The 50,969-nt window shown below is 68.7% G+C and carries 45 protein-coding genes and 3 tRNA genes (1 of these 48 running past the window's edge); 14 read left to right on the top strand and 34 right to left on the bottom strand.

Translation table 11 applies throughout. The annotated features are described in order from the left end of the window. The coding region (locus PK606_RS01775; RefSeq protein ID WP_324559935.1) for an IS3 family transposase at positions 1-464 on the top strand (464 nt) is incomplete at its 5' end. Positions 465-1,212: 748 nt separating this feature from the next. On the opposite strand, the gene PK606_RS01770 is transcribed toward PK606_RS01775, so the two are convergent. Next, positions 1,213-1,299 (bottom strand) — tRNA-Leu (locus PK606_RS01770). 43 nt (positions 1,300-1,342) lie between these two features. Here PK606_RS01770 and cysM point away from each other — a divergent pair. The 3 genes from cysM to PK606_RS01755 all read left to right on the top strand — a co-directional run bounded on the left by cysM (position 1,343) and on the right by PK606_RS01755 (position 3,182). After that, the gene (gene cysM / locus PK606_RS01765) at positions 1,343-2,245 is read left to right on the top strand and encodes a cysteine synthase CysM (RefSeq protein ID WP_324559933.1); all 903 of its coding nucleotides are present in this window, start codon (positions 1,343-1,345) and stop codon (positions 2,243-2,245) included. Positions 2,246-2,391: 146 nt separating this feature from the next. After that, complete coding sequence (locus PK606_RS01760) at positions 2,392-2,940, top strand: NUDIX domain-containing protein (RefSeq protein ID WP_324559931.1); 549 nt, start codon at positions 2,392-2,394, stop codon at positions 2,938-2,940. A 14-nt stretch (positions 2,941-2,954) separates the two neighbouring features. Further along, positions 2,955-3,182, top strand: a complete 228-nt coding sequence (locus PK606_RS01755) for a sulfurtransferase TusA family protein (RefSeq protein ID WP_324559929.1) — start codon at positions 2,955-2,957, stop codon at positions 3,180-3,182. A gap of 21 nt (positions 3,183-3,203) precedes the next feature. Here PK606_RS01755 and galU read toward each other — a convergent pair whose 3' ends face one another. Then, complete coding sequence (gene galU, locus PK606_RS01750) at positions 3,204-4,091, bottom strand: UTP--glucose-1-phosphate uridylyltransferase GalU (protein ID WP_324559927.1); 888 nt, start codon at positions 4,089-4,091, stop codon at positions 3,204-3,206. A 35-nt stretch (positions 4,092-4,126) separates the two neighbouring features. Then, positions 4,127-7,060 (bottom strand): valine--tRNA ligase, encoded by a 2,934-nt coding sequence (locus PK606_RS01745; protein WP_324559925.1) that lies wholly within the window; start codon positions 7,058-7,060, stop codon positions 4,127-4,129. A 256-nt stretch (positions 7,061-7,316) separates the two neighbouring features. Between PK606_RS01745 and PK606_RS01740 the strand changes: the two genes are divergently transcribed. The 3 genes from PK606_RS01740 to PK606_RS01730 all read left to right on the top strand — a co-directional run bounded on the left by PK606_RS01740 (position 7,317) and on the right by PK606_RS01730 (position 9,333). Further along, on the top strand, positions 7,317-8,435 hold the full coding sequence (locus tag PK606_RS01740) for a YeeE/YedE family protein (protein ID WP_324559923.1): 1,119 nt from the start codon (positions 7,317-7,319) through the stop codon (positions 8,433-8,435). Next, the gene (locus PK606_RS01735; RefSeq protein ID WP_324559921.1) at positions 8,432-9,217 is read left to right on the top strand and encodes a tRNA threonylcarbamoyladenosine dehydratase; all 786 of its coding nucleotides are present in this window, start codon (positions 8,432-8,434) and stop codon (positions 9,215-9,217) included. Before PK606_RS01740 ends, PK606_RS01735 begins: the two co-directional genes overlap by 4 nt. 40 nt (positions 9,218-9,257) lie before the next feature. Continuing rightward, positions 9,258-9,333: transfer RNA gene (locus PK606_RS01730), tRNA-Lys, on the top strand. Positions 9,334-9,455: 122 nt separating this feature from the next. On the opposite strand, the gene fahA is transcribed toward PK606_RS01730, so the two are convergent. Both fahA and PK606_RS01720 read right to left on the bottom strand, forming a co-directional pair. Then, positions 9,456-10,772, bottom strand: coding sequence for a fumarylacetoacetase (fahA, locus tag PK606_RS01725; protein WP_324559919.1), 1,317 nt, complete (start codon positions 10,770-10,772; stop codon positions 9,456-9,458). Between the two features lie 376 nt (positions 10,773-11,148). Next, positions 11,149-13,542 (bottom strand): DUF6351 family protein, encoded by a 2,394-nt coding sequence (locus tag PK606_RS01720; RefSeq protein ID WP_324559917.1) that lies wholly within the window; start codon positions 13,540-13,542, stop codon positions 11,149-11,151. A gap of 683 nt (positions 13,543-14,225) precedes the next feature. Here PK606_RS01720 and PK606_RS01715 point away from each other — a divergent pair. After that, a complete protein-coding gene (locus PK606_RS01715) occupies positions 14,226-15,842 on the top strand; it encodes a DEAD/DEAH box helicase (protein WP_324559915.1) in 1,617 nt (538 codons plus the stop codon). 26 nt (positions 15,843-15,868) lie between these two features. Here PK606_RS01715 and PK606_RS01710 read toward each other — a convergent pair whose 3' ends face one another. From PK606_RS01710 to PK606_RS01680, 7 genes are all read right to left on the bottom strand, one after another. After that, positions 15,869-16,540, bottom strand: coding sequence for a hypothetical protein (locus PK606_RS01710; protein WP_324559913.1), 672 nt, complete (start codon positions 16,538-16,540; stop codon positions 15,869-15,871). Continuing rightward, complete coding sequence (locus PK606_RS01705; protein ID WP_324559911.1) at positions 16,537-17,220, bottom strand: SCO family protein; 684 nt, start codon at positions 17,218-17,220, stop codon at positions 16,537-16,539. The genes PK606_RS01710 and PK606_RS01705 overlap by 4 nt, the downstream gene beginning before the upstream one ends. Beyond that, entirely contained in the window at positions 17,217-17,825 is a 609-nt protein-coding gene (locus PK606_RS01700; RefSeq protein ID WP_324559909.1) for a c-type cytochrome, read from the bottom strand. Before PK606_RS01700 ends, PK606_RS01705 begins: the two co-directional genes overlap by 4 nt. Further along, positions 17,822-18,427 carry a cbb3-type cytochrome c oxidase subunit II gene (locus tag PK606_RS01695; RefSeq protein ID WP_324559907.1) on the bottom strand — a complete coding sequence of 202 codons (606 nt, stop codon included), beginning with the start codon at positions 18,425-18,427 and terminating at the stop codon, positions 17,822-17,824. The genes PK606_RS01700 and PK606_RS01695 overlap by 4 nt, the downstream gene beginning before the upstream one ends. After that, a complete protein-coding gene (locus tag PK606_RS01690; RefSeq protein ID WP_324559905.1) occupies positions 18,427-20,097 on the bottom strand; it encodes a cbb3-type cytochrome c oxidase subunit I in 1,671 nt (556 codons plus the stop codon). Before PK606_RS01690 ends, PK606_RS01695 begins: the two co-directional genes overlap by 1 nt. A gap of 128 nt (positions 20,098-20,225) precedes the next feature. Further along, the gene (locus PK606_RS01685) at positions 20,226-20,525 is read right to left on the bottom strand and encodes a DUF2249 domain-containing protein (RefSeq protein ID WP_324559903.1); all 300 of its coding nucleotides are present in this window, start codon (positions 20,523-20,525) and stop codon (positions 20,226-20,228) included. 84 nt (positions 20,526-20,609) lie between these two features. Beyond that, on the bottom strand, positions 20,610-21,833 hold the full coding sequence (locus tag PK606_RS01680; RefSeq protein WP_324559901.1) for an NnrS family protein: 1,224 nt from the start codon (positions 21,831-21,833) through the stop codon (positions 20,610-20,612). 92 nt (positions 21,834-21,925) lie between these two features. Between PK606_RS01680 and PK606_RS01675 the strand changes: the two genes are divergently transcribed. Next, positions 21,926-22,444, top strand: a complete 519-nt coding sequence (locus PK606_RS01675) for an RrF2 family transcriptional regulator (protein ID WP_324559899.1) — start codon at positions 21,926-21,928, stop codon at positions 22,442-22,444. Here the strand turns inward: PK606_RS01675 and PK606_RS01670 are convergent. Both PK606_RS01670 and PK606_RS01665 read right to left on the bottom strand, forming a co-directional pair. After that, the gene (locus PK606_RS01670) at positions 22,441-23,883 is read right to left on the bottom strand and encodes an FAD-binding oxidoreductase (protein WP_324559897.1); all 1,443 of its coding nucleotides are present in this window, start codon (positions 23,881-23,883) and stop codon (positions 22,441-22,443) included. The genes PK606_RS01675 and PK606_RS01670 overlap by 4 nt on opposite strands. Before the next feature lie 15 nt (positions 23,884-23,898). Further along, on the bottom strand, positions 23,899-24,297 hold the full coding sequence (locus PK606_RS01665) for a DUF2069 domain-containing protein (RefSeq protein ID WP_324559894.1): 399 nt from the start codon (positions 24,295-24,297) through the stop codon (positions 23,899-23,901). Between the two features lie 22 nt (positions 24,298-24,319). Here PK606_RS01665 and PK606_RS01660 point away from each other — a divergent pair, with 22 nt between their 5' ends. Beyond that, on the top strand, positions 24,320-25,591 hold the full coding sequence (locus tag PK606_RS01660) for a YihY family inner membrane protein (RefSeq protein WP_324559891.1): 1,272 nt from the start codon (positions 24,320-24,322) through the stop codon (positions 25,589-25,591). A 107-nt stretch (positions 25,592-25,698) separates the two neighbouring features. Here PK606_RS01660 and PK606_RS01655 read toward each other — a convergent pair whose 3' ends face one another. The 3 genes from PK606_RS01655 to PK606_RS01645 are packed head-to-tail and all read right to left on the bottom strand — an operon-like array spanning position 25,699 to position 28,252. Then, positions 25,699-26,505 (bottom strand): alpha/beta fold hydrolase, encoded by an 807-nt coding sequence (locus PK606_RS01655; protein WP_324559888.1) that lies wholly within the window; start codon positions 26,503-26,505, stop codon positions 25,699-25,701. 23 nt (positions 26,506-26,528) lie between these two features. Then, a complete protein-coding gene (locus PK606_RS01650; RefSeq protein ID WP_324559887.1) occupies positions 26,529-26,948 on the bottom strand; it encodes a GNAT family acetyltransferase in 420 nt (139 codons plus the stop codon). Next, positions 26,945-28,252, bottom strand: coding sequence for an O-acetylhomoserine aminocarboxypropyltransferase (locus tag PK606_RS01645; protein ID WP_324559885.1), 1,308 nt, complete (start codon positions 28,250-28,252; stop codon positions 26,945-26,947). Before PK606_RS01645 ends, PK606_RS01650 begins: the two co-directional genes overlap by 4 nt. A 105-nt stretch (positions 28,253-28,357) precedes the next feature. Between PK606_RS01645 and PK606_RS01640 the strand changes: the two genes are divergently transcribed. Continuing rightward, entirely contained in the window at positions 28,358-28,825 is a 468-nt protein-coding gene (locus PK606_RS01640; RefSeq protein ID WP_324559883.1) for a CBS domain-containing protein, read from the top strand. Between the two features lie 49 nt (positions 28,826-28,874). Further along, complete coding sequence (gene aroC, locus PK606_RS01635) at positions 28,875-29,960, top strand: chorismate synthase (RefSeq protein WP_324559881.1); 1,086 nt, start codon at positions 28,875-28,877, stop codon at positions 29,958-29,960. Between the two features lie 75 nt (positions 29,961-30,035). Here aroC and PK606_RS01630 read toward each other — a convergent pair whose 3' ends face one another. From PK606_RS01630 to dnaG, 7 genes are all read right to left on the bottom strand, one after another. Beyond that, on the bottom strand, positions 30,036-31,358 hold the full coding sequence (locus PK606_RS01630; RefSeq protein WP_324559879.1) for a tryptophan--tRNA ligase: 1,323 nt from the start codon (positions 31,356-31,358) through the stop codon (positions 30,036-30,038). A gap of 4 nt (positions 31,359-31,362) precedes the next feature. Then, the gene (locus PK606_RS01625; protein WP_324559877.1) at positions 31,363-32,031 is read right to left on the bottom strand and encodes a site-2 protease family protein; all 669 of its coding nucleotides are present in this window, start codon (positions 32,029-32,031) and stop codon (positions 31,363-31,365) included. A gap of 45 nt (positions 32,032-32,076) precedes the next feature. Then, positions 32,077-32,703: an L-threonylcarbamoyladenylate synthase gene (locus PK606_RS01620; RefSeq protein WP_324559875.1), complete on the bottom strand. Its 627-nt coding sequence runs from the start codon at positions 32,701-32,703 to the stop codon at positions 32,077-32,079. A 37-nt stretch (positions 32,704-32,740) separates the two neighbouring features. Continuing rightward, complete coding sequence (sugE, locus tag PK606_RS01615; protein ID WP_324559873.1) at positions 32,741-33,061, bottom strand: quaternary ammonium compound efflux SMR transporter SugE; 321 nt, start codon at positions 33,059-33,061, stop codon at positions 32,741-32,743. Between the two features lie 200 nt (positions 33,062-33,261). Then, positions 33,262-34,476 (bottom strand): multidrug effflux MFS transporter, encoded by a 1,215-nt coding sequence (locus PK606_RS01610; protein ID WP_324559871.1) that lies wholly within the window; start codon positions 34,474-34,476, stop codon positions 33,262-33,264. 134 nt (positions 34,477-34,610) lie between these two features. Then, complete coding sequence (gene rpoD / locus PK606_RS01605) at positions 34,611-36,905, bottom strand: RNA polymerase sigma factor RpoD (protein WP_324559869.1); 2,295 nt, start codon at positions 36,903-36,905, stop codon at positions 34,611-34,613. 335 nt (positions 36,906-37,240) lie between these two features. Next, positions 37,241-39,091: a DNA primase gene (gene dnaG / locus PK606_RS01600; protein WP_324559867.1), complete on the bottom strand. Its 1,851-nt coding sequence runs from the start codon at positions 39,089-39,091 to the stop codon at positions 37,241-37,243. Positions 39,092-39,181: 90 nt separating this feature from the next. Between dnaG and PK606_RS01595 the strand changes: the two genes are divergently transcribed. Together PK606_RS01595 and PK606_RS01590 are read left to right on the top strand one after the other, a co-directional pair. Then, a complete protein-coding gene (locus PK606_RS01595) occupies positions 39,182-40,825 on the top strand; it encodes an acyl-CoA synthetase (protein WP_324559865.1) in 1,644 nt (547 codons plus the stop codon). Positions 40,826-41,085: 260 nt separating this feature from the next. Continuing rightward, positions 41,086-42,447, top strand: coding sequence for a mechanosensitive ion channel family protein (locus PK606_RS01590; protein WP_324559863.1), 1,362 nt, complete (start codon positions 41,086-41,088; stop codon positions 42,445-42,447). Between the two features lie 186 nt (positions 42,448-42,633). Here the strand turns inward: PK606_RS01590 and PK606_RS01585 are convergent, their stop codons facing one another. From PK606_RS01585 to fdxH, 10 genes are all read right to left on the bottom strand, one after another. Next, complete coding sequence (locus tag PK606_RS01585; RefSeq protein ID WP_324559861.1) at positions 42,634-43,029, bottom strand: DsrE family protein; 396 nt, start codon at positions 43,027-43,029, stop codon at positions 42,634-42,636. Next, complete coding sequence (locus PK606_RS01580; protein WP_324559859.1) at positions 43,026-43,484, bottom strand: glycine cleavage system protein H; 459 nt, start codon at positions 43,482-43,484, stop codon at positions 43,026-43,028. The genes PK606_RS01585 and PK606_RS01580 overlap by 4 nt, the downstream gene beginning before the upstream one ends. Positions 43,485-43,544: 60 nt before the next feature. Then, a tRNA-Sec gene (locus tag PK606_RS01575) sits at positions 43,545-43,637 on the bottom strand. Positions 43,638-43,788: 151 nt separating this feature from the next. Beyond that, positions 43,789-45,690, bottom strand: coding sequence for a selenocysteine-specific translation elongation factor (gene selB / locus PK606_RS01570; RefSeq protein WP_324559857.1), 1,902 nt, complete (start codon positions 45,688-45,690; stop codon positions 43,789-43,791). A gap of 7 nt (positions 45,691-45,697) precedes the next feature. Further along, positions 45,698-46,807: a transglutaminase-like domain-containing protein gene (locus PK606_RS01565; RefSeq protein ID WP_324559855.1), complete on the bottom strand. Its 1,110-nt coding sequence runs from the start codon at positions 46,805-46,807 to the stop codon at positions 45,698-45,700. Positions 46,808-46,822: 15 nt separating this feature from the next. Continuing rightward, a complete protein-coding gene (locus PK606_RS01560; protein WP_324559854.1) occupies positions 46,823-47,374 on the bottom strand; it encodes a TlpA family protein disulfide reductase in 552 nt (183 codons plus the stop codon). 10 nt (positions 47,375-47,384) lie between these two features. Then, the gene (gene selA, locus PK606_RS01555) at positions 47,385-48,860 is read right to left on the bottom strand and encodes an L-seryl-tRNA(Sec) selenium transferase (RefSeq protein ID WP_324559852.1); all 1,476 of its coding nucleotides are present in this window, start codon (positions 48,858-48,860) and stop codon (positions 47,385-47,387) included. Then, a complete protein-coding gene (fdhE, locus tag PK606_RS01550) occupies positions 48,860-49,852 on the bottom strand; it encodes a formate dehydrogenase accessory protein FdhE (protein ID WP_324559850.1) in 993 nt (330 codons plus the stop codon). The genes selA and fdhE overlap by 1 nt, the downstream gene beginning before the upstream one ends. Positions 49,853-49,917: 65 nt before the next feature. Then, entirely contained in the window at positions 49,918-50,574 is a 657-nt protein-coding gene (locus PK606_RS01545; RefSeq protein WP_324559847.1) for a formate dehydrogenase subunit gamma, read from the bottom strand. Further along, positions 50,571-50,969: the 3' portion of a formate dehydrogenase subunit beta gene (gene fdxH / locus PK606_RS01540; protein ID WP_324559845.1), read on the bottom strand. Its footprint extends 540 nt past the window's final position; only the last 399 of its 939 coding nucleotides appear in the window; the start codon falls outside the window, past its right edge — the gene reads right to left on this strand; it ends in the stop codon at positions 50,571-50,573. The genes PK606_RS01545 and fdxH overlap by 4 nt, the downstream gene beginning before the upstream one ends.

Genomic DNA, 50,969 nt, shown 5'->3' with positions numbered 1-50,969 from the left:
GAACCCACGAAGGCTGGTTGTGCCTGGCGGTTGTGGTCGATCTGTTCTCGCGTCAAGTAGTGGGCTGGTCCATGGGCAGCCGCATTGACACGAGCCTGGCCCTCGATGCATTGCTGATGGCACTATGGCGCCGCCAGCCGCAGGCGCCTGTCCTGGTTCACTCCGATCAAGGCTGCCAGTTCACTGGCCACGAGTGGCAGGCCTTCCTGCGCGACCACAACCTGGTCAGCAGCATGAGCCGGCGTGGTAACTGCCACGACAACGCTGTGGCCGAGAGCTTCTTCCAGTTGCTCAAGCGCGAGCGCATCCGCCGCCGCATCTATACGACCCGCAGCGATGCGCGAGCGGACGTCTTCAACTACATCGAAATGTTCTACAACTCACAGCGCCGTCACTCGTCGGCGGCAGGACTATCACCGGTAGAGTTCGAGCAGCAACATTCCCAACGGCTCAAAAGTGTCTAGGGAATCCGGGGCGATTCATCGCGCTGGGGCGGCATGGCCGGGCCGGGAACACCTGGCGAGAGGGTTCACCGCGTCGATATGAGCACGACGCTGCACACCCTCACCTATTCCAAAGACCGGACGAGTCCGGGCTTTTTTTGTTGCGTCTGCGCGCGCGTGAGGCGCGGGGCCGGAACATCTTCCGCGCCGCGTCTCGCCCTGGTAGTTCCAAGAAAACAAGGGTAAACCCTTAGAATTTGTCCGCAGTTTGGAGAAAAATGTGGACACGCTGCGGACACCTAAGCCGTTGATTTATAAGGTTGTCTTCAGTGTCCACAGTGTCTGCAGTCAAAAAAGCATGAGCCGAGGTCAAGCGCTTTTTGGTTTTGGTTTTTGGTCTCAGCCGGGCATGGCTTGAGGCCGGCGAGTCACCGGCTTGTCGTGTCCGGAAGTGGTATAGCCTGGCGCTATCCAGTGGGCGGGGGGCGGTCAAAAGTCGAGGCGGCCGTGCCGGGAAACCGACCGGTCCCCCCTTTTTTTACGTGCGCAGGCTTCGGGGGAGGGGGTACCGACCGCTGCATCTACAAAGATGGTCCGGCGGGCGCTGAGAAAATGTGCCCCCACTTTCGAAAAATGTGCCCCCAAATGTGCCCCCAGGTTGCTCCGGATGGATGCATACTCATGCGGACTCACATGCACCAATAAGCACAGGGCTACAGAGGGAAAAACAGAAAAGCCGCACGCTTGTGGAAGCATGCGGCCTTACACTTGGTGCCCGGAGCCGGAATCGAACCGGCATGGTGTTGCCACCGGCAGATTTTGAGTCTGCTGCGTCTACCGATTTCGCCATCCGGGCGGCACGCGATAGTCGAACAAGAAATTATGGCACAGTGAAATCCATGAACTACCCCACCATCGAAGACGCCATCGGGCGTACGCCGCTGGCGCGGCTGCAGCGCATCGGTGCGCAATCCAACGCGGAGCGTGGCACCGTGGTGCTGGCCAAGCTGGAGGGCAACAACCCGGCCGGGTCGGTGAAGGACCGGCCGGCCCTGGCGATGATTCGCTACGCCGAGGAGCGCGGCGAGATCAAGCACGGCGACACGCTGATCGAAGCAACCTCCGGCAACACCGGCATCGCGCTGGCGATGGCGGCCGCGGTGCGGGGCTACCGGATGGTGCTGATCATGCCGGAGGATCTGTCGGTCGAGCGCGCGCAGACGATGAAGGCCTTCGGCGCCGAACTGATCCTGACGCCGCGCTCCGGCGGCATGGAGTACGCACGCGACCTGGCCGCCAAGATGGTGACGCAGGGCAAGGGCTTCGTGCTGGATCAGTTCGCCAACCAGGACAACTCGCGCAGTCACTACGAAGCCACCGGGCCCGAGCTGTGGGAGCAGACCGGCGGCCGCATCACGCACTTCGTCAGCGCCATGGGCACCACCGGCACCATCACCGGCGTGTCGCGCTACCTGAAGGAGAAGAATCCGCAGATCCGCGTCATCGGCGCGCAGCCCTCGGAAGGCTCGCGGATTCCAGGCATCCGCAAATGGCCGCAGGAGTACCTGCCCAAGATCTTCGACCCGAAGGCGGTGGACGAGGAGATCCTGGTCGATCAGCTTGAGGCCGAGGACATGGCGCGACGGCTGGCGAGCGAGGAGGGCATCTTCGGCGGCATCTCGTCCGGCGGCGCCGCATGGGTGGCGCAGCAGGTGGCGGCGCGCGAGCAGAACGCCACCATCGTGTTCGTGGTGTGCGACCGGGGCGATCGCTATCTTTCCACCGGGGTGTTTCCGGCCTGAGGGGCCATAACGAAATGACCGCGGCCTGCGGTTCGCGATGACGAAATGACTGCGACAGGTGTTCCGGTCATCTGGTCATGGAGGCCGCCTCGGCGGCGAAATCATTCCGTCATGATTCATACGAACAGCAACAAGAAGAGCAAGCCGTGACGAACTTCAACTACTGCCCGAATTGCGCCACGCCGCTGATGATGCTGGTCGCCGACGAAGACACCGGCCCGGTCGAGCGCCTGCGCTGCCCGGCCTGCGGCTTCACGCACTGGAACAACCCAGTGCCGGTGCTGGCCGCCATCGTCGAGTACCGGGGCCAGGTGCTGCTGGCGCGCAACGCGGCCTGGCCGGGCAAGATGTTCGCCCTCATCACTGGCTTCATGGAGGCCGACGAGACGCCGCAAGAGGGCATCGCGCGCGAGCTGAAGGAGGAGACCAACCTCGATGCCTGCTCGGTGGATCTGGTCGGCGTGTACGACTTCCAGCGCATGAACCAGGTCATCATCGCCTACCACGTGGTGGCCGAGGGCGAGGTGCGGCTGTCGCCCGAACTGGTCGACTGGCGGCTGTACGATCTGCCGGATCTCAAGTGCTGGCCGGCCGGCACCGGCTACGCGCTGGCCGACTGGCTGCGCACGCGCGGGCACGAGCCGGTGTTCTTCACGCCGCAAGAGAACGCCGAGCGGCGGCGCGGTCTCGATTGACCGACAATCACCTGATGGACATTGCCAAGGAAGTCGACGCGCGCGGGCTGAATTGCCCGCTACCCATCCTCAAGGCCAAGAAGGGCCTGGCCGAGTTGCAAAGCGGCGAGTTGCTGCGCGTGCTGTCGACCGACCCTGGTTCGGTACGCGACTTCCAGGCCTTCGCCAAGCAGACCGGCAACGAACTGGTCGAGCAGCAGACCGCCGGCGACGAGTTCATCCACGTGCTGCGCCGGCGCTGAGCGCCGCCCCGCACGTGCGGCTCAGAGCGCCAGCGACTTCAGGTAGTCACGGAACGGCGCGCCCATCTGGGGGTGCTGCAGCGCCAGTTCCACGGTGGCCTGCAGGAAGCCTTCCTTGCTACCACAATCGTAGCGCTTACCTTCGTACTGGTAGGCGTAGACGCGCTCGGTCTGCATCAGCCGGGCGATGGCGTCGGTGAGCTGGATCTCGCCGCCGGCGCCTGGTGGCTGATTGCGGATCTCGTGGAAGATGCGCGGCGTCAGGATGTAGCGGCCGGCCACGCCCATGCGCGAGGGCGCGTTCTCGGGCGCCGGTTTCTCGACGATCTGCTCGATGCTGATCAGGCGCTCGCCCGCCGCCGAGCCGGCCACGATGCCGTAGCGGCGCACCTGGTCGGGCGGCACCTGCTGCACCGCCAGCACCGAACGGCCGAGCGCCTCGAAGGCCCGCACCATCTGCGCCAGCACCGGCTGGCCGCCGGCCGGGCCGACCATCAGGTCGTCGGCCAGCAGCACCGCGAACGGCTGCTCGCCGACGATGTGCGCCGCGCACAGCACCGCGTGGCCGAGGCCGAGCGAGCGGTGCTGGCGCACGTAGGTGCAGTCCATGTCCTCGGGCGCGACGGCGCGCACCACCTCGAGCAGCTCGGACTTGCCGGCCGCTTCCAGCTCGTTCTCGAGCTCGTAGGCGGTGTCGAAGTGGTCCTCGATGGCGCGCTTGCTGCGGCCGGTGACGAACACCATGTGACGCACGCCGGCCGCATAGGCTTCTTCCACCGCGTACTGGATCAGCGGCTTGTCGACGATCGGCAGCATCTCCTTCGGGCTGGCCTTGGTGGCCGGCAGGAAGCGCGTGCCGAGGCCGGCGACGGGGAAGACGGCGGTGTTGACCTGGCGCGGAGCGGACATGGGGTGGTGCCTTTCTCTTGGGATAACGCCGGCCTTCAGCCCAGGCGCGCCAGTTGCTCGCGGATCTTGGCCAGCGTGCCACTGAAGTCTGCCAAGCGTTGCTGTTCCTGCTCGATCACTGCCGGCGGCGCCTTGGCGATGAAGGCCTGGTTACCCAGCTTGCCCTGGGCCTTGGCGATCTCGCCTTCCAGCCGCTTGACTTCCTTGCCCAGGCGCGCCTTTTCGGCGGCGACGTCGATCTCCATGAACAGCGCCAGGCGCGCATCGCCCACCACGGCCACCGGCGTGGCGCCGGCCGCCTCGGCCCACTGGCTTTCGGTCTCGAACAACCTGACTTCACTCAGCTTGGCCAGCGCCTGCAGGGCGGGCGCCATGGTGCGCACGAACTGGGCGTCGCCGGTGACGTACAGCGGCAGGCGCTGTGCCGGCGAGACGTTCATCTCGCCACGCAGCGTGCGGCAGGCGTCGACCAGCGCCTTGAGGTGAGCCATCTCGGCTTCGGCGGCCTCGTCGATGTTGGCTTGCTCAGCCTGCGGGTAGGGCGCGACGGCGATCGAAGCACCGGTCTTGCCTGCTACGGGTGCCACGGCTTGCCACAGCGCCTCGGTGACAAAGGGGATGATCGGGTGCGCCAGGCGCAGGATGGCCTCCAGCACGCGCACCAGCGTGCGCCGCGTGGCGCGCTGCTGCGCCGGCGTGCCGGCCTGGATCTGCACCTTGGCGATCTCCAGGTACCAGTCGCAGAACTCGTTCCAGACGAAATCGTAGAGCGTGTTGGCAACCACGTCGAGGCGGTAGTCGGCAAAGCCTTTCTCCACCTGGCTTTCGGTCTTCTGCAGCAGGCTGACGATCCAGCGGTCGGCGGCGCTGCGCTCGGGGGCCGTGTCGGCTTCGACCCCGCCGCCGGGCCGTCCCAAGGCGGGGTCAGCCCCCTCGAGGGGCAGCGAACCATGCGCAGCAGGGAGCGTGGGGGCAGGTTGACCGCAATCGTGCCCCTCGCAGTTCATCAACACGAAGCGGCTGGCGTTCCACAGCTTGTTGCAGAAATTGCGGTAGCCCTCGCAGCGTTTGGAGTCGAAGTTGATGGTGCGCCCCAGCGTCGCCATCGCGGCGAAGGTGAAGCGCAGCGCGTCGGCGCCGTAGCCCGGGATGCCGTCGGGGAATTCCTTGCGCGTGTTCTCGCGCACCTTCGGTGCCGTCTCGGGCTTGCGCAGGCCGGTGGTGCGCTTGTCGAGCAACGGCTCCAGCGCGATGCCGTCGATCAGGTCGACCGGGTCGAGCACGTTGCCTTCCGACTTGCTCATCTTCTTGCCGTGCGCGTCGAGCACCAGGCCGTGGATGTACACGTCCCTGAACGGCACCTGGTCGGTGAAGTGCGTGGTCATCATGATCATTCGGGCGACCCAGAAGAAGATGATGTCGTGGCCGGTCACCAGCACGGAGGAGGGCAGGTAGAGCGACAGGTCTTGCGTCTGCCCGGGCCAGCCCAGGGTCGAGAACGGCACCAGCGCCGACGAGTACCAGGTGTCGAGCACGTCCTCGTCGCGCGTCAGCGTGCCGCGGTAGCCCGCCTGCTGTGCCTTGGCATGCGCCTCGTCCTCGCTGCGCGCGACGAACACGGTGCCGTCTTCGCCGTACCAGGCCGGAATCTGGTGCCCCCACCACAGCTGGCGGCTGATGCACCAGTCCTGGATGTTGTTCATCCACTGGTTGTAGGTGTTGACCCAGTTCTCGGGCACGAAGCGCACCTGGCCGCTGGCCACGGCGTCGATGGCCTTCTGCGCAATCGACTTGCCGGTGTCATCAGGCTTGCTCATCGCCACGAACCACTGGTCGGTCAGCATCGGCTCGATGACCTGCCCGGTGCGGGCGCAGCGCGGCACCATCAGCTTGTGCTTCTTGGTCTCGACCAGCAGGCCCTGCGCTTCCAGATCGGCCACGATGGCCTTGCGGGCGGCGAAGCGGTTCAGGCCGCGGAAGATCTCGGGTGCGTTCTCGTTGATCGTCGCATCGAGATGAAGTACGCCGATCATCGGCAGGCCGTGGCGCTGGCCCACGGCGTAGTCATTGGCGTCGTGCGCGGGTGTCACTTTCACCACGCCGGTGCCGAAATCCTTGTCCACGTAGTCGTCGGCGATGACCGGGATCTCGCGTCCCACCAGTGGCAGCGTGACCGACTTGCCGACCAGGTGCTGGTAGCGCTCGTCCTCCGGGTGCACCATCACGGCGACGTCGCCCAGCATGGTCTCGGGGCGGGTGGTGGCGACGACCAGCTTCTCGCCGCTGCCATCGGTCAGCGGATAGGCGATGTGCCAGAGGAAGCCGTCTTCCTCCTCGCTTTCCACCTCGAGGTCGGACACCGCGGTCTTCAGCTCGGGGTCCCAGTTCACCAGCCGCTTGCCGCGGTAGATCAGACCCTGCTCGTACAGGCGCACGAAGGTTTCGGTGACCACCTTGGACAGCTTGTCGTCCATGGTGAAGTACTCGCGGCTCCAGTCCACGCTGGCGCCCATGCGGCGCATCTGCTGCGTGATGGTGGCGCCCGACGTGGCCTTCCAATCCCACACGCGGGCGACGAAGTTCTTGCGACCCAGGTCGTGGCGGCTCTGGCCCTGCTCCTGCAGCTGCCGCTCGACTACGATCTGGGTGGCGATGCCGGCGTGGTCGGTACCCGGCACCCACAGCGTGTTGAAGCCGCGCATCCGGTGGTAGCGCGTCAGGCTGTCCATGATGGTCTGGTTGAACGCGTGCCCCATGTGCAGCGTGCCGGTGACGTTGGGTGGCGGCAGCTGGATCGCGAAGTTCTCGTCCTGCGCGGCAGCCTCGAGCTTCGGCTGACCGGTGCCGCGCCAGCCGGCGCGGCCCAGGCCGGCGCGCTCCCAGGCCGGGCCCCATTCGGCCTCGATGGCGGCGGGTTCGAAGGACTTGGACAGGGACTGCAGGCCCGGTTGCGAGAGCTGGTCAGACATGGTGGATGATCGCGGTGCCTGCAAAGGCGGCGCGCAGCGCATCGGGCGATGCGGCGCTCGGGTGACGAAACAATCGATTCTAGCGGCCGGTCACACGGGCAGGAACGTGCCGCAACCGGCGCGCGCCAGCGGCGGTGTGAGCGGCCCTGACGGCGCCCGCTGGTCTGCGCTGCTACAAGATCAATAGTGATTCCGGGCTGGCGGCGGTGTCGGCGCCGCGCACGCGAATGCCCGCGCTTCAATAGAATCCAGCGCCATGCCCGATCTCGCCGACATCCAGCAACTCACGCGCAACGTGCTGCTGATGACCTTTCTGCTGTCGGTGGTGTTCGGCGCCATCGTCCAGCGCACTGGGTTCTGCACCATGGGCGCGATCGCCGACGTGGTGACCATGGGCGACACCGCGCGCCTGCGTCAATGGGTGCTGGCAGCCGGCGTTGCCATCGTCGGCTTCGGCCTGCTGGCGGCCGGCGGCTGGATCGAGGCCGCCGATTCGGTCTACGCCGGACCGCGCTGGATGTGGCTGTCGTCCGTGGTCGGCGGCCTCATGTTCGGTATCGGGATGGTGCTGGCCTCGGGTTGCGGCAGCAAGAACCTGGTGCGCATGGGCGCCGGCAACCTGAAGGCCCTGGTGGTGTTCCTGGCCATGGCGCTGGCTTCCTACGTCACGCTGCGTGGCGTCACGGCGGTGCTGCGCGATCGGACCGTGGACCGGGTCTTCGTGGAATTCGATCAGCCCGCGATCGTCGGCGCACTGGTGGCCGCCGCGGGCGATTGGCCGGCGCCCATGGTGCTGGGCGTGGCGGCGCTCGTGGTCGGCCTGCCGGTGATGGCCTGGGCCCTGGCTGGCCCGGGTTTTCGCACGGTGCGCAACTTGCTGGCGGGGCTCGGCATCGGCGCCGTGATCGTCGGCATGTGGTGGGTCAGCGGCTCGCTCGGCCATGTTGCCGAGCACCCGGAAACGCTGGAATCGACCTACCTGGCCACCCGCACCGGCCGCATGGAGGCGCTGACCTTCACCGCACCCCTGGCCTACGCGATCGACTGGCTAATGTTCTTCAGCGACCGCAACCAGCGCCTGAGCATCGCCGTGGTGTCGGTCGGCGGCGTGATCCTCGGCGCTGCCCTGATGGCGCTGGCGACGCGCCAGTTCCGCTGGGAAGGCTTCCGGACCACCGAGGATCTGGCCAACCACCTGATCGGTGGCACCCTGATGGGCGTCGGCGGCGTGACTGCGCTGGGCTGCACCATCGGCCAGGGGCTGAGTGGTCTGTCGAACCTGAGCCTGACCAGCTTCACCGCGGTGGGCGGCATCGTGGCTGGTGCGGTGCTGGCCATCAAGTACCAGTACTGGCGCCTGGAGCGCATGGCGTGAGCGCGACGCCGTCGGCGCTCGACGACACCGACCTGGCGCGCCGGTTCGGTGGCGTCACGCGCCTGTATGGCGCCGAAGGTGCACGCCGCATCCATGCGGCGCACGTGGCCGTGGTCGGCATCGGCGGCGTCGGTTCCTGGGCAGCCGAAGCGCTGGCGCGCAGCGGCGTCGGTGCGATCACGCTGATCGATCTGGACCACGTGGCCGAATCGAATGTCAACCGTCAGGTTCATGCGCTGACCGACACGCTGGGTCAGGCCAAGGTGCAGGCGATGCGCGAGCGCATTGCGCAGATCCACCCTGCATGCACGGTGCATGCGCTGGAGGAATTCGTCGCTGCGGATAACTGGCCCGGCCTGTTGCCGGCGCCGGTCGATGCCGTCATCGACGCCTGCGACCAGGTCGCGGCCAAGGTGGCGATGGCGGCCTGGGCCCTGCGGCAAGGCACGTGCTTCATCACGGTTGGTGCTGCCGGTGGCAAGCGTGCCGGCGAGCGCGTCGACATTGCCGACATTGCCAGCGTCACGCACGACCCGCTGATTGCCCAACTGCGCTACCGCCTGCGCCGCCACCATGGCGCGCCCAGCGGCAACCAGCCGATCGGCATCGAGGCGGTGTTCAGCCGCGAGCAGATCGCGATGCCGGAAGCCTGCGACACTGGCGCCGAAGTCGACGGCAGCCTCAGCTGCCACGGCTACGGATCGGCGGTCGCCGTCACCGCCACCTTCGGTCTGTGCGCGGCGGGGCGGGTGCTGGATCAGCTGGCAAAAAGCAGGCTATAATTTCTGGCTTCCCAGCGCACCACATGGCGCTGCTGGTAGTGGGACGTTAGCTCAGTTGGTAGAGCAGCGGACTTTTAATCCGTTGGTCGCAGGTTCGAATCCTGCACGTCCTACCAAACCCCACAAGAAAAGCCCGCTACGAAAACAGTAGCGGGCTTTTTGCTTTCCAGGGCTGGGCGCCGTTGCTTCGACCGATGTTCGTTCGTGCCAGCGGCGCCTTTTCAGTTCCTGCGCGACATCAATCGGCCGACGCAAGTACGGTACCGACGCATTCACCGAAGCCGATGCGCGCGGCGCCGGGGCGCTCGCACCAGCCGCGGAGGATGACGGTGTCGCCGTCCTGCAGCCAGGTGCGCTGCTCGCCATTGGCAAGCTGGATCGGGTTCTTGCCGCCGCTGGTCAGCTCGATCAGCGCGCAGGCCTGGTCCAGCGTGGGGCCGGACAGGGTGCCGGTGCCGAGCAGGTCGCCCGGCTGCAGGTTGCAGCCGTTCACGGTGTGGTGGGCGACCATCTGCGCGGCGGTCCAGTAGGCGTGGCGGTAGTTGGTGTGGGTGATGCGCGCCGGACCGCCGCCGGCGGCACGCATCTTGGGCGTTTCGATCAGCGCCTCGAGCTGGATGTTGAGGCCACCCGCCGCGCTGTTGGCGCTGCTGCTCAGATAGGGCAGCGGCTGCGGGTCGCCCTCGGGGTGGGCGAAGGGTGCGCGGAACGGCGCCAGCGCCTCCATGGTGACGATCCACGGCGAGATGGTGGAGGCGAAGTTCTTGGCCAAGAAAGGCCCCAGCGGCTGGTATTCCCAGGGCTGGATGTCGCGTGCCGACCAGTCGTTGAGCAGGACCAGGCCGAAGATGTGCGACTCGGCCTGTTCGATGGCGATCGGCTCGCCAAGCGCGTTGCCAGCGCCGACGAACAGGCCCATCTCGAGTTCGATGTCCATGCGCTGGCTGGCCTGCACCTGCGGCTGGTCGGCATCGGCCGGCTTGACCTGGCCGCGCGGGCGCTTGAACGACTGGCCCGAGACGCCGATGGACGACGAGCGGCCGTGGTAGCCGATCGGCACCCACTTGTAGTTGGGCAGCAGTGGGTTGTCGGGGCGGAACAGCTTGCCGATGTTGGTGGCGTGGTGCACCGAGGTGTAGAAGTCGGTGTAGTCGCCAATGCGGGCCGGCAGCGCGTATTCGGCCTCGGCCTGCGGCACCAGGCAGGCTTTCAACGTGGCTTCCGCGGCCGAGCCGGTCTGCAACGCCTGCGACAGCGCCTGGCGCAGCGCCGACGAGGCCGTGGCCCCCAGGCCCATCAGGCGGTTCAGTGTCGGCTCGGTCGCCGCCTGTGCCGCTGCCCGCGCGTTGCCACTGAACGCACCGGCCTGGACCGAGCCGGCCAGGTCGACGATCTGGTCACCGATGGCGACACCGCCGCGCCAGGCTTCCTGGCTGCCCTGGCGGCGGAAGATGGCGAACGGCAGGTTCTGGATCGGGAAGTCGGTCCGGCCGTCGTTGGCGGACTCGACCCAGCTGGTCAGTTTCGGGTCGTGCGTGGCGTTGAGTTCAGGCATGGGCGTTCTCGGTGCTGTTGTTGTCTCAGGGCGTGAATTCGACCCGGTGAGCATAGCCCAGCCGCCGCGGTGCCGTGTCGTTCAAATCGTCGGGTGCAGTGTGGCCACTGTTGGCAGCACGGTGCTCGAATGCAAGCAGCCGGCCCGTCAGGCGCTGCGCGTCGGATACAGGTCCGCGCATCGGCACAGAGGGCGAACCGATGGTCGGGCGTCCGCTTCATCGGGGTGTGCCCGCCCGGGTGGTGCCCTGGCTAGATTCGGGCAGACAACGCCGTCAGCGCTGTCTGCCCGCCCAGCTTGTCGGGCCGCTATACGTTCGATGGCCGTAGGCGGGCCTGGTCGACCGCCGGCCGCCGGCTTTGCACCGCGATCGGCATCAGCCAGGACGCGCCTGATCGGACTGGCCGTAGTCGCACACACCCGACGGGAAGATCCGGTTCAGCGTGGCGATCTGCTCCGCGCTGGGGGTCCACGAGCCGTAGGTGCCGTCGCCCACCGCCTGCGCCACCGGCTTGAGCGCGCAGCGGTACATGGCGCCGTGGATCGGCGCGCCGGCGACGGTGCGCGAGGTGCCGTAGAGCGGGAAGGCCTGGGTGCAGGCGCCGGCGGGACGACTGTCGAGGATGCCGTCCCACACGCCGGCGCCGGCCTGCATCAGCTTGCCGTCGCGGTCGAAGCAGGCGTCGGTGGCCATCGGCGGCTTGTTGCCGGCGATACCGGCCTTCGGGTTGGCGCGCAGGTTGGCGAGCCACTGGTCCATCACCGCGAGCGCCTCCAGGCTCTGGCTGGCCTTGGGCGTGCCCGGCACGGTGTCGGTGAACCAGACCACCAGGTGGTCACTGTGGCCCATGCTGTCCAGCGTGCGCTGGCGTACCGCGAAGCTCTGGTGCGCGTTGTGCATGTCCAACTCGCGCTCCATGTACTGGCGGTGGTCGATCGCCGGCACGTCGAGGCGGCCGTCGAACACGTGGCCGCTGGCATAGGCGGCGCGCATGGCCTGCGGATCGCCCACGGTGCGCGGCGCCGGCGTGTCGGCCGGCGGCGCGAGGCGCATGTTCTTGCGGCTCCAGGGGTCGAAGTAGCCGGGGATGCTCAGCGCCTTCTGGATCTCGGCTTCGCTGGTGCCGAAGAAGGGGAAGGTCTCCTGCACCATCTCGCTCGGATGCTTCCAGCCGCCGACGTGCCAGTTCAGGTGCAGGAACTCCTGCGGCGTGATCTTGCCTTCCCGCAGCGACTTCAGGCCGTACTGCACGCCGACGTTGTCCCAGGTCGGGCGCGCGGCGCCGGCGGCATCGACGCCATAGATGTTGCGCAGGTCGTCGTAGTGGGTCCAGCGGATCGCCGCGATGTCGCTCTGCGGCTCCCAGAACTGCTGGTTCGCAGCTTGGCCGTAGTGTGGATTCATGGCCAGCGGCGACAGCCCACGCCAGCCCGGGATGCACTCGGTCGAGCCCTTGGCCGTGCCGTAGCCAAGGGCGATCTTCAGCGGTGCCAGCGGGTCGTTAACCTTGGCGTTGTTGCCGACGTCATCCTGCTCGGCATTCATGCCGACCAGCCAGCTGCGGTTCTTGGTCACCTGCCACTTGGGGTTGGTGCGGTCGGTGGCGTCCATGTAGTACTCGAGCAGTTCGCAGTCGCCCACATGGATGGTCTGCGTGACCATGTCGGGGTAGCTCTGTACCGGCAGCAGGCCGTCGAGCACGCCGGGGTAGTTGCGCGCGATGTGGTACTGCTGGATCGCACCGCCCGAGCCACCGAGCCCGACGGTGTGCAGCGGCACGCCGTAGCGCTCGATGAAGCGCTCCTTGGTCATCATCGCGGTCTCGCCGCTGAGATTCAGGTTGTAGTGCGTGCCGGTGTTGTTGCCGCTGCTGTGCACGATGGCCCAGCCCTGGCCCAGCACGTCGGGGTTCATCGAGCCGCCGTGCACCGTGCCCTGGCTGTGGCCGATCGCCACGCCGCCCTGGAACCAGTACAGCAGCTTGCCGTTCCAGCGGCTGGTGTCGTCCTGCGCCGCGCTGTCGCCGGATGGCAGCGGCGCCAGCATCGCGATGCTGTAGAGAAAGCGGTTGATGGAGCCGATCTCGCGCCGCACCACGAAGTCGACCGTGCTGCCATCGGCCAGGGTGGTCGTGCCCATGTCCGCCGGGCGCTGGCCATCGGCCGGCAGCGGCACCAGGCTGCCGCCGGTGTTCCTGCGGTACCAGTAGCCGACGAAGGTGTCGATCGAGCAGTCGCGGCTGTAGCCGACCAGCTGGCCATTGGCGTCAGTGACCCGGTAGCCCGGCGCCGTGGCGCTGTCGACCTTGGGCTGCTGGCCAACCGCGCCCTGGATCGTGGTGCAGACGAAGGGCGTCTGCTGGGGGCCGGTGAACATCGGCCCGGTGATCGGCCAGTTGGTCAGCGTGATGGCGTCGCGCACGTTGGCCGTGCGGTGCTTCACCTCAAGTCGGTTGTCGCCGGGCAGCAGTCCGCTGATCACGCCTTCGAGACCGCTGTCGACTTCTTTCAGCGGCACCTCGATGCGGGTGCCATTGAGCCACAGCTCGAGCTTGTCGCGCTGCCCGGGCGCGGCGCGCACGTGGATGCGGGCGTCCCCGCCCGAGACCCATTGCGGTGCGCTCGACAACACGCTCAGGGCCACCGTCATGGCCGGATGGGCCGGTTTGATGCGCTGCGCGGTCTCGCCTGGCGAGTTGTCGGAGCCGCCGCACGCGGCCAGCAACATGGCGGCAACGAGCGCCGCCATGTGGTGCATGGATGGTTTCATGGTGGTGTCTCCTGCGCCCGCAGCTCGTTGTCTTGATTCGGCATCCCGCGCTGCTGCCGGCTCCGGCGCGCGATGCTTGCACCGGTGCGAGGCATCGGCGCAGGACGACGATAGCCGAGCGCGACGGGATCCGACACCCATGGGGGTCAGGGTCGCTGTCGCATGGGTGACAGTTGCGTGTGAAGGGGTGGCGCTCGGTGCCGTGCCCGGTCGTGCGCCGGCTCGCGTTGCCCTGGCGGGATGGTCGGTTCGAAGCGTGGCGGCGTCGACTGCTTGATGCAGCTTGAGCAGCATCGCATCGGCGGCCCGAAGCTGCGCGCGACATTGATCCGATTGCGCGCGCAGCGAATCAATGCGAGAATCGAAGGCTTGCGTGATCGATGTCCTCGACGGGTTCGGCACGCAGAATACGTAGCGCATCTTCCCTCTCACATACGGTCGCCTCGAGTCCAGTTTTCCGGGCGGCCTTCAATCCAGCCACTGTGATCCCGGCCTGTGCCGGGGCCAAGGTGCTCGCTGTCCGGTGCCGAAGGCCTTCGAGCCTTCAGCCCTGCGTTGTCAGATGGTGGGTGTCGATTTCTGAGGAAACCCCGGCATTTCGGTGCCCCATCACATGACGACACGCGCGGGTTGCGCGGCCGCTGACGGCCGCCATGCGGCGTGCGAGAAAGAGAGATTCAGCCATGGCCTCCTACGAGGACGAATGCTTCCTGGCGCCTGAGCCGCAGGCGCCGGAAACAAGCCTTGCCAACCCTTTCGCAGCGCTGGGTCTGGCGCCCGAACTGCTGGCTGCCGTCGCCGACCTCGGCTTCACCGAGCCGACGGCGGTGCAGCAGCGCACCATCCCGCTCGCGCTCGGCGGTGGCGAGGGCTTCAACGACCTGATGGTCAGCAGCCAGACCGGCAGCGGCAAGACGGCGGCCTTCCTGCTGCCGGTGCTGCACACCCTGCTCGGCCTGCAGGCCGAGACTGCGGCGCGCGAGAAGGCGGCCTGGGATGCCCAGGTGGCCGAAGCGCTGGCCCGGGGCGAGCCGGCGCCCAAGCGGCCGCGCCGCAAGAACCCGACCAGCGCACGCCACTACAAGCCCGCCGTGCCCGGCGCGCTGGTGCTGTGCCCGACGCGCGAACTGGCGCAGCAGGTGGCGCAGGATGCGATCGAGCTGGTCCGGCATTGCCGCGGCCTGCGCATCGCCAGCGTGGTGGGCGGCATGCCGTACCAGCTGCAAATCGCCAAGCTGCAGAACGCCAACCTGGTCGTCGCCACGCCGGGCCGGCTGCTGGATCTGGCCCGCGGTGGTCAGATCAAGCTGGATCAGGTGCGCTTCCTGGTCATGGACGAGGCCGACCGCATGCTCGATCTGGGCTTTGCCGACGAACTGGCCGAGGTGCACCAGCTGACGGCGCAGCGCCAGCAGACCATGATGTTCTCGGCCACCTTCGAGCCGCGCGTGCAGCAGCTGGCGCTGCGCGTGATGCACGAGGGCGGCGCCAGGGTGCGCAAGGTGCAGGTCGACAGCCCGCAGCAGCAGCACGCCAACATCCGCCAGGAGCTGTACTGGGCCGACAGCCCGGAGCACAGGCGCCGCCTGCTCGACTACTGGCTGCGCGATCCGTCGATCGACCAGGCGATCGTGTTCGCCTGCACGCAGATCGAATGCGAGCAGCTGGCCGATGATCTGCAGCAGGCCGGCTTTGCCGCCGTGTCGCTGCACGGCGCGCTCAGCCAGACGGTGCGCAACCGGCGCCTGGGCGCGCTGCGCAGCGGACGCGTGCAGATCCTGGTCGCCACCGACGTCGCCGCACGCGGCATCGACGTGCCCAGCATCACCCACGTGATCAACTTCGGCCTGCCGATGAAGGCCGAGGACTACACCCACCGCATCGGCCGCACCGGCCGCGCCGGGCGCGATGGTCTGGCGGTGACGCTGGCCGAGTTCCGCGATCGCCGCCGGCTGGCCGACATCGAGGCCTGGACGCGCCAGCAGTTCCGTCCGCTCACGGTGTCGGGGCTCGAGCCGACCCGGCCGTTTCCGCCGATCAGCGCACCCCGCACGCCGGCGCGCGGCGGCAAGGCGCGCCCGGGCGGCGGCCGACCCAATGGCGGCCGACCTGGTGCGCGCGGCGAGGGCCATGCCAGCAGAAGCGGTCCCAAGCCGGTGCGTGCGGCCCACAGCCCCCGCGTGATGGATGGCGGCCGCAAGCCCAGGCCGCAGCCGGGCCAGCCGCGTCACGCCGCGGCAGCGCCGCGTGCTGCCAAGCCGGCGCGGCCCTACGTGGCACGCGGCGGCCAAGGTCGATAACGAGAAAGGCGCCGCTCGGCGCCTGTTCAGTGGATGCGCGGCCGTTTGGCTGCGCCATCCGCGGGTTCGGGTTGGTCGGCCGACCTGCTCCAGCGCAGCAGCTGCCGGATCGCGATGGCGCCGATGACCAGCGCCCAGGCTACCAGGCCGTAACCGGTGTGCACCTGGTCGTCCTGCCCGTAGTTGACGCACAGCTGCATCGGCGCCTCGACATACAGCAGGCCGGCGGTGGCCATCATCCAGCTCAGGTTGCCGGCCAGGAACATCAGCACCTCGGCCGGCATGCGTGCCACGCCGCCGGCCAGCAGCCAGCCGGCCAGCCACAGGCTGAGCACCTTCAGCAGCGCGATGCGGCCGTCGATCAAGGCCATGTCGAGCGCCGACGGAACCATCCAGACGATTGACACCAGCGCGCAGTAGGTGGCCGTGCTCCAGCCGTGCCAGTCGAGCTGGCGCGCCCACGTGCCGGTGCGCTGCCACCAGCGGCTGTCGCTGGCCAAGCGCTGCGCCGCCCAGCCGGCGGCGAGCAGCAGCGGGAACTCGGCCAGCATGTGCCAGCTCATGCGCGCCTCGATCAGGTGGCGCGCCGCCGGCCACAGCAGCAGCAAGGGCAGGCCCGCCAGCACGATGCGCATGAGGTGCATCAGCCGTTGCCGCGGCACCGCACGGGCGCAGCCACGCATCGCCAACGCGGTCATGGGTGCGCCTCTGCCGCGAGGGCGCGGGCGGCGTCGAGTGCGCGCGGCCAGCGTGCGTAGTCGAACAGGCCGCGCAGCCGGCCCTGCGCGTCGATCAGATGGACGGCGCCGTTGTGGTTGAAGCCGCCGCGCCCATCCGGCACCACGACCACGCCAAGTGCGCGCTGCAGCGCGTTGGCGGCCTCGTCGCTGGCCGGTACCGCCAGCTGCCACCAGCGCGCATCGGCCTGGTGCCGGCGGGCGTAGCGCGTCAGCGCGGCCGGTTGGTCATAGGCGCGATCGATCGACACCGACAGCAGCCGGATGCCGGCGGCCGGTTCGGGGCGTTCTTGCAGCTCGCGCTGCATCTGCTGGTAGTGGCTGCCGAGGGACTGGCACACGCCGGGGCAGCGCGTGTAGATGAAGTCGACCAGGTAGACCGGCGCCGCGGCGTCGCTGCGCCAGGCCGGCAGCGGTGTGCCGTCGGAGCCGATCAGCTCGATCGCGGGTGCTTGCAGCACCTGCTGCTCGACCTGCCACAGCCGGCGCGATTCGAAGGTCCAGCGCTCGAAGCCGACGGTCCAGTGCCCGAGGCCGGCGACCAGCGCCGCCACCATCAGCAGGCACAGCAGCGCGCTGGCCACCGGCGCCCAGCGCGCGCCGTTGGGCGACGTGGCGGGCGGGCGGCGGGCTGGCTTCATTGCAGCGCGTTCAGCTCCGCATCGCCCTGGTAGGGCTTGGTCTGCGAGGCGGTCTCGGCGCGCACGGCGGCGACCGCCTCGGCGCTGATCGGCTCGGCGCTGTTGCCCCACTGGCTGCGCAGGTGCGTCAGCAAGGCCGCCATCTCGGCGTCGCCCAACTGGGCTGCGAAGGCCGGCATGGACCCGGTGTAGGTCTGCCCTTTCACCGTCAGCGAGCCTTCGATGCCGTGCAGCACGGCGGCAATCAGGGTCTTCTCCTTGCCGACCACCCATTCCGAGCCCGCCAGCGGCGGGAACACACCCGGCAGGCCGGCGCCGCCCGCCTGGTGGCAGGCGGCGCAGCGGGCGCCGTAGATGGCCGCGGCATCGACCGCGCCGCCCGCGGCAGCACCGGCGCCCGGCGGCGCGGCGCGCAGTTCGGCCAGCTCGCGGCCGTCGCCCAGCTCGGGTGCGATGGTGAGGTCGGAGCGCAGGATGTAGACGATGCCGAAGGCCATCAGGATGGTGGTCAGCACGATCACCACCCAGGGCATCGGGTTGTAGCTTTCCTGCGGCTCGGGGTTCTCGCGTGCTTCCTGCACGTTGGGGTCGCGGACCTGGTTCATGGCTTGGCGACCTCCGCCTCGGCGGCCGGCAGGGCCGGATAGCTGCGGTCGAGTGACTGCAGATAGCGCACCAGGTCGACCGCCTCGGGCCGTGCCACCACCACCTGGCCGTTCGCCGGTGCAGCGGTGGGCGGCAGGTTGACGACGATCTCGCCGTCATCGGCCTTGGGCTTGATCTCGAACAGGTAGGGGTAGCTCGGCATGATGCTGTCGGGCACGTAGGCGCGCGGCTGGTACAGGTGACCCAGCTGCCATTGCTCGCTGGGCTGGCGCACGCCGATGTTCATCAGGTCCGGCCCCGTGCGCATGGTGCCGAGCAGGTGCGGGGTGTCGTAGGCGTAGTCGCCGGCCACGGTGGCGCGGCCCCAGCCGCGGCTGAAGTCGGGCGCGAAGGACTTGGCGCGCGGTTGCTGCGTGTGGCAGTAGATGCAGCCGTTGGCGATGTAGACCTCGCGGCCGCGCCACTCGGTGCTGGTGTAGGGCTTGAGTCCCGGCAGCGGCTCGACATCGCGCACCTGCAGCATGGGCAGCACCACCAGGGCGCTGGTCGACAGCGCCAGCATGACCATGGCTCCGCCGATGAGTTTGACTTCGCTTTGCATCAGGCTTGCCTCGCTTTCATGGGACTGCCCGCGGTTTCAAGCCGGAACAGGGTCTTGAACAGTGCCGGCCGGTCGCGGTTGGGGCCCCAGCCCAGCGTCAGTGCGGCGAAGTGCAGCGCGAACAGCAGGTGCCCGGCCACCATCAGCGTGCCGCCGATGCTGCGGGCCTGGAGATAGGGCAGGGTGACGGTGACCGATTCCATGAAGTTGCGCGCCTCGTCCAGCATCGCCAGGCCCTGTAGCCAGCCGCCGATGGTTAGCATCACGAAGTAGATGCCGAAGCCGATCGCCACCAGCCAGAAGTGCAGCGAGATCCAGGACGGATACGGCCATTCGCGCGCCGTGATGCGCGGCATCACGAAGTACATGGCGCCGAAGAACACCAGGGTGACGAAGCCGTACATGCCCAGGTGCGCGTGCGCCACGGTGTAGTGGGTGAAGTGCGTCACCGCGTTCATGCTGCGCAGCGCCTCGAACGAACCCTGCACTGAACTGGCCGTGTACATCAGGCCGCCGATGCCGATGAAGCGCAGCGTGGGCGAGTGGCGCAGCGCCGACAGCCGGCCCTGCAGTGTCTGGTACTGGTTCACCGTGAAGGCGGCCACCGGGATGATCATCATCATGCTCTGCACGATCGACAGCGTGATCATCCATTCCGGCACCGGGCCGCCGACCAGGTGGTGGCCGCCGACCTGGCCGTAGAAGAAGGCCAGGCCCCAGAAGCCGAGCAGCGACAGGTTGTAGGACTGGATCGGCCGGCCGATGATCTTGGGCAGGAAGTAGTAGATCGAGGCCAGCGCCAGCGGGGTGTAGAACAGGCCCAGCACGTTGTGGCCGAACCACCAGTTCATCGCCGCCTGCTGCACGCCGCCGTGCAGGCCGGGGATCTTGGCCACGATGTAGAGCACCGGCAGCCAGAACAGCCCGCAGGCCATGTACCAGACCGACACGTACAGGTGGTCGACGCGCCGGTTGACCAGGGTGAAGATCAGCGGCAGCGCCATCAGCGCGCCGCTGATGCCGAACAGCAGGCCGATCTGCCACGGGATTTCCAGCCATTCGAGTCCATCGCTGATGCCGGCCGAGACGCTGCCGAGGCCGGCGATCAGCGCCGCGTTCCACAGCGCCGCGCCGACGAAGGCGAAGCGCGCGCCGATCAGCGGCGTCTTCAGCAGGCGCGGGATGATGAACATGGCGATGCCCAGGCCCGCCATCGGCGCCCAGCCGTAGGCCACGCCGTTCAAGTGCACGGTGCGGATGCGGCCGAAGGTGAGCCAGGCCTGCTGGGTCAGCCAGTCGGGCTCGTGCAGCTTGATCGACGAGGTCAACCCTGCCGCCGAGGCCACCACCAGCCACACCATGGCGCAGCAGAACATGAAGAACACCAGCGGTGCGGTCGAGGCGTCGGCCTCGGCGCGCGCCGCCAGTTCGTCGGCGTCGGCGACACCGGCCGCCTGATGGCGCGCGGCGTCCATCGCGCCCTGCAGGCGCGCCTGTGCGGACGGATCACCGGCCGGCTCTTCGATGCGTCCGATCTCGCCGGGCGCGAAGATGACTTCCGCGCCCTTGCTGCTGCGGTCGAACAAGCCCTTGCGCTGCGACCAGATGAAGACCATCAGGGCAACGAATGACAGCACGAAGGCCGACAGCAATATGGCAACTGTGTTCATGGGGGAACGCTTGATAGGGGAACTGGGATGGCCAGCGGCGATGGCTGGCACCGGGGGCGCCGGGCGCGCGCAGCGGCGCCGGGCCCGTGATCAGGGCGCCGCGCGGTTGCGGCGCCGCGCCGTGCCGTTCAGCAGCAGGCGCCGCCGGAGCAGCAGGAATCGTTGTCTTCGGCCACGGCTGCCAGGGCGGCCACGCGGCGGATCTGCACGCGCCAGCGCTGCGGCCCGCGCTCCAGGTAGGCCCATTCGAAGATGCCCGGGCGCTGGGCTTCGAACTGCTGGTGTAGCGGCGCCGGATCGTGGTCGTTGACCAGTTCCATCCACTGCTCGGGCGCGAGCTCGTCAAAGCGACTGAAGATGGTCGCGTGGCGCTGCGCGGGCTCGATCGTGCGCACGTCGATGCGGCAAGCGGAGGAAGTAGGCATCATCGCAAGGTCCTTTCTTGGAAAGATGATCCCGGCCGGGCACCATGCCTGGCTCGGGTGAGGGAGGGAAAAGGCGCGGAAGAAGGCTCAGCCGTCCTTGCCGTCGGCGCGCGTGCGCAGCAGCCAGGGGCCGTACTGGAACAGGTACAGGGCGAAGGCCAGGCTCCAGGCGCTGGCAGCCAGCGTCAGCGCGCCCACGGCGGCGCCGGGCGTGACCAGCGGGTACAGCACCCGCACCAGGGCGGCGACCAGCATCAGCGCGTAGGCCGCGACCTCGATGCGGCCGACCTTCAGCGGCCGGCCGGTGTGGCCGCGCGCGGTGCGGGTGATCATGCCGATGATCAGGCCGCCGGTGGCGCCCACGCCGAGTGCGTGGATGCCGGCGCTGGGTGCCACCAGCCCGGCCTGCGCCAGCGCCAGCAGCGCCAGCCCGATCGGGATCCAGATGTAGGCGGCGTGCAGGATCCACAGGATCGGGCGGGTCAAGGTCTTCCACGGCGCCCAGCGCAGCTGGCGCCAGAAGTGCAGCATCGCGGCCAGCGCCAGCACGGCAACCGACCAGGCGCCTTGCGCCTGCGCCACCCAACTCAGCAGGGCGAGGCCGGTCACTGCCAGCACCAGGTACTCGAACCTGGGCCAAGCGGCGATCTTCAGGCCGGGCGTGGCGTTGGTGGTGAAGAACGGGATCACGCGGCCGCCGATTACGCACTCGATCATCACGATCAGCGCCAGCGCGGCGTACAGCGCGTGCAGCGCGGGCCACTCGATCACTTCCAGCACGTTGAGGTGGAACGCCAGGTTCACCAGCGCCAGCGTCATCAGGATGCCGGCCAGCGGCAGGTTGCGCCGGTTCTTGGCGCGCAGCAGTACGCTCAGGAACACCCCGGCGACCACCGGCAGCAGCGCCACGTCGAGCACCGCATAGACCGCATAGGGCGCTCCCAGCGCGGAGATGCGTGCTGCCAGCCAAAGTAGTATCAGCGCGCCCAGGAATGGGCCACGCGGTGTCTGCAGCCCGGTCCAGGCCTTGCCGGCGGTGAGCAGGAAGCCGACGATCACCGCGATGGCGAAGCCGAACAAGATCTCGTGCGCGTGCCACAGCAGTGGCGGCAAGCTGAGAGTTTGGCCGGACTTGCCCGACCACAGCAGCAGCCAGAATGGGATCGCCAGCAGCGCGAAGATAGCGGCGCCCAGATAGAAGGGCCGAAAGCCCAGACGCAGGACAGGCCAGCCCCAGGCCGCGTCGGCGCCAGAGGGGTTTGCGGCAGTTGAACGCACGCGGGCTGGCGCCGGCAGCGGTGATGTACTCATAAGTGGAACAGAAACTGCAAACAAGTATTTGATATACATCATATCCACATGAGATGCTAAAAGCAATACAATGAATGCATCTTTAGGTTCCCATGCGTCTATCCGAATACACCGACTACGCCTGTCGCGTGCTGATGCACTGCGCTGCGCATCCGGATGAACTGACGACGATCGGAGAGTTGGCCGAGTTGTACGGCATCTCGAAGAACCATCTGATGAAGATCGTCCAGGATCTGGGGCGCAAGGGCCTGCTGGAAACCACCCGTGGCCGTGGTGGCGGAGTGCGGCTGGGCGCCGATCCGACCAAGGTGCGGCTGGGCGACATCGTGCGCATGGCAGAGACCGACCTACGCCTGGTCGAGTGCTTCGACCCCGAGACCAACCGCTGCCGCCTGGTGCCGGGCTGCCGTCTGCAGCACACGCTGAACACCGCGCTGAAGGCCTATTTCGCCGAGCTCGACCGCGTCACGCTGGCCGATCTGGCCTGGCCGGGCTCGGGCTTTGGCGAGTTCGTCGGTGCCGAAGCGCCGCTGCCGAAGCCGGTGGGCGGGCAGCCACCAGTCCAGGCCTCAGCCACGACCAGCGGCAAGCCGGCCGAGGCCCAGCCCTAAACGCCGTCTGACGCCGGGCCCGGGGCCAGTACGCGGCCCGGATTCATGATGCCCTGCGGATCCAGTGCCTGCTTGATGGCGCGCATCAGGCCCAGCGCCACCGGCGACTTGTAGCGTGGCAGCGTGGCTGCTTTCAGGCTGCCGATGCCGTGCTCGGCGCTGATCGAACCCTGGTGCCGCGCCACCGAATCGAACACCAGCGTGTTGATGCGTTCTTCCTGCTCGCGCAGGAAGGCTGCGGCGTCGGTGCCCTCGGGTGCCTGCACGTTGTAGTGCAGGTTGCCGTCGCCCAGGTGGCCGAAGTCGACCAGGCGCACGCCGGGTATCTCGCGCGCCAGCAGCACATCGGTCTCGGTCACGAAGGCGGGGATGCGCGAGATCGGCACGCTGATGTCGTGCTTGATGTTCAGGCCTTCCTCGGCCTGCGCCAGCGGAATGCTCTCGCGGATGTGCCACAGCGCCTTGGCCTGGGCCAGACTTTCGGCGACCACGGCGTCGGTGACGCAAGCCGACTCAAGCGCAGATTCCAGCAATTGCTCGAACAGGGCGCGTGCATGGTCCTCGCTCTCGTGGTCCGAGTTCTCCAGCAGCACGCACCAGGGTGAATCGCGGAACAAGGGCACGCGCAGCTGCGGGTAATGCTTGTCGACCAGGCTGAGCGAGAACCGGTTCATCACCTCGAAGCCGGTCAGCCCCGCCCCAAGATGCCGATGCGCCAGACCCAGCAGGTCGACGGCGGCCTGCATCGACGGCACGGCGGCCCAGGCGGTCAGCCGCGCCGCCGGCTGCGGATACAGCTTCAGGGTAGCGGCGGTGATGATGCCCAGCGTGCCCTCGCTGCCGATGAACAGGTCGCGCAGGTCGTAGCCGGTGTTGTCCTTGCGCAGGCCGGAGAGGCCGTCCCAGACCTCGCCGCGAGCCGTCACCACCTCCAGCCCCAGGCACAGCTCGCGCGCGTTGCCGTAGCGCACCACCTGGGTGCCGCCGGCATTCGTCGCCAGGTTGCCGCCGATGCTGCAGCTGCCTTCGGCCGCCAGGCTCAGGGGAAACAGCAGGCCGGCGTCCTCGGCGGCAGCCTGCAGGTCTTGCAGGACGCAGCCGGCTTCCACCGTGATCGTGAGGTTGGCAGTGTCGATGGCGCGCACGGCATGGAGCCGTTTCAGGCTCAGCAGCAGCTGGGTGCCGCTGGCGTCGGGCACCGAGCCGACCGACAGCCCGGTGTTGCCGCCCTGCGGCACGATGGCCACGCCCTGCCGCGCACAGGCGCGTACCACGGCCGCCACCTCGTCGGTGCTGCCCGGCAACACCACCGCCAGCGCGCGGCCTCGAGCGCGGCGGCGCCAGTCCTGCTCGTAGGCGCCGAGCTCGCCGTCGGTCAACACGTGGCGCGCACCCACGGCCAGGCGCAGCCCGTCAAGAAAGGCGTCGTGCGTGCCCATGTCAGCGCAGCGCGGTCATTTCGCCATCGAACGCGCATGGCGCTGGCGCAGCCGCACGTGCAGCGCGCAGGCCGAGAAGAAGATCAGGCACAGCGCGATCTGGAGCAGCGCCAGCAGGTCGCCGGGCGGCTTGTCGCCGCTGGCGCGCACCACACCCTCGACGAAGTACAGCCACACGAACAGCGAGGCCCAGCGGTAGGTGTACATCCGGTTCGCCAGCAGGCCGGGCAGCGGCAGCAGCAGTGGCAGCACCTTCAGCGCCAGCCACGAGCCGCCGGGACGCAGCGGTGCCAGCCACAACTCCCAGGCCAGGCCGAGCGCGATCAGCGCCAGCAGGCTGAGCACCGCGACGATGCGCGTGGCCTGCACGGCGCGTGGCGGTGCGGGTCGGATGGCAACGGCGGGGGAATTCATGGCCGGTGGCATCATAACGAGCATGAATCCCGACCGACTGGCGTCGCGAATCAAGACCTTCGTCGATGACGTGACCGACTTTCCCGTGCTGCCGACGGCAGCGACGCTGTGGGAGCGCTTCCAGCAGGACCGGCTCGGTCTGTCGGCCAGCTCGCTGACCTTCACCACCACGCTGGCGCTGGTGCCGTTCTTCGCCGTGGTGCTGGCCATCTTCACCGCCTTCCCGAAGTTCGCGCAGTTGCAGGAGGCGCTGCAGCAGTGGCTGATCGACAGCCTGATCCCCAGCAGCATCGCCCACAACGTGCTCGACAACCTGACCCAGTTCGCCACCAAGGCCAATGAACTGGGGGCCGTCGGGCTGCTGGTGCTGTTCATCACCGCGCTGTCGCTGGTGCTGACCATCGACCAGACGCTGAACGAGATCTGGCGCGTCAGCACCAAGCGCCCGCTGGGCCAGCGCATCCTGATCTACTGGGCCGCGCTGACGCTGGGCCCGCTGGTGATGGGCGCCAGCCTGGCCATCAGCTCGTACGTGCTGACGGCCTCGCGCGGCTGGCTGCCGGACATCGGCGACGGCGTCAACCTGGCGCTGGACGTGGTGCAGTTCACGCTGATGGCGCTGGGCCTGACGCTGCTGTACCGCTTCGTGCCCAACACACCGGTGAAGTGGCGGCACGCGCTGGCCGGCGGCCTGTTCGTGGCCGTGTTCCTGGCGCTGGCCAAGCAGATCCTGGGCTGGTACGTGGCGCGCATCCCGACCTATTCGCTGATCTACGGCGCCTTCGCCACGCTGCCGATCCTGCTGCTGTGGATCTACTTGTCGTGGCTGATCGTGCTGTTCGGCGCTGTCATTGCGGCCTATCTGCCGAGCCTGCTGTCGGGTGTGGCGCGGCGCGGCGGCGGGCCGGGCTGGGAATACCAGCTGGCCACCGAGGTGCTGCAGGCGCTGGCCCGCGTGCGCGACACAAGCACCCGCGGGCTGACGCTGCCGCAACTGGCCAACTGGCTCAAGGTCGACACCTTGCAGCTGTCGCCGGTGATCGGCGCACTGCAGGAGCTGGACTGGGTCGGCCAGCTGGGCACCGACACCGAGAACGAGGAGCCGCGCCATGTGCTGCTGTTCGACCCGGCGCGCCAGCCGCTGCGCCCGCTGGTCGAGAAGCTGCTGCTCCGGCCGGATCGCGCGCTGCCCGGCAGCGACTGCGGCGACGACATCTTTGTCGATCTGGTGGTGGCCGACATCCTGCCGACCCTGCCGGAAAGCTCACAGAAAGAGAGCAAGCTGCCGGGCTGAGCCGAGTGGGTTGCAGGTGAACGCCGTGAACCCCTGCAAGGCGCGGTCGCAGCGGGCTCGGTTCGGTTGGGCTTCGCGTCGCTCAACACCAAGCGACCGATCCGCTGTCACTCGGCCAGGAAGTCGCGCAGCGCGAACAGCACCTCGTCCGGCGCCTCGGTCATCAGTGCGTGGCCCGCGTTGACCTCGACGGTTCTTGCCTGCCGGGCGTGCGCCGCCAACGCCCTGGCGGCCTTGGGCGGTGTCATCTGGTCGTGCCGGCCGACCAGGAACAGGGTCGGGCAGTGCACGGCCTGCATCGCCTGCTCGCCGCCCACGTAGCTGTCACAGGCCTTGAAGCCGGTGAAGAACACGTTGGTCTCGCGGTTGCTGGCCAGCACGCGGCGCATCAGCGCGCGCGAGCCGCCATACAGCCAGGTACCGGCGCCGAGGGTCGATGGCGGCGGGCTGAGCGTCGAGTGCGAGAACACGTTGACCATGTGGATGGCCTGCTCGGGCGCCTTGACCGAGGCTTCCAGCAGCGCCGGCGACACCTTCATCGGAAACGCCGTGCCGACCAGCGCCAGGTGGCTGACCTGCGCCGGTGCGCGCGCGGCGGCTTCCAGCGCGATCAGCGAACCGAAGCTGTGGCCTACCAGGGCTGCCCGCGGGATGCCGGCGCTGGCGAGCAGACTGATCACGAAGCCAGCGGCTTCCTCGACCGATTCCGGCGCCTTGCCGCCGCTGCGGCCGTGGCCGGGCAGGTCGATGGCCAGCACGTTCCAGCCATGGTTGGCCAGGTAGCGTGTCTGCAGGATCCACACGCTGTGGTCGTTCAGCACGCCGTGGACGAACACGGCGGTGGGCTTGGCCGCGTCGAAAGTCTTGCCGCCGGTGTAGGCGTAGATGGGGGCGCCGTTGACTTGGATGAGCATGTCCCGTTCCTTGTTTTCCTTGTTCAAGCGTCCGCGATCAGCCGCTTGCCAAAGCACACCACTTCGTCGCGCCCGTAGCCCAGGTGCTGGTAGAAGGCCAGCGCCTCGGTGTTGGTCGCGCGCACTTGCAGGCTGAGCTTGGGGCAGCCCAGTGCCGTCAGGCGCGCCTCGCCCTCCGCCATCAGGCGCCGCGCCAGCCCGCGGCCGCGGCGAGAGGGCGCCACCGCCAGGTAGTTGACCCAGCCGCGATGGCCCTCGTAGCCGAACATGGCGCTGGCGACGATCCGGCCATCGTCTTCGATCACCAGGAACAGCTCGGGCTGCACCGCCAGCTTGCGCGCGATGTCCTTGCGTGGGTCGTTCCAGGGGCGTGTCAGGCCGCAGGCTTGCCACAGGGCGATGACGGCGGCTTCGTCGCGCGCTTCATAAGGGCGCGGTGTCACGCGGTCTTCTCCGCGCTTTTCAGCGCCCGCTTCAGGTCGTCGATCAGATCATCGGCATCTTCTAACCCGATCGACAGGCGGATCGTGCCGGGCCCGATGCCGGCACCTGCCAGCGCCTCGTCGCTCATGCGGAAGTGCGTGGTGCTGGCGGGGTGGATCACCAGCGAGCGGCAGTCGCCCACGTTGGCCAGGTGGCTGAACAGCTTCAGCGCCTCGATGAACTTCTTGCCCTGCTCGCGCGAGCCCTTGAGGTCGAAGCTGAACACGCTGCCGGCACCCTTGCCACCGTACTTCAGCAGCTTGTTGGCCAGCACATGGCTGGGATGCGACTCCAGCAGCGGGTGACCCACGCGCTCGACGAAGGGGTGTTCGGCCAGGAAGTGCACGATTTTCTCGGTGCTGGCGATATGGCGTTCCATGCGCAACGGCAGGGTCTCGATGCCTTGCAGGATCAGCCAGGCGCTGTGCGGGCTCATGCAGGCGCCGAAGTCGCGCAGGCCCTCGCGGCGCGCGCGCAGCAGGAAGGCGCCGACGGTGCTTTCCTCGCTGAACACCATGCCGTGAAAGCCCTCGTAGGGCTCGGTCAGCTGCGCGAACCTACCCGAGTGGTCCCAGTCGAAAGCGCCGCTGTCCACCAGCACGCCGCCGATCACCGTGCCGTGGCCGGACAGGAACTTGGTGGCCGAGTGATACACGATGTCGGCGCCATGGTCGAAGGGCTTGAGCAGGTAGGGCGTGGTGAAGGTCGAATCGACCAGCAGCGGCACCCCGGCCGTGTGTGCGATGTCGGCCACGGCCGGAATGTCGAGCACTTCCAGCCCCGGGTTGCCCACGCTCTCGCCGAACAGCAGCCGCGTGTTGGGGCGGATCGCGGCGCGCCAGCCGTCCAGGTCGCCCGGCTTCACGAAGGTGGTTTCGATGCCGAAGCGCGGCAGCGTGTAGTTCAGCAGATTCTGGCTGCCGCCGTACAGCGCGGTGCTGGCGACGATATGGCCGCCGGCGCCCATCAGCGTGGCGATCGCCAGGTGCAGCGCCGCCTGGCCGCTGGCCGTGGCAATCGCCCCGATGCCGCCCTCCAGCGCCGCCACGCGCTGCTCGAGCACCGCATTGGTGGGGTTGCTGATGCGGCTGTAGACGTAGCCCGAGCGCTCCAGGTTGAACAGCGCGACCGCGTGGTCGCTGGAGTCGAACACGAAGGAGGTCGACAAGTGGATCGGCACTGCGCGGGCGCCGGTGGCGGGGTCGGGCTGGGCGCCCGCATGCACTGCGAGCGTGTCGAATCCGGGGTCGGCGTAGCCGGGCATAGGCTCTCCTGCAGGGTCGGGCTCTGCAGCCGCAGAGCGAAGCGGCGCATATTGTGGGCTATATTGCGGGCCGAACTCGCCGCACGGCGGATGCGGAGCCACAGCATGATCGTCAGCGACATTTTGCGTCTCAAGGGCAAGGCCCTCTACACCATCACCCCCGAGGACAGCCTGGCCGATGCCGCCAGCCTGATGGCCGAGAAGGACGTCGGTTCGCTGGTGGTCGTCTCGCACGAACGCGTGGTCGGCATCCTCACGTTCCGCGAGGTGATCCAGGCTGCGGTGAAGAACGGCGGCAAGTTCGATGGCATGTCGGTCTACCGCTCGATGGACCCGGGCCCGCTGATCTGCACCGCCGCCACCGAGATGGACGAGGTGCGGCGCATGATGCTGAACCGCCACGCGCGCTACATGCCGGTGATCGAGAACCGCCAGCTGATCGGCGTGATCAGCTTCTACGACGTCGCCAAGGCGGTGGTCGACAGCCAGGACTTCGAGAACCGCATGCTCAAGGCCTACATCCGCGACTGGCCGGAAGAGGACTCGAAGAACACCGAGCCGAACCTGCCCTGATCCGCGACCGGATCGAAGGCGCCGCAGCCGTGTTGCGATAATCCGGCGCATGAGCGGCAACACCCTCGGCAAGCTGTTTGCCGTCACCAATTTCGGCGAATCCCACGGGCCGGCGATCGGCTGCGTGATCGACGGCTGCCCGCCGGGCATGGCCTTGAACGAGGCCGACATCCAGCCCGACCTGGATCGGCGCCGGCCCGGTACCAGCAAGTTCGTCACCCAGCGCCAGGAGCCGGACCGGGTCGAGATCCTGTCCGGCGTGTACGAGGGCCGGACCACCGGCACGCCGATCTGCCTGCTGATCCGCAACCAGGATCAGCGCAGCAAGGACTACAGCGAGATCGCGCAGACCTTCCGCCCCGGCCACGCCGACTACACCTACTGGCGCAAGTTCGGCATCCGCGATCCGCGTGGCGGCGGGCGCTCGTCGGCGCGCCTGACCGCGCCTACGGTGGCGGCCGGCGCGGTGGCCAAGAAGTGGCTGCTCGAGCGTTACGGCACCACTTTTCGCGGCTGCATGACGCACGTCGGCGATCTGGCGATCGGCTTCGAGAGCTGGGAGCACGTGCCGAACAACCCCTTCTTCGCTCCGGTGGCCGACGTGACGCCGATCGAGGACTACATGAACGCGCTGCGCAAGAGCGGCGATTCCTGCGGCGCGCGGGTGCGCGTGACGGCGCAGCGGATGCCGGTCGGCCTGGGCGAGCCGCTCTACGGCCGGCTGGATGCCGACATCGCGCAGGCCATGATGGGGATCAACGCGGTCAAGGGCGTCGAGATCGGCGACGGCTTCGCCAGCGTGGCGCACCGCGGCAGCCAGCACGGCGACTCGCTGCTGCCTGGCGCGGTGTTCGAGAGCAACCGCGACGGCGGCGTGCTGGGCGGCATCAGCAGCGGCCAGGATCTGGAGGTGGCGATCGGCATCAAGCCGACCAGCTCGATCCTGGTGCCGCGCGCCTCGCTCAACACCGCCGGCGAGCCGGTCGAGATCATCACCAAGGGCCGGCACGACCCCTGCGTCGGCATCCGCGCCACGCCGATCGCCGAGGCGTTGCTGGCACTGGTGGTGATGGATCACGCGCTGCGCCACCGGGCGCAGTGCGGCGACGTCAGGCTGGAGTTCCCGCCGGCGTAGATGCCCGGCAGGCGTGGCTGCGGATCGTGTTTATGGCCGTCCGGAACGCCGACCTGAGCCGCGCGCAGTGCAACCTCAGGCCGCGCTGGCTTCCGCCAGGCGGGCCAGTGCGTCCTGCAGCGCTGGCGTGGTGTCGGCGCCGAGTTCCAGCATGTCGCGCAGCGCGCCGAGTGCGCTCGCGCCCTCGGTCTGCAGGCGCTTGACGGCGCCACCGGCCTCGCGCGGCGATTCGAAGCCCTTGCTCTGCAGCAGCAGCTGGCCGCCGGCATCGGTCAGCTTGAAATAGAAGCGCCCGTCGGCCTCGCGGTACTGCTTGAACACCGGCAGCTGCGCCTTGGCCGGCACCGGCGTCGGTGCGTCCGCGCGCACCGGGCTTGCCAGGGCGCGCAGGCCGACCGCGTGGCGCAGTTCGCGCATGAAGGGCGTGGCGATGCGGCGCGCTTTCTCGGCGCCGGCCAGCAGCACCGCCTCGACCTCGTCAGGGTGCGCGACCAGGTGCTCGTAGCGCGCCCGCATCGGGCCGATCTCCTGCTCGATGCGCTCGAACAGGCGCTGCTTGGCGTCGCCCCAGGCGATGCCGTCGGCAAAGGCCCGCGCGAACGCGGCGGCTTCGGCGTCGTTGGCGAAGGCGCGGTAGATCTGATACAGCGCCGAACCCTCGGTGTCCTTGGGCTCGCCGGGCGCGCGCGAGTCGGTCACGATGGCCATGATCTGCTTGCGCAGCTGCTCGCGCGGGCCGAACAGGGCGATGGTGTTGTCGTAGCTCTTGCTCATCTTGCGGCCGTCCAGGCCGGGCAGCAGCGCCACGTTGTCGTCGATCAGCGCCTCCGGCAGCACCAGCAACTCCTGCCCTGCGCCGTACAGGTGATTGAAGCTGGCCGCCATGTCGCGCGCCATCTCGATGTGCTGCACCTGGTCGCGCCCGACCGGCACCTGGTGCGCCTTGAACATCAGGATGTCGGCGCCCATCAGCACCGGGTACATGAACAGGCCGGCGGTGACCTCGTTGTCCGGTTCCTGGCCCGACGCGGCGTTCTTGTCCAGCATGGCCTTGTAGGCGTGGGCCCGGTTCAGCAGTCCCTTGCCGGTGACGCAGGTCAGCAGCCAGGTCAGTTCCGGGATCTCGGGAATGTCCGACTGGCGGTAGAAGATGACCTGCTTGGGGTCGAGTCCGGCGGCCAGCCAGCTGGCGGCGATCTCCAGCGTCGAGCGCTGGATGCGTGCCGGCTCGTCGCACTTGATCAGCGCGTGGTAGTCGGCCAGGAAGTAGAAACTCTGCACGCCGGGCTGCCGGCTGGCGCGCACCGAGGCGCGGATCGAGCCGACGTAGTTGCCCAGGTGCGGGGTGCCGGTGGTGGTGATGCCGGTGAGGACCCGGCGGGTGGCGGTGGAGGACATGGGATCAGTTGAAGAGGGCGGCCAGCGGTGCTAGCAGGATGTTGAGCAGCCCGAAGGTGAGCGACATCATGGGCCGCATCCACCACTGGCTGACGATGCCGGCGACCAGCAGCGCCATGACGATGAAGAAGCCCCAGGGCTCGAGCCGGCTGACGGCGATCGCCGGGCCGGGCGGCAGCAGGCCGACCAGGATGCGGCCGCCGTCCAGCGGCGGCAGCGGGAACAGGTTGAACACCGCCATCACCACGTTGACCAGCACGCCGGCGCGGCACATCTCGATGAAGAACGGCTCGGTGAGGCCCAGCCCGCTCAGCACCATCAGCAGCGCGCCCCACAGCAGGGCCTGGATGAAGTTGACGCCGGGTCCGGCCAGCGCCACCCAGACCATGTCGCGCTTGGGGTGGCGCAGGCGGCCGAAGTTGACCGGCACCGGCTTGGCGTAGCCGAACACGAAGGCGCCGGCGGTCATCAGGTACAGGCCGAGCGGCATCAGGATGGTGCCGATCGGGTCGATGTGCTTGATCGGATTGAGCGTGACCCGGCCCAGCATGGCGGCGGTGTTGTCGCCGTAGTGGCGGGCCACGTAGCCATGCGCGGCCTCGTGCACGGTGATCGAAAAGAGCACCGGAATGGCGTAGATGGCGATGGTCTGGATGATGTCGGCGATGTCCACGGCGGCGATTGTCTCAGACCGTGGCGGCGCCACGGGGCGCCGCCGTCATGCCAGGCCGAGCAGCGCCGGATCGCCCAGGCCGCGGCGCAGCACCTCGGGCGCGTCGCCGCTGAGGTCGATCACCGTGCTGCCCTGCGAGGGGCAGGGACCGGCCTCGATCACGCCGCCGATCAGGCGGGCCAGCCGGTCGCGGATCTCGTCCGGGTCGTTGAGCGGCTCGGTTTCGTCCGGCAGGATCAGCGTGGTCGCCAGCAGCGGCGCGCCGTGCAGTTCGATCAGTTCCAGCAGCGCGCGGTGGTCGGGCACGCGCAGGCCGATGGTCTTGCGCTGCGGATGGCTGACTCGGCGCGGCACTTCCTTGCTGGCTTCGAGGATGAAGGTGAACGGGCCCGGCGTGCCGAGCTTGAGCAGCCGGTACTGCGCGTTGTCGACCCGGGCGTAGCTGGCCAGCTCGCTCAGGTCGCGGCAGATCAGCGACAGCAGCTGCTTTTCGTCCAGCCCGCGGATGGTGCGCAACTGGTCGGCCGCGGCCTTGTCGTCGAGCTGGCAGACCAGGGCGTAGCTGGAATCGGTGGGCACCGCCAGCACCTGGCCTGCCTGCAGCAGCGCCACGGCCTGCCTGAGCAGGCGCGGCTGCGGGTTCTCGGGATGGACGCTGAAATACTGGGCCATGACGGTCAGTGTAAGCCCGCGCTCTGGCAGTGCCTGCTCAGGCTGCGCTGGTCAGCTTCAGCCCCAGGATGCCGGCGATGATGAGGCCGACGCAGATCAGCCGGGCGGCGTTGGCGGGGTCGTTGAACAGCACGATGCCCAGGATCACGGTGCCGACGGCGCCGATGCCGGTCCAGACCGCGTACGCCGTGCCCACCGGCAACTCGCGCATCGCCAGGCCAAGCAGCACGACGCTGATGGTCATGGCGGTCACGGTGCCCACGGTGGGCCACAGGCGGGTGAAGCCGTCGGTGTATTTCAGGCCGATGGCCCAGCCGACCTCGAACAGGCCGGCGACGAACAGGATGGTCCAGGACATGGTTGGACGACTCCTTGGCAAGGCTGCGGGGTCGTCCCCACGGTATGAAGTGCAGCGCCGCGGGTCGTCCCGTGGCGGAAGCTATGCAATTGATAGCTGAGCGATATTCTATTGGCGCGCGGGAGATCGGCGCGACTGTGGCGCGGCAACCACCCATGGCCAGGTGGGGTTAGCCGGTGCGACCGTGCCCCGACGATGTTTCAGCCGACGCCCGGAAAGCGCTTGCGCAGCCAGATCCAGGCCGTCAGGCCGACCGACATGAAGGCCGCCGACATCAGCGCCAGGCCCAGCGCCGAGTGCATCACCAGAGGGGCGACGACGCCGGCGACGATGCCGTTGGCGGTCGAGCCGACCACGGCCTGCAGCGACGAGGCCATGCCGCGCCGCGCCGGGTACAGGTCCAGCACCAGCAGCGTCACCACCGGCACCATCAGCGCCCAGCCGAACGCGAAAACGGCCACCGGCCACAGCGACCACAGCGCGTGTGCCTCGAACAGCGCGTTGGCGGCGACGTTGAGCGCCGACACGCCCAGCATGATGCGAAAGCCCTGCATGATCTGGTTCTTCGGCGCCACCACGCCGGCCTTGCGCCCCGACAGCCAGGAGCCGGCCATGATGCCGGAGATGGTCAGGATGAAGAACCAGAAGAACTGCGTCGGCCGCAGCTGCAGCACATCGCCGAGGAAGGCCGGCGCCGACAGCACGTACAGGAACATGCCGTTGAAGGGCACGCCCGAGGCCAGCGCCAGCAGCAGGAAGCGCGGGTCGGTCAGCAGTTGCCAGTAGCCGCGCATCAGGTTGCCGACCCGGAATGGCTGGCGATCCTGCAGGTGCAGGGTTTCGGGCAGCAGCTGCCAGTTGGCGATCCACAGCAGCACGCCGATCGCGACCAGGAACCAGAAGATCGAGTGCCAGTCCAGGTATTCGGCGATGGCGCCGCCGATGATCGGCGCCACGGCGGGTGCGACGCCGAAGTAGATGGTGATCTGGCTCATCACCTTCTGCGCCTCCGACGGCGGGAACATGTCGCGCACCACCGCGCGCGAGACCACCACGCCGGCGCCGCAGGTCAGCCCCTGCAGCGCGCGGAAAAAGATCAGTTGGCCGACGGTCTGCGACAGCGCGCAGCCGATCGAGGCCAGCGTGAACACCGCGATCCCCCACAGGATCACCGGCCGGCGCCCGAAGCTGTCCGACAGCGCGCCGTGGAACAGGTTCATGAACGCGAAGCCGAACAGGTAGGCCGACAGCGTCTGCTGCATCTGCACCGGCGTCGCGTCGAGCGACCTGGCAATGGCCGCGAACGCCGGCAGGTAGGTGTCGATCGAGAACGGCGCCAGCATCCCGACCACGGCCAGCAGGAAGGCCAGCGCCCAGCGCGGGGCGGTCCAGAGCTTGGCGGCGTCGGGGTTCATTCAGGCAGGACTTGATCGGACGCAAAGAACGCGAAAACCACGCAAAAGACGCGAAAGAAACCTGGCTTCGGCTTCTTTCGCGTCCTTCGCGAACCCTTGGCGTTCTTTGCGTCCGGCGGTTGGTTTGTCAGGAGTTACAGCGAATCGATGAAGCTGCGCAGCTTGTCCGAGCGCGACGGATGCTTCAATTTCCGCAGCGCCTTGGCCTCGATCTGGCGGATGCGCTCCCGCGTGACGTCGAACTGCTTGCCGACTTCCTCCAGCGTGTGGTCGGTGCTCATCTCGATGCCGAAGCGCATGCGCAGCACCTTGGCCTCGCGCGGGGTCAGGCTATCGAGGATGTCCTTCACCACGTCGCGCAGGCCGGCCTGCATGGCGGCCTCGATCGGCGCGGTGTTGTTCTGGTCCTCGATGAAATCGCCCAGATGCGAATCGTCGTCGTCGCCGATCGGCGTTTCCATGGAGATCGGCTCCTTGGCGATCTTCATGATCTTGCGGATCTTGTCCTCGGGCATCTCCATCTTCTCGGACAGGATGGAGGCGTCGGGCTCGAAGCCGAACTCCTGCAGGTGCTGGCGCGAGATGCGGTTCATCTTGTTGATGGTCTCGATCATGTGCACCGGGATGCGGATGGTGCGCGCCTGGTCGGCGATCGAGCGCGTGATGGCCTGGCGGATCCACCAGGTGGCGTAGGTCGAGAACTTGTAGCCGCGGCGGTATTCGAACTTGTCGACCGCCTTCATCAGGCCGATGTTGCCCTCCTGGATCAGGTCCAGGAACTGCAGGCCGCGGTTGGTGTACTTCTTGGCGATCGAGATCACCAGGCGCAGGTTGGCCTCGATCATCTCCTTCTTGGCCTCGCGCGAGGAGGCTTCGCCCTCGTTCATGCGCTTGTTGATGTCCTTGAGCTCGTGCAGCGGCACCACCACCTGCGCCTGCAGGTCCAGCAGCTTCTGCTGCAGGTCCTGGATCGGCGGGATGTTGCGCTCCATGATGGCGCTCCAGGGCTTGCCGGCGGCGGCCTGGCGCTCGACCCACTTCAGGTCCAGCACGTGCGAGGGCACCTTGTTGCCGGCCTTGTCGCGGCCCGAGAAATCGGCGATGAACTGCTCCTGCGGGTAGCCGCAGCGGTCGACGATGATGCGGCGCAGCTCGCGCTCGTACTTGCGCACGTCGTCGACCTGGCCGCGCAGCATGTCGCACAGCTTCTCGATCGTCTTGGCGGTGAAGCGGATCGTCATCAGGCGCTCGGACAGCTGCTGCTGCGCCTTCGTGTAGTTGGGCGAGCCCCAGCCTTCCTTGTCGTAGGCGCGGTGCACCTTGTTGAACAGCACGGCGATCTCGTCGAAGCGCTGCAGGGCGTCGTTCTTGAGCTTCTCCAGCAGCCGGGTCATGGCCTTGGAGCCGCCCTTGCCGTCGTCGTCGTCCTCGTCGTCGTACTCGTCGTAGTCTTCCTCGGCCACGTAGTCGTCACTCTCGTCGGCGTCGACGAAGCCGTCCACCACGGTGTTGATGATGATCTTGCCGTCGCGGATCTCGCCCGCCATCTGCAGGATCTCGGCAATCGTGGTCGGGCTGGCGCTGATGGCTTCCATCATCGCCATCAGGCCGCCCTCGATGCGCTTGGCGATCTCGATCTCGCCTTCGCGCGTCAGCAGCTCCACCGTGCCCATCTCGCGCATGTACATGCGCACCGGGTCGGTGGTGCGGCCGAATTCGGAATCGACGGTGGACAGCGCTGCCTCGGCCTCTTCCTCGGCCTCTTCCTCGGTCGCGGTGCTGGTGCCCTGGTTGGTCAGCAGCAGGGTCTCGGCATCGGGCGTCTGCTCGTAGACGGCGACGCCCAGGTCGTTCAGCATCGAGACCACGGCTTCCAGCGTCTCGGCGTCGACCAGCTTGTCGGGCAGGTGGTCGTTGATCTCGCCGTGCGTCAGGTAGCCGCGCGTCTTGCCGAGCTTCAGCAGCGCCTTCAGGTTGGCGCGCCGGGTGTTCATCTCCTCCTCGGACAGCACGCTGTCGTCGAGGCCGAACTCCTTCATCAAGGCCCGTTCCTTGGCCTTGCTGATCTTCATGCGCAGCGGCTTGGCCTTCTCGACCGTGTCCGCCGGCGCCTCGGGTTCGGGCTCGCCCTCCAGGTCGGCCTCGATGTCCGACAGGTCGGCATCGTCCTCCAGGTTCTTGCCCGCCTTGCCGGCGCGCGCGCTCTTGGCGGGGGCGGACTTGGCGGCCGCGGCGCTCTTGGCCGGGCGGCCAGCCTTCTTGGCCGGGGTGGCCGCCGTCTTGGTCGCGGTCTTGGCGGCAGGTTTGGCGGCCGTTTTCAGCTCGAGCTCATCGGCCTCGGCCGCGACGGCGGTTTTCCTGGCGGCGGTTTTCTTCGCGGCTGGCGCCTTCTTGGCGGCGGCTGCGGCGGACTTCTGGCTGGTGGACATGGATCAACCTCAACGAGCGGGAGCGTCCGTCATGGCGGCAGCGGGCCGGGCCAGACTGAACCCTCGAATTCAATAAAAGCGAAATGGCGACGCCGAACCGGGCGATGTCGATCCGGCGAAGCGTCAGGGACAAGATGGGTGGGCGAACATTTGGGGTGCAGTCCTTGCGGTACTTTGGCCATCCCTCATCGCGGGGCGCGCAGGCACATTGCGCGTGGCCGGGCCGGAGGTGCTGCTGTCGCTCTTGCCGGTGACAAGCCTTTAATTATAGTCGGAAGCGCGGGTTTCAAGCCCTGTTTTCTTGTCTGTCCGCGTACGCGGTTGCGCTGGCGGCGTCACCGCGGGCGCTGTGTCGGCAGGGTCTTGAGCCGCTCGTAGGCCGCCCGGTCTCCGTCGGCCGCGGCGGCGACCAGGCGTTCGCGTTCGGCGGCGTAGCGCGCATCGTGCTCCAGCGCCAGGATGTGGTTCAGCTCGGCGGTGTCGCTTTCGATATCCAGCGGCAGGCTCTCGACCAGCTGCACCGCGACCGGCTCCAGCTCATGGTCTCTGAGTGCTTCGCGCAGCGCGCTCCAGGGTTGCGGGCCGTGATCCAGCGCCTGGCCGGCCAGCCAGGTAAACAGCGGCCCGTGCGGCGCCGGCAGGTCGCACAGCAGCGCCTGGTCGGCCTGGCTCAGGTGGTCCCAGGCGGCGGAATCGGTCAGCAGGATCTGCAGCGCGCGGCTGGCGCGGCTGGCCGGTGGCGTGCGCGGACGTGGTGCGCTGCGGGTGGGCGTGCGGCTGACCGGGCGCTCCGCGCCGGCCCGGCGCCGGGGTGCGCTGGCGGGGCCGGATGGGCTGGCGGCGACCGGACGGCGCAGACCCCACAGCTGCTCCAGTTCGTGCACGCCGATCTGCACCCGCGCCGCGATCTCGCCGAGCAACTGCCGCGCCAGCGCGCCGCGCGGCAGCAACTGCCAGAGCGGCTGCGCCCGGGCGGCGAAGTGGGCCCGGCCTTCGGGCGTGTCCATGTCGCACTCCTCGGCCGCCGCGTCGAGCAGGAAGTGCGATAGCGGCAACGCCTTCTCGACCGCCTGCGCGAAGGCCTCGGTGCCCTCGGCGCGGATGAAGCTGTCGGGGTCGTGCTCGGCCGGCAGGAACAGGAACTTCACCATGCGCAGGTCGGTGGCGAAGGGCAGGGCGGCTTCCAGCGCCTTGTGCGCCGCGCGCCGGCCAGCGGCGTCGCCGTCGAAGCTGAACACGATCGAGTCGGTGAAACGGAACAGCTTCTGCACGTGCTCGGGCGTGCAGGCGGTGCCGAGCGTGGCCACCGCGTTGGCGAAGCCGAGTTGGGCCAGAGCCACCACATCCATGTAGCCTTCGGTGACCAGCGCGTAGCCGTGCTCACGCAGTGCCGCGCGGGCCTCGAACAGTCCGTACAGCTCGCGGCCCTTGTGGAACACCGGGGTCTCGGGCGAGTTCAGGTACTTGGGTTTCTCGTCACCCAGCACGCGCCCGCCGAAGCCGATCACCTCGCCCTTGACGCTGCGGATCGGGAACATGACGCGGTCGCGGAAGCGGTCGTAGCGCCTGGCCCCTGAGCTTGTCGAAGGACCCTGCCCTGGGCTTGTCGAAGGGTCTTCACTCACGATCACAAGGCCCGATTCCTGCAGCAGCGGATCGGTGTAGTCGGGAAACACGCTGGCCAGCGTGCGCCAGCCCTCGGGCGCGTAGCCGAGGCCGAAGTCGCGCGCCACCTGACCCGAGAGGCCGCGCTGCTTCAGGTAGCCGATGGCGCGCGGCGAATCCTTCAGGTGCCTGCGGTAAGCCTCGCCGGCGCGTGCCAGCACGTCGGTCAGCGTGGCGCGTTTCTCGCTCTGCTGCGCGGCGCGCGCGCGTTCGGCGGGGCTGCGTTCGTCCTCGGGCACGGTCATGCCGTACTGCTGCGCCAGGTCGTGCACCACCTCGACGAAGCCGGCACCGGTGTGGTCCATCAGGAAGCCGATCGCATTGCCGTTCTTGCCACAGCCGAAGCAGTGGTAGAACTGCTTCGACGGGCTGACGGTGAAGGACGGTGACTTCTCGCTGTGGAACGGGCACAGGCCCGAGAAATTGGCCCCGGTTTTCTTCAGCTGCACGTAGCGGCCGACGATCTCCACCACGTCGGCGCGCGCGAGCAACTCCTGGATGAAATGCTGGGGGATGGCCACGCCACGATTGTGACCGAGGGCTTCGCCATCAGCGCTCCGTCAGTCCGATACGCTTCAATAGAATGAATCCAGGCATTTCAGGAGACAACCATGGCCAGCATCTTCGATACCAACCTGCCGCGCACCGAGGCGAACTTCGCGCCCTACACACCGCTGGCCTTCATCCAGCGCACCGCCGAGGTCTATCCGGACCGGCTGGCGATCGTGCATGGCGAGCTGCGCCAGAGCTGGGCCCAGACCTACGCGCGCTGCCGCCAGCTGGCCAGCGCACTCACGAAAGCCGGCGTCGGCAAGAACGATACCGTGGCGGCGATGCTGCCGAACACGCCGCCGATGGTGGAGGCGCATTTCGGCGTGCCGATGGCCGGCGCGGTGCTGAACACGCTGAACACCCGGCTGGACCCGGAAGCGGTGGCCTTCATGCTGGACCATGGCGAGTCCAAGGCCATCATCGTCGACCCGGAATTCGCCGGCATCGTCAAGAAGGCGCTGGCGCTGCGCCAGTCGAAGGCGCCGCTGCTGGTGATCGACGTCGAGGACGCGCTGTACGGCGAGGCGCCGAAGATCGGCAGCGTGAGCTACGAGGACTTCGTCGCCCAGGGCGATCCGCAGTTCGAGTGGAAGTACCCGGCCGACGAGTGGGACGCCATCGCGCTCAACTACACCTCGGGCACCACCGGCAACCCCAAAGGCGTGGTCTACCACCACCGCGGCGCCGCCACCAATGCCATCAGCAACATCCTCGAGTGGGACATGCCCAAGCACGCGGTCTACCTGTGGACGCTGCCGATGTTCCACTGCAACGGCTGGTGCTTTCCGTGGACCATCGCGGCGCGCGCCGGCGTCAACGTCTGCCTGCGGCGGGTCGAGGCCCGGGCCATCTTCGACGCCATCCGCAGGCATGGTGTCACGCACTACTGCGGCGCGCCGATCGTGCATGGCCTGCTGGTCAACGCGCCGGACGAGATGAAGGCCGGCGTGCCGGCCGGCGTCAAGTGCATGGTGGCCGGCGCCGCGCCGCCGGCCTCGATGATCGAGGGCATGGAGAAGATGGGGTTCGACCTGACCCACGTCTACGGCCTGACCGAGGTCTACGGCCCGGCCACGGTGTGCGCCAAGCACGATGCGTGGAACGAGCTCGACATCGGCGAGCGCGCGCGCCTGAACGCGCGCCAGGGCGTGCGCTACCACCTGCAGCGCGATGCGCGCGTGATCGATCCGCAGACGATGCAGCCGGTACCGATGGACGGCGAGACCATGGGCGAGATCATGTTCCGGGGCAACATCGCCATGAAAGGCTACCTGAAGAACCCTGAGGCGACCGAGGAGGCCTTTGCCGGCGGCTGGTTCCACAGCGGCGACCTGGCGGTGCAGTATCCCGACGGCTACATCAAGATCAAGGACCGCAGCAAGGACGTCATCATCTCGGGCGGCGAGAACATCTCCTCGATCGAGGTCGAGGACGTGCTGTACCGCCACCCGGCCGTGCTGGCCGCCGCCGTGGTGGCGCGCCCGGACGAGAAGTGGGGCGAGACGCCTTGCGCCTTCCTGGAACTCAAGCCCGGCGCCGAGGTCACGCAGGCCGACATCGTGGCCCACTGCGAGCAGCACCTGGCGAGCTTCAAGGTGCCGCGCTACATCGTGTTCGGCGAACTGCCCAAGACCTCGACCGGCAAGATCCAGAAGTTCGAACTGCGCAAGCAGGCCGGCTCGGCCACGGCGATCGACGTGTGACCCGGCTTCCTCGGTCATGCTCTGTGGGAGCGGCGGCAGCCGCGAATCGAGCGTGCACAGACGGCGGACGCCTATTCGCGGCTGCCGCCGCTCCCATACCGAGGGGGAGGAGAAATGGCGCCGTCCCGTAATCGTTTGCTATGATCTGCATAGCTGACTGCTGAGCCTCGGCCCGAGCGCGCGAGCAGCGGCTGTCGCCGGCGCCTGTCATCGGCGCTTCACGTGCCGGCCCATCATGGCCGCATGGCCCCGATTTCAGCATGCCGGCCCGGCGGCCGGCCGCGCTGCACTTTCCCGAGGAGATCCTGGTCTTGGATTTTTCCGCGCTGTCATCGACGCAACCCTGGGTCCAGGCCGCGCTGGGCCTGGCCGGCCTGCTGCTGTTGGCGGGCCTGCTGGAGCGGCTGGCCTGCCTGCTGATCGGCCCCGCCGTGCGCTGGCTGCAGCCGCTGGCCGAGTCCGGCGGCCTGGGGCGGGTGCTGCTGGACCGGGCGGTGCTGCGGCGCGCCACGCTGGTGGTGCCGGTGCTGGTGCTGCACATCGGCCTGCGCTTCGTGCCGGAGCTGTCGCCGCTGGTGACCACCGTGGTGCAGAACGTGGTGGCGGCGCTGATGGTGCTGTTCATCGCGCGCACCCTGTTCAAGGTGCTGGATCTGCTGCAGCGGACGCCGGACAGCCGCGCCGCGTCCTACGCCCGCTCGCGCTCGATCAAGGCCTACGTGCAGATGGGCAAGCTGGTGGTGGGCGTGGCCACCATCGTCATCATGATCGCCGCGCTGGCCGACAAGTCGCCGCTGATCGTGCTGTCGGGCTTCGGTGCGATGTCGGCGGTGCTGATGCTGGTGTTCCAGGACATCATCAAGTCCTTCGTCGCCGGCCTGCAGATCGAGGGCAACGACATGATGCGCGTGGGCGACTGGATCGAGGTGCCGCAGGCCGGTGCCGACGGCGCCGTGATCGACATCGCGCTGAACACGGTCAAGGTGCAGAACTGGGACAAGACCATCGTCACCATCCCGACCTGGAAGCTGATCAGCGAGAGCTTCAGGAACTGGCGCGGCATGCAGGAGTCGGGCGGGCGGCGCATCAAGCGCGCGCTGATGATCGACGCCGACTCGATCGATTTCCTCAGCGACGAGCAGATCGAGCGCCTGCGCCGCATCGAGCTGATCGCCGACTACATGCAGGAGAAGGCCAACGCGGTGAAGATCTCGCGTGCCATGAAGCTGCGCGAGCTGGGCGACGTGATGGGCCGGGTGCCGACCAATCAGCGGCGCCTGACCAACATCGGCACCTTCCGCGCCTACGTGCAGGCCTACCTGAAGGCCAACAGCGGCATCCACCCCGACATGACGCTGATGGTGCGCATGCTGCAGCCGACCGCCGAGGGCGTGCCGCTGGAGCTGTACTGCTTCACCAACACCATCGTCTGGGTCGACTACGAGACCATCCAGAGCGACGTGTTCGACCATCTGCTGGCGATCCTGCCCGAATTCGGCCTGCGGGTGTTTCAGAACCCGAGTGGCGCCGGCCTGCGCGCGGCGCTGGGTGAGTGGCGGCGGGAATCGAAGCCGGATGGCGCGTTACCGAGGGTGGACGAAGCCGGGCACCGGCCAGGCTAGGTTGCGGAGTCCCGCAGGAGCGGCGGCAGCCGCGAAAGCAGGTGCGGCCTACCCTGAAAGCCCGTGCGCGGCTGCCGCCGCTCCCACAACATGGGGGATTCGGCGCCAGTCTCGCGCACCACCACATCTCGATGGCGCTGCGGGTAGCTCGGGTTGCGTACGGCGAGGGCAGCCGGCCCCTTCGTCTCAGAACACCAGCGTGCGCCAGCGCAGGTCGATGGCGCGGGCCATGAACTGCACCGCGCCGCCGCGGCCGCTGCATTCGGGGATCAGTGCTGTGTCGGCCAGGCCCTGCGCGTGCAGGGCGTCGCTGCAGGCGAACACCTTGGCGCCGAGCCGTACGGCCTGGCGGATGTGGTCCAGGATGCTCATGTCGTTGCGCTCGCTGGCGCGCAGCGCGGCGGCGACGCCGGGCGCCAGCAGATGCACGCTGGCGGCGGTGCAGTAGATCTCGACCGGCACGTCCATGGCGGCGGCGGCGGCGGCATGGAAGAAGGGCGTGGCCAGTTGCTGCGGTCGCTGCGGGTCGGCGGCCCACAGCAGGATGGCGACGCCGTCGGCGCCGTGCTCGGCGAAGCTCATGGCGCGTCCCGGCCGCGCGCCTCGGGCGAAAGCGCCTGGCGGTGGAGCCAGGCATGGTGGGCCATGGCCGGCGCGACGGCGTCGCCATGCACCAGTGCGGCCTGGTCGGCGGTGAAGTCCGCCAGGCGCAGGCGCGCGATCCAGCCGTCGCCGTAGGGATCCTGGTGCACCAGTTGCGGGCGATCGGCCAGCGCCTCGTTGATCTCCACCACAGTGCCGCTGACCGGCGACTTGACTGCCACGATCGACTTGGCGAGCTCGACCACCGCCACCGTGGCGCCCTGGGCCAGTTCGGTGCCGACCCGCTTGGCGCGGCACATGTAGATCTCGCCCGACAGGCGGATGCCGAGCTGCGTGATGCCGATGGTGGCCGTGCCATCGGCGTGCACGCGTGCCCACACCTGGTGTTCGATCAGGTAATGCAGTTCGGCGGGTGCGATCAGCTCAGTGCTCATGGCAGGCAGCAGCCCGAGCCTTCCATGGCGAGGTCCGGGCGCGTTCGGCAGCAAACGGGGCGGAAGAGCACGGGAGTCGAACCCGCCCGGCGACGCATGGCGCCACCCACCGGGTTTGAAGCCCGGCCCACCCACCAGGATGGTTGCCCTTCCGTATTCGGAACTCCCCCCTGAGCGGCTGACGCCGCTTCCCCCCTCTCTCTTCGGGAGGGGGGACAACGCCAGTGGCCGGTGCAAGCCCGGCCACGGCGTTCGCTGGCTTTGCCTGCTCCGCGGCCATTTGAGGGACAGCGTTGGGTTTGAATCATGACATGAACAGTGCGCAATCATCGCGCAGCCGGTGTGTGTCGCCGATGCGGCGCGTCAGCCCGATGCGGTCGAAGTATTCCAGAATCTGGATGGCCCGCTTGCGGCCCAGTCCGGTGGCATCGCGAAACGCCGCCGCCAGCACGTCGCCTTCGTGCGCCGCACCGACTTCGCGCGCGATCGTCGCCAGGCGCTGCATGCTGGCGGGCGGGTAGAACAGGTCCTTGACGATCTGGTGCAGTTCGCCGCGTCGCGCCAGTCGTGCCAGCGTGGTGCGCACCAGCGGCTCGGGCTCGCCCGCGTCGCGCGCCAGGTCGCGCGCCCAGGCGCCCTCGAAGCCGGCCTGGTCCAGCGCCGGCGCCACTTTCTGCGCGATGCGGGTCTCGGTCGCCGACAGCTGCGCGCCGTGCGAGGGCAGGTGCACGCAGGCGCCGCGCTGCGCCAGCAGGCCGCGTTCGCCCAGCCGCGCCAGCAGCGCCTGCCACAGCGGCATCGGCAGGCGCGGCGCCGCCAGCCGGCGCAGGCGTGCGGTATCGGGGCCGAGTTCGTCGGGCTGGCGCTCGTGAAAGGCCTGCAGCGCCGCCAGTGCGGCGGCGGTGAAGCCTTCGGCCTGTTCTGCACCCAGCGCCATGCCGTCGTTCACCAGCGCGCTCTCGGGCAGGGCCGATCGCGGCCATTGCAGCAGGCCTTGGGCGCGGGCGAAGCGCCGCAGGTCGACACCTTGCGGCGCGGCCGCCAGCAGTGCGGCCAGCCGCGCAGCGCTGCCCGACAGTTCGAGCGCCGCCAGTTCGGCCAGGCGCTGCGGCGTGCGGCGGTAGCGCGTCGGCGCGAACGGATCCAGCACGCGGCCACCGGCCAGTGTGCGGCTGGCGGCGGCATCGCGCAGCAGCACGCGCTCGCCGTGCCAGGCGCCCACCGGGGCATGCAGCACCAGTTGCACCAGGGCGCTGGCACCGGGCGCCAGCACCTCGGTGTCGAGCACCGCCACCGAGGCGGCCACCTGCGCCGCGCCAATGTGCGCCAGCACGCGCGCGCCGGAGCGCAGCGGCCTGGCCTCGCCCTGCCACAGCATCAAGCGGGCGTCGAGCCGGTCGGTTGCCAGTGCCACCGCAGGATGCGTCAGCCACTGGCCGCGCGCCGCGTCCTCGCGCGCCAGTCCGGGCAGGGCGACGGCGCAGCGCTGGCCGGCGTGGGCGCTGGCGACCGGCCGGTTCTGCGCGTGCAGGCTGCGCGCGCGCGCCTGCTGGCTGCCCGGCACCAGCGCCAGTTCCTCGCCGGCATGCAACTGCCCCGCGTGCACGGTGCCGGTGACCACGGTGCCAGCGCCGGCCAGCGTGAAGGCGCGGTCGATGGCGAGCCGAAAGCCCAGCGCGTCGTCGTCGGCACGAGCAACCGGCTGCTGCGCGTCCGCCTCGAACAGCAGCGTGCGCAAGGCCTCGATGCCGTCGCCGCTGTGGGCCGACACCGCCAGCACCGGCGCCTGCGCCAGCGGCGTGCCGGTCAGCAGTGCCTGCATCTCGGCGCGCACCGCGTCGATGCGCGCGGCGTCGGCGCGGTCGGCTTTGGTGATCACCACGGCGCCACGCGCGATGCCGAGCAGCGCCAGCACCGCCAGGTGCTCGCGCGTCTGCGGCATCGGGCCGTCGTCGGCCGCCACCAGCAGCAGCGCGTAGTCGATGCCGCTGGCGCCGGCCACCATGGTGTGCACCAGGCGCTCGTGGCCCGGCACGTCGATGAAGCCGATGCGCCCGCCGCCCGGCGCGTCGAGAAAGGCGTAGCCCAGCGCGATGCTGATGCCGCGCTGCTTCTCCTCCGGCAGACGGTCGGTGTCGACGCCGGTCAGCGCCTGCACCAGCGTGGTCTTGCCGTGGTCGATGTGGCCTGCGGTGCCGACGATCATGGGTTCATCAGACGGTGATTTCCTTCGCGCTGAGGGTGTAGCGGAAGTGGTCGGGGGCGAGTTCGTCGTAGCGGCCGCTGGCGTTCTCACCCTGCGGGTACATCAGGAACGGCAGCGTGCCCTTGGCCGCGCTGCCGGGCAGTCGCAGGTCGCTGGCGGTGTTGTAAGCCATCCAGTTGCCCTCCCAGTTGCCGAACAGGCCCCGGTTGACGGGGGCCACCAGTGGGTGTGCGGGGTCCTTGATCCACTCGGGCGTTTCCTGGCGCATCACCTTGAGCACGTCGGCCGGGTCCATCCCCACCCAGCCGTGGCCGGCCAGGTAGACCTCGGCGCGGCAGTGCTGTGCACTTTGCAGCTTGGCAGGGTTGGCGCCGAGCTCGCGGTAGCCGAAGGCCGAGGGCGCCAGCCGCACGCCGTAGACATCGCGCGCCGGCACGCCGACCGCCCGGCACAGGCCGACGAAGATGGCGTTGAGGTCGGCGCACTTGCCGCCGAGGTCGCCCATCTCGAGCATGGTCCGGATGTCGCCGGTGCCGCAGCCGCGCACCTTGGGCTCACGGTGGGCGTTGGCCACCACCCAGCGGTAGATGGCGCGCGCCTTGTCGACGTCGGTGCGCGCACCGCGCGTGGCCTCGAGCGCGGTCCGGCGCACGATGCCGTCCAGCGGCTTGTACTCGGTCGGCTGCAGGTTCGCGCGCAGCACCGCGGGGTCCTCGGGCGGCATCCGGGCCGGCCGGCTCCAGTCGATGCTGCGGTCGCGCGTCTGCAGGCGGCTCACCAGTTCGAGCCTGGGCGCCTGCTCGCTGACCGGGAATTCGGCATACAGCATGCGCACGCCCCTGCGCGCATCCGATACCAGCCTGATGCTGCTGGCATTGCCCGACCACTGGTGGCCCAGCGTGCGCTGGTAGTCGGTCTCGATGTCGGGCACCGGCACCCAGACGCGGGTGACGCCCTGCAGGTCGGCGGGCACGATCGTGGTCGTGACCTCGAAGCTGCGCCAGCCGGCGGCACGCGGCGCGAACTGGCGCTGTGCGGCCCAGGCGGTGGCAGGCAGCCATGGCGTGGCGGTGGCCGCGGACAGCAGCAGGTTGCGGCGCGTGATGGGGTGGTTCATGGTCGGGGTTCCTTGTCAGGGGTGAGGGGCTGCGAGCAGCGGCGTGATCCAGTCACGCGCCTGCGCTCCGGCCCAGTCGAGTTCACCAACGACACTGAAGGCGGGCGTGCCGTCGCGGGCGATCGCGATGGTGGAAGGAAAGATGCGCACGCCCCAGGCGCGCGCGGCGGTGCCGTCGGCATCGCGCAGGATGTCGAGCGTGAGCGGCATGGTGGCCAGGAAGCGGCGCACGGCGGCGTCGGTCTCCCGGTAGTTGACCGCCTTCACGAGCAGGCCGTCGCGTTCGTGGCGCTGCGCCAGCAGTTCCAGCGAGGGCATCTCGGCCAGGCAGGGCGCGCACCAGCTGGCCCAGAAGTTCAGCAGCACGACCTTGCCGCGCGCGCTCTCCAGTTGCCAGCGTGTGCCGCCCGGGTCGGGAAGATCGAGCGCTGGCGCCGCGCGACCGCGTGGCCACTCGCGCCGCTGCGACGCGGTGTCGGCGCGCGCCAGCGGCGCGGCCAGCCCGAGCGCCAGCGCGGCGACGGCGTGGCGGCGCGTCAGGGCGAGCGGGGCGGCAGCAACCGGCATCTCGCGCGCCTCAGTTCAGCAGCGCCGGCAGGGCCGCCAGCTGTGCCGTCAAGGGTTCAGGCTGCTCCAGGCAGCGCAGATCCAGCAGCAGGCGGTCGTCGGCGATGCGGCCGATCACCGGCAGCGGCAGCGCACGCAGGGCTGCGGCCAGCGCATCCAGGGCGCGGCCGCTGCCTTTCTTCTCGACCGGCGCGATTGCCAGGCCGGCCGAGGGCAGGCGCTCGATGGGCAGCGAGCCGGAGCCGATCTGGCCTTGCAGCGCCACGCGCTCAACCAGGTAGCGCGGCGCCAGCGCGGCCTGCAGCGGCGCCAGCAAGGCGGCTGCCGTGGCCTCGATGTCGGTCAGCGGGCGTGTCAGCAGGCGCAGCGTGGGCAGGTCGCGGGCCAGCCGCTCGGGCCGCAGGTACAGCATCAGGGTGGCCTCGAGCGCCGCCAGCGGCAGCTTGCTCATGCGCAGCGCGCGCTTCATGGGGAACCTGCGGATGCGGTCGACGGCCTCGCGCGTGCCGACGATCAGGCCGGCCTGCGGGCCGCCCAGCAGCTTGTCGCCGCTGAAGGTGACGACGTCGCAGCCGGCCCTGAGCATCTCCTGCGGCGTCGGCTCGCGCGGCAGGCCGTACGCGCTCATGTCGATCAGCGCGCCGCTGCCGAGGTCGCTTGCCAGCGGCAGGCCGCGTGCGTGGGCGATGCCGGCCAGGGTGGCTTCGTCGACCGCGCTGGTGAAGCCCTGCACGGCGTAGTTGCTGGTGTGGATCTTCATCAGCAGCGCGGTGTGCTCGCCAATGGCGCGCTCGTAGTCGTGCGGGTGCGTGCGGTTGGTGGTGCCGACCTCGACCAGACGGGCGCCGGCGCTTTCCATCACGTCGGGCATGCGGAAGGCGCCGCCGATCTCGACCAGTTCGCCGCGCGAGACGATGACTTCCCTGCCGCGCGCCAGCGCAGCAATGCACAGCAGCACCGCTGCGGCGTTGTTGTTGACCACGGTGGCGGCCTCGGCGCCGGTGAGTTCGCACAGCAGGCCCTCGACGACGCTGTCGCGGTCGCCGCGGCCGCCGCTCGCGAGGTCGTACTCGAGGTTGTTGGGCCCGGCCATCATGGCCTGCAGGTGCGCCAGCGCCGCCTCGGGCAGCAGCGCGCGGCCCAGGTTGGTGTGGATGACGGTGCCGGTGAGGTTGATGACGGCGCGCATGCGCGGCGCCAGCCGCTGATCCAGCCGCTGGCGCAGGCGCCTGGCCAGTGCCTCAGGCGCGAGTTCAGCACGCGGCAACTGCTGCGCCAGGGCCTGCATGCGCAAGCCATCGAGCAGGGCGCGCGCCTCGCCGGCCACCAGGCTGTGGCCGTGTTCGGCGATCAGTGCACGGTTCGGTTCGGCGCGCAGCAGCCGATCGACCGAGGGCAGGTCCTGGACGGTGGCTGGCGCTGCGGGAGCTGCTTGGCTGGGGCTGGCCGGGGAACCGTGGACCACGGATTCGTCTGGCACCGGCATCAACTATCTCCGGGGTCGCTGTCGCCGAACAGCAGTAGCATGTTGGTGCCGTGGCGATTGAAGCCGGCTTCGGACACCAGCAGGTCGAGCGTGAGCGTGGCCAGGTCGTCGGCCACCGGCTCGACGTGCACGTCACGCGACTGGTGCATGATTTTCAGGTAGTGGTGGCAGCCGTCGCAGGCTTCGGCCTCGACCGCGGCGCGCTGCTGCGGCGCCTGGGCGTCCGCCAGCGGCTGCAGCGACTCGTAGTGGATGCCGTCGGTGGAGCCGCAGTGCGTGCACTGGATCCGCGGCTGGTGCCATTGCGTGTTGCACAGCGTGCAGTGCAGATAGCGCTGGCCGTCCTGCTTGCCGCCCACGCGCGCCACGCTGGCCACCGGCAGGCTGCCGCAGCAGGGGCAGCGGCTGGCCTGGGCGGGCACGGGAATGGTCTTGGCTTGTTCCGGGTCGATGGCGGCGGCAAGCTGGGTGAAATGCAGCTGCAGGCCAGCGGCGATCAGCGGTGCGGCGGCCATGTCCAGGCCCAGCGTGATGCCCGCCAGCAGGCGGTCGGCCTGCTGCTCCAGCGTCTCGTCGGACAGCGCCTGGACCGCGCGCACGGTGGCGCCGGCCGGGCTGTCGCCGGGCATCTGCTCCAGCACCTGCTGCAGCAGCGCGCGCAGTTCGCTGCGCCAGCTTGCGTCACGCGGCCAGCCGGTGGCTTCGAGCGGTGGCTCGCCGGCTTCCATTGCGGCGCTGAACTGCGCCGGCGTCGGCAGGGTTGGCGCCGGGTGTTGCTGCGAGCGCGCGTGCTGCGCTTCGCAGACCAGCGCCAGCATCATCACGTAGTCGCGCAGGGCGTGGTTGGCGGCCAGCTGGCGCAGGCGCACCGCGCGGTCGGCGAACAACTGCCCGGGATCCGGCAGCAGCAGTTGCGGGAACTCGAGGCCCGCGCGCAGCGCGATCTCCTCGGGCGTGTGCGAATTCTGGGGGGAGGGGGATGTCGGGTTCAAGATGAAAAAGGCTGCCGCCGGTGTTTGCCACCGGACGGCAGCCGTGAGTCGGTGATGGAGATCAATCAGGCCGCATCAGTGGGCTGCGCGGTGGGTGTCTGGCGCTGCATCTGTTCACGGTACCACAGCGGGTGATGGTGCTTGGCCCAGCCGGTGCTGACCGTGCCGCGCACCATCGCGTGCAGCGTTCCCTTGACCCAGATGGCGGCGTAGATGTGCACGATGGCGGCCAGGATCAGCGCGAACGCCGAGACCGCGTGCACCACCACCGCGATGCGCTGCAGCCAGATCGGCACGCTGTCGGCGAACCAGGCCTGCCAGAACAGCAGGCCGCTGCCCAGCAGCAGCACCAGGCTCCAGGTGAAGATCCAGAACACCAGCTTCTGGCCGCCGTTGTACTTGCCGACGGCGGGCATCCGCGCCTGGTTCGGGTTGGACACCAGCTTGCCCGCCGAGCCCAGCCATTCGGAGTCCTCGCGCCGCCAGATGTTGGCCCCCACGAACATGAGGAACATCAGCAGGAACAGCACGAACATCGCGATGCCCAGGTAGGGGTGCAGGATGCGGGCCCATTGCGGGCCGCCGACCAGCGAGGTCAGCCAGAACAGCGCCGGGTGGAACAGCGCGAAGCCGGAGATGCCCGCCAGCACGAAGCAGATCACCACCGCCCAGTGGTTGGACCGCTGGCCCGGCGTGTAGCGTTGCAGGTGAAGCTTTCTCATGACTGCTCTCCTTGTGTGCTGGCGGTGCTTGCCGCGCTGGCGGTGTCGACCGCGGTGGTGGCCACGTAGTCCTCTTCCTCAGGCGGCACTTCCAGCGGCCCCTTGCGGATGTAGTGGAACCAGCCGCTGACGGCCGCGCCGGCCATGGCCGCCAGGGCCAGCGGCTTGGTCCAGCCCTTCCAGACCGAAACCCAGGGGCTGATGGTCGGGTTGGTGGGCAGGCCGGTCAGGCCCGGCTGGTCGGCGTGCTTGAGCACGTACATGACGTGCGTGCCGCCGACACCGGCCGGGTTGTACAGGCCCGCGTTCTGGAAGCCGCGCTCCTTCAGGTCGGCCGCACGTTTCTCGCCCGAGGCCACCATCTCGTCCTTGGTGCCGAAGGTGATCGCGCCGGT

The organism is Ottowia sp. (assembly GCF_035444425.1).
GTDB lineage: Bacteria > Pseudomonadota > Gammaproteobacteria > Burkholderiales > Burkholderiaceae_C > Ottowia.
This window is presented reverse-complemented; position numbering and strand designations above follow the sequence as displayed.

What these genes read in the sequence shown, in the direction of transcription:
- cysM (WP_324559933.1), top strand. Translation starts at nt 1,343, where the DNA reads ATGAACTACCCCACCATCGAAGACGCCATCGGGCGTACGCCGCTGGCG.
- PK606_RS01755 (WP_324559929.1), top strand. Translation starts at nt 2,955, where the DNA reads ATGGACATTGCCAAGGAAGTCGACGCGCGCGGGCTGAATTGCCCGCTA.
- galU (WP_324559927.1), bottom strand. Translation starts at nt 4,091, where the DNA reads ATGTCCGCTCCGCGCCAGGTCAACACCGCCGTCTTCCCCGTCGCCGGC.
- PK606_RS01745 (WP_324559925.1), bottom strand. Translation starts at nt 7,060, where the DNA reads ATGTCTGACCAGCTCTCGCAACCGGGCCTGCAGTCCCTGTCCAAGTCC.
- PK606_RS01740 (WP_324559923.1), top strand. Translation starts at nt 7,317, where the DNA reads ATGCCCGATCTCGCCGACATCCAGCAACTCACGCGCAACGTGCTGCTG.
- fahA (WP_324559919.1), bottom strand. Translation starts at nt 10,772, where the DNA reads ATGCCTGAACTCAACGCCACGCACGACCCGAAACTGACCAGCTGGGTC.
- PK606_RS01720 (WP_324559917.1), bottom strand. Translation starts at nt 13,542, where the DNA reads ATGAAACCATCCATGCACCACATGGCGGCGCTCGTTGCCGCCATGTTG.
- PK606_RS01715 (WP_324559915.1), top strand. Translation starts at nt 14,226, where the DNA reads ATGGCCTCCTACGAGGACGAATGCTTCCTGGCGCCTGAGCCGCAGGCG.
- PK606_RS01710 (WP_324559913.1), bottom strand. Translation starts at nt 16,540, where the DNA reads ATGACCGCGTTGGCGATGCGTGGCTGCGCCCGTGCGGTGCCGCGGCAA.
- PK606_RS01705 (WP_324559911.1), bottom strand. Translation starts at nt 17,220, where the DNA reads ATGAAGCCAGCCCGCCGCCCGCCCGCCACGTCGCCCAACGGCGCGCGC.
- PK606_RS01700 (WP_324559909.1), bottom strand. Translation starts at nt 17,825, where the DNA reads ATGAACCAGGTCCGCGACCCCAACGTGCAGGAAGCACGCGAGAACCCC.
- PK606_RS01695 (WP_324559907.1), bottom strand. Translation starts at nt 18,427, where the DNA reads ATGCAAAGCGAAGTCAAACTCATCGGCGGAGCCATGGTCATGCTGGCG.
- PK606_RS01690 (WP_324559905.1), bottom strand. Translation starts at nt 20,097, where the DNA reads ATGAACACAGTTGCCATATTGCTGTCGGCCTTCGTGCTGTCATTCGTT.
- PK606_RS01685 (WP_324559903.1), bottom strand. Translation starts at nt 20,525, where the DNA reads ATGATGCCTACTTCCTCCGCTTGCCGCATCGACGTGCGCACGATCGAG.
- PK606_RS01680 (WP_324559901.1), bottom strand. Translation starts at nt 21,833, where the DNA reads ATGAGTACATCACCGCTGCCGGCGCCAGCCCGCGTGCGTTCAACTGCC.
- PK606_RS01675 (WP_324559899.1), top strand. Translation starts at nt 21,926, where the DNA reads ATGCGTCTATCCGAATACACCGACTACGCCTGTCGCGTGCTGATGCAC.
- PK606_RS01670 (WP_324559897.1), bottom strand. Translation starts at nt 23,883, where the DNA reads ATGGGCACGCACGACGCCTTTCTTGACGGGCTGCGCCTGGCCGTGGGT.
- PK606_RS01665 (WP_324559894.1), bottom strand. Translation starts at nt 24,297, where the DNA reads ATGAATTCCCCCGCCGTTGCCATCCGACCCGCACCGCCACGCGCCGTG.
- PK606_RS01660 (WP_324559891.1), top strand. Translation starts at nt 24,320, where the DNA reads ATGAATCCCGACCGACTGGCGTCGCGAATCAAGACCTTCGTCGATGAC.
- PK606_RS01655 (WP_324559888.1), bottom strand. Translation starts at nt 26,505, where the DNA reads ATGCTCATCCAAGTCAACGGCGCCCCCATCTACGCCTACACCGGCGGC.
- PK606_RS01645 (WP_324559885.1), bottom strand. Translation starts at nt 28,252, where the DNA reads ATGCCCGGCTACGCCGACCCCGGATTCGACACGCTCGCAGTGCATGCG.
- PK606_RS01640 (WP_324559883.1), top strand. Translation starts at nt 28,358, where the DNA reads ATGATCGTCAGCGACATTTTGCGTCTCAAGGGCAAGGCCCTCTACACC.
- aroC (WP_324559881.1), top strand. Translation starts at nt 28,875, where the DNA reads ATGAGCGGCAACACCCTCGGCAAGCTGTTTGCCGTCACCAATTTCGGC.
- PK606_RS01630 (WP_324559879.1), bottom strand. Translation starts at nt 31,358, where the DNA reads ATGTCCTCCACCGCCACCCGCCGGGTCCTCACCGGCATCACCACCACC.
- PK606_RS01620 (WP_324559875.1), bottom strand. Translation starts at nt 32,703, where the DNA reads ATGGCCCAGTATTTCAGCGTCCATCCCGAGAACCCGCAGCCGCGCCTG.
- sugE (WP_324559873.1), bottom strand. Translation starts at nt 33,061, where the DNA reads ATGTCCTGGACCATCCTGTTCGTCGCCGGCCTGTTCGAGGTCGGCTGG.
- PK606_RS01610 (WP_324559871.1), bottom strand. Translation starts at nt 34,476, where the DNA reads ATGAACCCCGACGCCGCCAAGCTCTGGACCGCCCCGCGCTGGGCGCTG.
- rpoD (WP_324559869.1), bottom strand. Translation starts at nt 36,905, where the DNA reads ATGTCCACCAGCCAGAAGTCCGCCGCAGCCGCCGCCAAGAAGGCGCCA.
- PK606_RS01595 (WP_324559865.1), top strand. Translation starts at nt 39,182, where the DNA reads ATGGCCAGCATCTTCGATACCAACCTGCCGCGCACCGAGGCGAACTTC.
- PK606_RS01590 (WP_324559863.1), top strand. Translation starts at nt 41,086, where the DNA reads ATGCCGGCCCGGCGGCCGGCCGCGCTGCACTTTCCCGAGGAGATCCTG.
- PK606_RS01585 (WP_324559861.1), bottom strand. Translation starts at nt 43,029, where the DNA reads ATGAGCTTCGCCGAGCACGGCGCCGACGGCGTCGCCATCCTGCTGTGG.
- PK606_RS01580 (WP_324559859.1), bottom strand. Translation starts at nt 43,484, where the DNA reads ATGAGCACTGAGCTGATCGCACCCGCCGAACTGCATTACCTGATCGAA.
- selB (WP_324559857.1), bottom strand. Translation starts at nt 45,690, where the DNA reads ATGATCGTCGGCACCGCAGGCCACATCGACCACGGCAAGACCACGCTG.
- PK606_RS01565 (WP_324559855.1), bottom strand. Translation starts at nt 46,807, where the DNA reads ATGAACCACCCCATCACGCGCCGCAACCTGCTGCTGTCCGCGGCCACC.
- PK606_RS01560 (WP_324559854.1), bottom strand. Translation starts at nt 47,374, where the DNA reads ATGCCGGTTGCTGCCGCCCCGCTCGCCCTGACGCGCCGCCACGCCGTC.
- selA (WP_324559852.1), bottom strand. Translation starts at nt 48,860, where the DNA reads ATGCCGGTGCCAGACGAATCCGTGGTCCACGGTTCCCCGGCCAGCCCC.
- PK606_RS01545 (WP_324559847.1), bottom strand. Translation starts at nt 50,574, where the DNA reads ATGAGAAAGCTTCACCTGCAACGCTACACGCCGGGCCAGCGGTCCAAC.